The following is a 57,671-nucleotide window of genomic DNA, read 5'->3' as shown; positions in this document are numbered from 1 at the left end:
CTTCCGGACGGGGTGTATCCATAACAGCAATCATCCCTATGTAATCGTCGTTCTTTCGTATTATCATGGTAGTATTACCTTGACCTTCCAGTTCCTGTACTTTTTTTACAAAGGGGTCCGCCGGTTTTTTTGCATCTAATGTTTCAAATAGGCTTAGGTTGCCAATGTATATTGTATCTCCTTCTAATTTCGCTTTTACTCCTTTACCGAGCACCGCTTCAAGACTCTCCGCGGAAGGGATGTTTGTATCATTGAGCCTTTTCATCCCGTCCTGTACAATTGCTTTTGCCAACGGATGGTCGCTTAATGCTTCTACTGCTATTGTAATCTTGAGCAGGGTTTCTTCATTGATACCTTCAGCGGGAAAAACCGCCGTAAGTTTTGGCTTACCTTCCGTTAATGTCCCTGTCTTGTCGAAAGCTAAAGCTGTTAATGTTCCCAAGTCTTCCAGTGGTTTTCCTCCTTTTATAAGCACACCACCTTTTGCCGCTCGCGCAACGCCGCTGAGTACCGCACTGGGCGTAGATATTGCAAGGGCGCACGGACTGGCAGCTACCAACACGGACATCGCTCTATAAAAACTGGCGCTAAACGTTTCGTCGGTTACAAGAAATGCAAAACACAGTGAAAACACTAAAATCAGGACAGCAGGTACAAAAAGTTTTTCGAAACGATCTGTAAATTGCTGCGTGGGCGACTTTTGTGTTTGCGCTTCATTAACCATTTTAATCATCCGGGAAATTGTTGAATCACTGGCTTCCCGACTTACCTTCACTTCCAGTGTACCGTTTCCGTTAATTGAACCTGAGAATACTTTGTACTTTGCGTCAAGTGTAGCGGCTTTATTTATATCTATCTCTTCCTTCTCAAATGCCAGCTTATCGACGGGAATACTTTCTCCGGTAATTGGTGCCTGGTTGACCCCGCTGGTTCCTTTAACTACAATACCATCTGCAGCAATTTTGGTATTGGGACGAATAACGATAATGTCGCCAATATTAAGTTGTTCGATGGGAACTTCTTCAATTTTATCAGCATGTTTTCTAAAGGCGGTTTTTGGTGCCAGATCGGTGAGTGCAGCTATTGATTTACGTGCCTTTTCTAACGCAAAGTGTTCGAGTGCGTGCCCTAAACTGAATAGAAATAATAAAAGAGCACCTTCTGTCCACTGTCCAAGTGCCCCAGCTCCGGCGGCGGCCACTAACATTAAAAAATCTATTTCAAATTCTCCTTTAGAAATAGCCTCATAGGCTTCTTTAGTAACATAATAGGCTCCGAAAATATAAGCTCCGAAAAGGAAGCAAAGAGAAACCCATGGAGCGAGACCTTCTAAAAAGGATAAACCAAAGCCTATCCCTAATAATGTCCCTGAGATAACGCTAAAAACGAGTTCAGCGTTTTTGCCGAATATACTCTCGTGAAGGTGATCATGCTCCTTTGACTTACCCTCTTCATTCTTTTTATCGACGTGTTTATCTATCCCATCGCTTTTCTGTCCGATAAGTTGTGCATGCTCATTAGAAATTATTTTAACTCCCATAGCTGTTATTGAGCGTTCAACTTCCTTTTGATTGATTTTATGATGGTCGAATTCGATATACATTACCCCGGTTCCCGAAACGGATACCATCGTAAAACCTTCGATTCGCTTCAATTTGCTTTCAATGAGCCGTGCATGTCTTACATGTCGAACACCGTCTGTGCGTATCAATAAATGCCCAAATTTTTCGGTAAATGTGGCTCCCGCCTTTTTAGCTAAGCTTTGTATTCTATCGATGGAGATAACATCGGGGTCATAGTGGAAACATAATTGAGCTTTATTTTGCTCATTTTGAGGTTTGAGATGTATCTTTTCAATCCCATTTCTACCTTCCAGCAATTTTATTAAACGCTCAACGCAACGATCCCGTTCATCAGGGATTTCGGGAAGGAGTATGTCTAAGTTTATTTTTGTTTTTTTCATGGTCAGCTTTATTGGTTTTGGTACTTGATCCTTCTTTGCTACAATAAGGGATATAATTTAAATATATATAGTACAAAGTTTCAGTAACATTTGTTGCCTCTTTATCGCCGGAATCGTGAAGTGCAGGATAACGCATTATCCCGCCTTACTATACCTCTTCTATTCCTCCTCCTCACTGTTTTTCATTTTTGACAGCAGGTCATAAGCGCCGTTAACTACTATTTTGGTAGAGTCAATATTTTTCGGCAAAGTAACTTCTACATACCCCGCCTCTGATAGACCTGTCGTTACTTCGACCAGTTGGAAATCGTGCATCTTTTCAGCAGGAGCATTTTCAGATTTCACATTTCTTACATCCTTTTCAATAAATATATATTTTTTGCCTAAGTAATCTACCACTCCGTCTTCGGGAAGTGCATTTACCTCATTGTTACCCGTCTCAATAAAAGCCTTAATATAGGTGTTGGGTATCAGGCTCTCACTTTGGATGGTAGCTAAACAGTGTACCGTCACAGTTTTATCCGGATCAATTTCGCGCCCAACTAAAATGACCTTTGCTATTCTTTCCTCTGCCTCATTATTTAATGTAAATCGCACAGATTGGCCTTTTTTTACTTTCGACACATCTTTTTCAAAAACCTTAAGTTCTACATGAAGGTTGGCGTTATTGACAATTTCGAACATTACGTCATTGGGCGCGACAAATCTGCCTACATTAGTATTTACCTTAGTAACGTAGCCGTTAATCGGCGCGTAAATATTCATCGTGCTCCTGATATTTTCCGCATTCAGTGTGGTAGCATTGATATTTATCAATTTTAAACGCTCTTTAAGGGCGCTGGTCCTCGATAGCATTGTCAGATATTGCGATTTTGCCTGTTGCACGGTTTTTTGCGCATTGACGTTTTGCTTGAACAATTCCAACTGTCTTTTGTATTCGGCATCGGCGAGCTCCAATTGGCTGTTACTTTCCAGGTAGTCCTGCTGCAGCTGGACATAGTCCTGATTTTCAAGAACGGCAATAACCTGGCCTCTGCGAACTGAAGCACCCTGCAACAATGAAGTAGATTTAACGATACCTCCAAACTGGGTTGTAATGCTATAAAGGTTTTCGGGCGGGACGTCTACAAATCCGTTTACTTTCAAAACACCGCTAAGTGATTTCTTTTCGATGGTTCCGATCTTTATCTGTGAGCCTTTATATTGAGCAGGAGAAAGTTCGACAATATTGGAATTTTCTTCTTCGGCAACTGTTGTTTCCGGCTCCTGTGTTTCCGTGGTTTTGGTTCCACACGAAGAGAACAGCAGAAGAATAAGTACTGTTGCTGCAAGTATTTGTTTGATATTCATGTTCTTTTTCATTGCTGGATTATTGATTTAAGCCAATAAGGTATTGTACTGTATATACGGACTGATTGTATTGATTAAGTGCCTGTAAGTATGCAAAACGAATGTCGGAATAAGTCCGAAGAGCTACAGAAAACTCAAGATAACCGATTTCGCCATTTTGAAATGCAACTTGTGCCTGCCGCAAAATCAGATTTGCGTTCGGCAGTGCACTGTTCTGATAATAGTCAATGCTCTTCGAATTTTTCAATAAATCTTGGTTCGCCTGTTGAAATTGCGATTTCAGATTTGTCTGAGCTAAGTCGTATTGTGATTCCGCTATTTCTTTCTGAATCTTTGCCGTCTTAATGCGGTTAGCAAAAGGTTTATAGAAGATTGGCAATGCTACACCTACCTGTACTCCCTGAAATCGCTTTCCCGCATCGAACACAACTTCTTGTCCGTTCACATTCTGTGAACCGATTATGGATTGGTTAAAGTAACCTAGTGTAAAGTCTGGGCCAGCTTTCGCTTTCTCTATACCAATGCTTTTATCTGCTATCTCTATCTGCTGTTTTTGCATAGAAAGCCACGGATTTTCACTAACACTGCCTGTATTACTTTGCCAATGTTCTTTTTTTAATTCGCTTTCTGAGATTTGGATGCTGTCTTGTGTATTAAGGAGCCTTTTCAGCTCGGCCATGTAGATCATAATATCTGCTCTATTTTTTTCGAGCTGATTGAGAACTTCATTCCGCTGGGTTTCAGCTGTTGTTTTTTCCAACAAGTTAGTTTCCCCTGTCTGGTAACGGAGGGATGATGCCTTGAGAAAATTATTAAATATAGAATCTTGGGTATGATAAAGCTTTTGAAGTGAAAGAAAATACGCAAGTTGTCCGTATGTGCTTTTGACTTGGTAGATTAATTCATTTTCGGTAACGTCGAGATTAAGCTCACTACTTTTAAGCTGGGCATCGTAGAGTTTGCGCTGCTTACTAAATAAGAAAGGATTCACAATACTTTGACTGACGGAGATATTATTATCTCGTTTAATTGTATTCATTTGACCATATTGAAGGTCAAAATTTGTTTTCCCAATATCAATTGAGGTCACGCGCAATGCTCTTTGTTGATCGATTTGCAATTCTGCTGAATTCACCATTTGGTTATTTTTAAGTGCTATCTCAATTGCCTCTGCCAATGTTATCCGTTGGGAAATTGAAGATGGTTCCTGTGCTTTAGAATTATAAGGAAACATCCAGAACGCCAAAAAAGCAACCACCGCAGTTCCTTTTACTACATGCTTTTTTAGTTTGAAGGACTCAAAATAGGTATACAATACCGGCAAAACCAGCAGCGTTAGAATCGTTGATGTAATCAATCCGCCAATAACAACTGTTGCCAGCGGCTTTTGAACCTCCGCTCCGGCTGCTGTAGATAATGCCATGGGCATAAATCCTAAAGAAGCAACGGTCGCGGTCATCAGGACTGGACGGAGCCTAACCGCTGTCCCTTTTATTACAATTTCTCTTAAATCCTTTATTCCGGACTTTTTCAACCGATTGAATTCGGTTATTAATACAATTCCGTTTAACACGGCAACTCCAAAGAGCGCAATGAAGCCCACTCCGGCCGAAATACTGAACGGCATTCCTCGCAATAAAAGGGCAAATACTCCACCGATTGCAGCCATTGGAATGGCCGTAAAAATTAATATAGATTGTTTTATTGATCCAAAAGTGAAATACAATAATAAAAGTATCAGCAATAGTGCCACAGGCACAGCAATAGATAAACGCTGGCTGGCGGCTTGAAGATTTTCAAACTGCCCCCCGTAGGTAATGTAATAGCCGGTTGGCAATTTAATCTGACTGCCGATTTTCTGTTCAATTTCTTCTACGACACTTTCAATATCTCTTCCCCTAACGTTTAGGCCTACGATAATTCTGCGTTTCGTATCTTCCCGTTGTATTTGGTTCGGACCTACTTCAAAGTCTACCGACGCCACTTGCGACAACGGGACTTTTTCACCATCGGGAGTTGATATAAACAGGCTGCGAACGTTATCAATGTTCTGTCTGTATTCTTCATCTAAACGAACTACCATATCAAAACGCTTTTCCCCTTCATATACCAATCCTGCAGCCTGACCTGCAAAAGCGGCATTTATGGCCTGGTTCACGGCTTCAACATCTATCCCGAAACGGGCAAGCTGGTCGCGATCTACCTTGATAACAATCTGAGGGAGACCGCTTGCCTGTTCGATATATAGATCAGTAGCTCCTTGGACTGTTGCAACGATTTTGCCTATTTTTCGTGAGAGATCAGTTAGGTGATCCAGGTCATCACCGAAAATTTTAATTCCTATGTCCTGTCGCACACCTGATATAAGTTCATTGGAGCGTAACTGAATAGGCTGCGAAAAGCCAAAAGTTACGCCTGTGACCGGTTCTAGCGCCTCTGCCATTTTATCAGCTAACTCTTCCCGATCAACCGCACTTACCCAATCTTTTTTATCCTTTAAAATAATGGTTAGGTCAGTGGCTTCCATAGGCATTGGATCTGTCGGAATTTCTGCCGCGCCTATTTTTCCTACTACCTCTATCACTTCAGGAAATTTGTCGATGAGTATAGCAGAAGCTTGATTGACTTTATCTATCGTTTGGCTGAGAGAGCTTCCGGTAAGCAACCTTGTTTCTACCGCAAAATCGCCTTCTTCGAGCGTCGGGATAAATTCACCTCCCATACGGGTAAAGGCAAAAACACTGAGGCCTAACAAAACTGCTGCTGTAAGTACTACTATTACACGATTGCGAAGCGCTACACGGATCATCGGATCATAATACTTATGAAAAAAATCCATCATACGATCCGAAAAATTGCGCTTATGGCTAATCTTTTTGCTCAATATAAGTGCTGACATCATCGGTACATAGGTAAGAGAGAGAATGAAAGCACCTAAAATGGCAAAAGATACTGTTTGCGCCATGGGACCGAACATTTTTCCTTCTATACCTACAAGTGCAAGAATAGGGAGATACACGATTAGAATTATAATCTCACCGAATGCAGCCGCAGATCGTATTTTTGAAGCCGATTCATAGACCTCACCATCCATTTCTTTTTGCGAAAGTTTATTTGGATTCCTGCTTAAACCGAGATGATGCATGGTAGCTTCAACAATAATAACAGCCCCATCAACGATTAATCCGAAATCGATGGCTCCAAGGCTCATTAGGTTTCCACTGACGCCGAATACGTTCATCATCGAAATGGCAAAAAGCATTGAAAGAGGTATAACAGAAGCAACTACAATTCCGGCCCTGAGATTTCCCAGAAATAGCACAAGTACAAAAATGACTATTAATGCGCCTTCAATCAGGTTTTTTGCAACGGTCCCGATCGCCCGGTCAACAAGCGCACTGCGATCCAAAAAGGGCTCAATGGTAACGCCCTCGGGAAGTGTTTTGTTGATACGTGCTATCTTCTCTTTTACCTTACTTACGACTTCGTTTGCATTTGAGCCCTTAAGCATCATTACAATGCCTCCCACTGCTTCCCCTTGGCTCTTTTTCGTGGTTCTTGTCAATGCGCCATACCGAATAGCATTACCAAGTTTGACTTCGGCAATATCTCTTATCAGTACGGGTACTTGCTTTGGGCTTTTCCTTACGACAATTTTTTTAATATCATCAATACTTCCAACTAGCCCCTCACTTCTAATAAAGTAAGCATTGGGCTTTTTATCTATATATGCACCACCTGTATTTTGATTATTACGCTCCAAAGCACTAAAAACATCATTGATGCTTAGATTATAACTATTCAGCTTATCCGGATCAAGCGCAATTTCATATTGTTTTAACAAACCTCCAAAACTGTTTACTTCCGCGATACCCGGCGTTCCCAATAATTGTCTGCGTACAATCCAATCTTCGATCGTGCGTAATTCTCTTGCATCGTACCTCTCTTCATAACCGGGTTTTGCATGCACTACATATTGGTAGATTTCGCCGAGACCAGTTGAGATCGGAGCGATCTCGGGTTTACCTACATCCGAAGGAATATTGTTACCTGCTTCGGTTAATTTTTCGTTCACCTGTTGACGGGCCCAATAAATGTCAACATCGTCATGAAACACGATGGTCACTACTGAAAGGCCGAAACGGGAGATCGAACGTACCTGCTCTATTTCCGGAATAGTTGACATCGTTTGCTCTACTGGAAAAGTTATTAGCCGTTCCACTTCAGGTGTTGCAAGTGACGGACTTTGCGTTATCACCTGAACCTGGTTATTTGTGATATCAGGTGTCGCATCAATAGGTAGCTGCTTTAACGAATATAGCCCCCAGGCAATCAATCCCAAAGTCATCAAAGCAACAATCAGTTTATTCTCTATAGAGAACTTAATAATTTTATTAAGCATATCTTATTTGAAATGAATTAAAGCGTGTAGAATCATTCCAATAATCGCTAACAGCAAAATCACTGAAAGTAGAAATATACCAACTACCCTTAGGATCTTTATCCATTGAGGTTGCTTGTAGTTTTTTCCTGAACGACCTACGCTTTTTGCTGGTAATGACCTATTCTTTTTAGTCATAGCCTGAGCAATAATATTATTTGATTTTTGTAATTAAATGGACAGACCAGCGTCCATATACGCACAGAGACGTGCTTAAGAAATCACTTTAGGCGGTTGCCATACATTTATATGGACTTCCAGGCATTTTCCGGGAGTATGCCAATTATGAGATTCAAGAACAATAGGATCGGGACTGACAATAATGTAAGCCAATTGCTGTATTGAAGGTGTAGCACAACATGTACATTGACAGAAAGGTGTACAGCTATCTTTGTGATCCTGATTTTTCGATGAGGCAATAGAAAATTCTGTTCGTTTGTGAAGACTGGTAGTCGCAATTTTATCTGTACAGGGCATCATTACCTGAACCAGTACTATTAGTGCACATATATAAGATAACAGCTTCATTATTTGCAAATATATATATATTTATATTACGTAACTAACTTTCCAGTTTTTATATGATATTATAATGGCCTGAAAAGTTAGTTATTTTCAAAAAACAAGAGACGACTACGGCAAACTCCGCTTCATTTCTTAATACTTTACTTCGCTAAATTTAATATTCGAAACGCCCCTCTCAATACAATAGCAAAGACGATTGTACCAACGATCAGGTCCGGTAAACGGGACGCAGTAATGAAAACCAATATACCTGCCAGCATAACACCAATATTTATAATTACGTCATTGGAAGTAAATATTTGACTAGCTTTGATGTGTGCCTCGTTACTCTTAGTTCTGCGAAGGATTACAAGGGAAAACGCATTCCCAATCAAGGCCAATAGCGAAATAACTACCATCATTCCAAATTCAGGTGTTTCTCCAAACCCCATGAAACGTCTGACTACCTCCGAAAAACCTAAAACAGCAAGTATTATCTGAAAGTATCCACTGGCTTTTGCAATTTTCTTTTTTCGGAGGATTGTCCCACCAACGGCATATAAGCTGAGTCCATACACGAGTGCATCAGCTAACATATCCAAGCTATCGGCAACAAGCCCCATTGAATGGGAAATAAATCCTGTTATGATTTCGAGTACAAAGAAAAATGCATTGATAATCAGTACATATAAAAGTAGCTTACGTTCTTCGCGCTCAGAACTAGCTACCGAGGTGTTATCTGTTTCTTCAGTCGAAATGAAACGATCCCCTAAGCTCAGCTCTTTAATGGCCATGGCTATGCGATCGATATTTCCGGTATGTGTCACAATCAGTTTTCTCTCCGGAAGATTAAAATCGAGGTGAATAAGCTCTTCAACCCCGTCTAATTTCATGCGGACCATTTGCTCCTCTGTTGCACAGTCCATGTTTTTTATTTCAAAAGTTGATTTTTTCATGGCTATAATTTTATTTTTAAACCACCGTTAACAACGAACCCATCGAGTGGCGCATATATATCACGGAATATTGGCCTTGTAACTGTTCCAGTATAAATACTGTCAAATCTAGTTTGCCGGGTATCTGTAAAGTTCTCAAAATTGACAAAAAGAGAGAAGCGTTCCCATATCTTTTCAGCCATAAAGCCACAGGTCCAATAGGGTTTTCCTGTGGTGCAGTCACTGAGGGCCTGACGGCTATAATAATAGGCTTCCAGTCCAAGCTTCCATTTATCCTCGATCTCATACATGAGGACATTATTCAACCGGTGGCGAGCAGTCAATGGATTCTCTCGCTTTTGTGTTCCTTCACGGAGCCAGGCGTCGGTAAAGGTGTAACCTATGAACAGTTTGAAATCACCGTAGCCCAGCTTTACATTCGTCTCCCAGCCCTTTGTATCCACATAACCGTCTACATTTACCAGTTGCACCGTTCCTGAACCGGTAAATTCTGTAAGTAATGGATCATTGATACGGGTATAAAAAAAGAGCTGGTTTACGCTCAGGCTTATATTCTCGAAAAGTGTAGTCCTATAGTTGATATCATAGCTTGCACCATAGGACCGCTCCAGTTTATTCGCCTGCGGACTAATCGGCAATACCGAACGGAACTGGATTCGCTCTGTCTCTTCTGTGAATATGGTAGGCGTTTTATAACCCAGCCCTCCACCCAAACGGGAAGTCACCTGGGGAGAGACCGTAAAGAGCGCAGAGATCCGTGGCAAGAACACGAAACCGTAATCGATCACATAATCCCCGCGGATGCCCGTTTCCAATTGCAACCAATCCGTAGTCTTAAAGGTATTCTGAACAAAACCTCCGAATGTGTTTTGGTCATAGTCTCTTTTCTGAAAGCCATCTTTTGGGTATTCGCTGAAATTGTCCGTGTAGAGATTGATACCTGCTACCCAATCTGCTCTTTCGCCGTTGTTGTTGTAAGCGACCTCCGAATAGATTGACCATTGTTTCCCGTCAAACACATAATCGGGAATAGTTATGGTCCTGTTGAAGTTGTTGACCGAGTTCTTGATGGTCAGGCCACTGTTTTCTGTGAACCGGTGATCCAGGGCGAATTGAGTTGAGAAACGGCTGCTTTTGTTCTTTTCAAAATAGCTATGGACATTATCCCCTTTCCCTTTTATGTAAAGGATATCCCCGCCTGTACGGTCTTCGAATATGGTGTTTATCCCGAAGTTCATGGTTGTTTTCGGGTTGAAGTATACGAACAGCTTCGGGTTGAGTACGTACCTTTCCGTTTTGGGAATCGCGGTAAAACCGGTGCTGGAAGGATTGTAGGGCCTGCTGGAATTACGGGATGCAAATACCGTGAGACCTACCTTTTCAAACTTCTGTCCATAAAAACCGTTGATGTCCAGGCCCCCGGCAGAAGTACCGTTCAGCAGGAAGCGGAGTTCCCTTTCCTCCGTGGGTATGTTCGATACCAGGTTGACGAGGCCGGCAATGGCTCCGCCACCGTATAAAGTGGAAGAAGAACCTTTAATGATCTCCACCTGCTTCAGGTCCAACGGCGGCGTCTGCAACAGGCCGAGCCCTCCTGAGAAGCCGGCATATAAAGGGAAGCCGTCTTTGAGTATCTGTGTATAACGCCCATCAAGTCCCTGGATACGGATGCTGGAATTGGCAGAGGTGGCCGAAACCTGTTGCGTTTGGATACCTGTGCTTTCATTGAGCATCATACGAATATCTCCCGGCTTCATATTGCCCTTCTCTTCCAGTTCTTCCCCTCCGATAAATTCAACACGCGTGGGAATGTTCTGTATGGTACGGGTACTCCGGGTCGAAGAAATAACTACTTCCTCCAGGTCTTCGTCCGTTGCCTCAAGATAAACGATAACGGTATCCTCAGAGCCGGGAAAATACAGTGTATCCCGCTGTTCCTCATAACCTAATTTCCTGAATAGGAAAACATGCCTTCCCTCGGATAAACCAGTAAGGGAAACAGTGCCCTTCTCATCGGTCGTTCCACCTTTGGTTGTTCCAATCTGTAACACAGTAGCTCCTGTAAGCGGTTCTTTTGTCTCCGCATCTTTCAGTATAGTTGTTAATGTATGCTGGGCCACGCACAGGTTACCTGTACAAAGCCATAGTATCAAGCCTATAGCTTTATTCATTCTTAAATCTTTGTGTAAATATAAAATACGCAGCCTTCAGGGAAGCTACAACTGCAAAACGGCGAAAATATTATGCGGCTTTAGGAGGTTGCCAGATTGTTCGGGGAAGTTCCAGCAAAGGGTATTCCTGATAGGAGAAAGGTTGTTGGAGAATTGGTGACAGTTCTTTGATGACCGCCATTATGGCATTTGGCAGAACTGCCCCGCTACAGACTCCACATGCGAAAAAAGGTGAACAGGGACAGATCGATCTGTGGTCGCGCTCTTCAGCAGGCTTTTCCCTTTCGGCTAAGCTGTAAGTTTCATCAATACAGCAATTATCTTCCGCCCCACAGGGTACAGCGGATAAAACAAGTACATAGATGGAAAACAAATAAACCAGCCATTTCATATCCCAAAGATAAGGAAGTAAGTGAAATAATGCATAGTAGCTATTAACATAAAAGCGGACATAGAAAAAAATAATCTAAAATTCCGCATCTTTTTCTTCCATTCTCCGTCATCTTTCAAAAAATTAATAGTTATGAGTGAGAAAATGAAAATAACCATCTACGAAATGGGTGAATGCTGTTCTACCAGTTTGGTGAATTTGCCGGAATCGGAGTTTTTCTTGCTTTGAAAGTGAATCTCGGAAAAGACGGTTTAATAATTGTGAATTCGTTCGCTCATACAGAAACATAAAAAATTCCATATATAGATAAAATTTGGTATAATAGTGTATTATTAAAGTACGATTGATTTAATGCCATTTTTAAACAAAAAAATCGAACTTTAGGATAGGTTGTTTTATTTTGATGTAATTTGACCGTATCTGTTAAACGAATTAAATACAGGTGTTTATAGCGAATATTGGTCGTTCTGTCATCTCCCCCTTCAGGGTCACCGGGCAGAGTGAGGTAATCTCAGCGTGATGGGGTTTACTCGAGCTGGCCATACACAATAAAACGCAACGGTGCGAAGTAACCTTGGTATAAAGGAGGATTTGGACACCGAAATTCCACAAAAACTTAACCAGCAATTTTTGTCAATTATGTAAGCTGGTGGTACTGTTTTTATAGAAGGTGGCGGTACTCTTATCAACAGTTGTTTAAAAAAAATTTACAAATATTAGCATTTGTTTCAATATAAATTTGTGGCATACCAAGTAAGACTATTTTTGAAACCCGTAAGAAAGATCAAGCCGAATAACCGGTCGATTACCGGAAAATATTCCAGTGCAAAGAATAAGAAGAGTCAATTTATAGGTTTTAATTGCGACACTTTTTATAGCGGTTTTAATGAATTTACTATATGTTCTGGACAGAAAGTCCGGCACTTTTTTTGTTTTTATCTTAAAAGCGGCTTATGAGTTGGAACAACAGGATATATTCCCCTGTATCGGGGGGCATTTAACATCCCCGTAACTACAGAATACACAGCAGTCCCCTTGTAGGGGTTTTAAACGTTCGTGACAGTTTTCGCATTCGTAAAAGTACTGACAAGCCTCTGTGGGCATGGACTCTTCCTTTGTATATTGACATAAAGGACATGTGATGGTGGATTGAAGAATTATGCTTTTAGTTATCATCTGTCTTTATGTTTTTTACTTTATAACCGGTTTCATTCTCTATTGCGACTGACAACTGTGCTGGAGATATCAGTAATCTATCAAATTTCACAATGGATTCACCTTTGTCATAAGAAGTGCGAACTTCCTGCACACCTTTCTTTCCCTGCAAAGCCTTGTTGATATGGCCCTCACATGCGGCACAGCTCATTCCCTGTACCTGAAGCACCGCCATGCTAATGTTTTGACTATTGATTACAACCTCTTTTGTGGAGCCTTTCTGAAGAAATGAGGCATAATAGGGAAAGGTTGACAATAAAATGGAAATAGCGGTTATAATCCAAAGGAAAGTTTTTGATTGCCACATACCTCTCTTTTCTTTACAGCCACATTCGTCTTTCTGTTCGGGTTTATACGCACGGTAGAATGCAAAAACCAAAATCAGTGCTGTTGCACATAACAGATACGGCCTGATCGCAGTAATCCAACTGAACGCCGAAACTGCCCCCATTGTTCCTCCCACAATCGCCAGAAACGGAACTATGCAGCAAAGGGAAGATGTCAGGGCAAGAAAAACCCCGGACCCCATAAGCGCTTTATTGCTTCTTATCTTACTCATGCTGTTTCGGTTTTTAAATTGATCTGATTAATGGTCTTAAAGAACGGGCGTAATAGTTTGAGATGCTCCCCTCTTAGAGAATAGAAGATGGTCTGACCTGTTTTACGCGATTGGATGACGTTTCCATCTTTCATCTTCCGTAGATGTTGTGAGATAGCAGGTATACTCATGCCCAGAATATCGCTCAGGTCGCAGGGACATAGCTCTCTTTCATTTTCAAGCAGGTAAAGAATCTTCAATCTTACTTCATTGCCGGCCAGGGACAGGATACCTGACAGCTGTACAAATGACTTTTCATTTTCTGTAATTTTTTCACGGCAACTGTTTATCTGTTCCGGATTAGCATGCTCGCGTATACAAATGTTCTTTCTTTCCATGTCCTATATCTGAATTTCAAAGGTAATGGAATATTAGTATTTAAGCAAATTCTTAAATACATAAATTTAAACCACACCCATGCAATTATTCCTTTTGTAATCTTCGATGCGACGGTTGTCAACATCTATCATTAATTTTCATGGTGATACCTGCATTGTCAGGAAGAAAGGAAATCTCGTCAATTGAATAGATTATATGACTACGACTTAAGTGAAAGTTATTTTGACGATACTGCTTATTAGGATATCGATCTGTCCCATTTGTCATATAGAGTACCGCCACCTTCTATAAAAATAGTACCATCAGCTTTAATAATTCACAATTTTTCTTAAATCGTCCAAAAAACGGTTCGATATTCTTCCCCTAGGGTCTACCTCAGGGGAAAGATTCAAATTAAACGAATCTTTCCCTTTTTTTATTGCGTCTAATTCGTTGTTGATCAGTAAATAAGCAATAAGTCGAACAGGATGGTTAAAAGGGGGGCTGGAAAAAAATATCTTCCGGAAATAGGCTCGGACGGTTTGAGGGAAGAGCCTTGAGGTCCTTTCTTCGTTACAAGCACTCTTAAATTATAATATTTAAGGCGACAATGAAAATCCCCGACACTTCTGGGTATCGGGAATCTTCTTTAGTGAAGCTTTTCAGAAAGCCTCTTATTTGAACAAAAGTTGTTTTCCTCCTATTGTACCAATTGAACCGAAAGCTCATTAAGCAATCCTTTTGCATCGTTGAGATCTTGATTCCAAGTCTGGTTAGGTTTCGTAATCTTCAATTTCTGGATGGCCGTTTCCAACCGATCTAAGTTAGCTTGGTCTCCCTTATTTTCCAGTGCTCGTTTCACAACTTGAATCTTCGCATAGTCTTGAAGCCCCTCCAACAGTCGCTCGTAACGAATCGAGCTTCTAGCATTTGGGTAGACGATATAGGTATCGCCCGCCGGCCAGGTACGGAAACGGGAATCTAACAATGGATTTTCTACCCAAGAATTGAATGCCCATCGTAACATACCGTCAAAATTCGCTGCTTCTGCAAACCACGCCACGAGGACAGATTCCGCTGGGTCAGAAAATGTAAACTGATTGGGAAACGCATTACCGCAATAGATATAAAACGTCGTGTTCAATCCCCGTGATTGACGGTCTTTTAGATCTTCTTCCGAAAATGGGTGTCCCATTGCAATACTAACATCGTCGCTATTCGGATAACGTCGATAAGTTCTTTGGTTATCAGCATAAGAAACACCTAATTCCGGTGACACTTTTTGTAATAAAGTCAAAGCACCGTCCACTTCTTCCCTCGTACGTTCATCAATGGCTATATTTGTTTTTTCCAACCACCCCTTCCCCCGAAGGTGTTCTACGAAATCTTCTAAGAACGGCGTCCATAATTGCTCAAATATAGGTGTACCCGGTTTAGCCTCGACATTTACCAATTCACCACTTGTTTCATCATTATAATGGATTTCATTATTCCAAGGGATGATGGAATAACAATTTATCATCTTGTTAACACCAAGATCCAGCATAAACTGCACCCATTTATCAAATACGCTGTAATCATACTTCCAGGAACCATCCTTTTGCTTTGTCCATATAATCATATCTGCATAAGGGTCAAATGTCTGCACATTCCAAGGATCTTTGTTAAGGGTCGCAGTGATCACTTTCTGCCCGACGTCTGCTAACATCTGCATCTGTGGTTTCAGCGCTTTGAAATGTTCCTCCGACCACATTTCGAGCCCTTCTACACGTGCTACTGCCGATGGATGTTGCCATTGATCTAAATGGTAAGTCCATTCCGATGGCTTAGGCAGGAGCTTATCTATAACATGTAAAGAGAGATTCAGTTCTTGCGTGGGTACTTCAGCAGCTTTCACTTGTACCTTTGCCGTATAGTAACCTGGTTTTGCGTCTTCCGGAATACGTAATGTTACCCAAACTGGCCGTACCTTCTTTGCTTCGAGATCGAAAGAGTTCAGATTATCTAACATATCGGGCGACAGAGACGAGGCGAAATCTTCCGGCTTACGATGACCACATCCCCCGGCGTACTCATCTGTCATCACATAACGAACAAAATGGGTAGACGCTATATCCGATGGCAAATCGCTGCCGCTTTCTGCACGAAAACCTGATACGTCCACTTGCGCACCGGCAATTTCAGCATTTGTCCATAGTAATATTTGAGCAGAGACACGCTCTCCTCTCCACCCTGTCACAGACGCTTGCTTTTCGACGGCGAAGTCAGGAGCTATGGACTTCGGAAAACGTTTATCAATCGTCACAAAAGAAGCGTGTAATCCATTTTCTACTTTAGACCAATCAGACAATGTATCTGCCGTCGGGTCGGGTAATTCCTTAAAGTTGACCAAATCCAAAGGAGTTCTCCGCTCCTGTTCTTGTTGGTTTTGGCCGCATGCAGAAGTCACTCCAATGAGGATAGCACCACATAGCATACCTTTTAATTTTTGTGTTTTTAAGTTCATAATATGTCATTATTCATTGATGCCAACATGACTCCACCCAATACCGTTGACGGAGTTCTAAGAGATAACCTGACATAAACTTCGTCAAAAAGTCCAGCAGATGCAAATGTTGCTGAAAAACAATCGATTGCATAAAGTTACTCGCTTGTTTTTAAGGAGCTTTACAAGGTAATGAAAGAGAAGGGCGCATACCATATCATTCCACAGCGCTTACCTGCCGATAGGCTGGCGTCTCAGAATTATTCGGGCAAGATTGGATCGATTTCCGAAATTTTTACCGACATGCGTATTACCCCCTTCGGGAACCTGCATTCTCGAAAAACACTCAATAACTTACTGGGCACCGGTCGAACACAGGTCGAAGAGACCGGCTCGTTTACGAAAGAACACCTTCCAAATGAACACGTTTTTATTAGAACAGGACATTCCTAAATGTGATGTCTGGATAAAACCTTTTCGTCTCAGAAAAAGCTAGCCTCTCTCCTCTCCCTGTCCTCTCCCCTGCGAGCCAACTTGAGCGGCACTGAAGGTGCACTCGATTGGGAATTTCCCCATGGAGCTCGCAACGAGTACCCATTAAGTTCCGACCAATATTAATCGAACCACCGAAGCCATCTTCAAGAGAGGTATAAGCGCGGGGCTCGACGGCATGTGTCGATTTATTATCTATATTGGAGGCCTGCGTATTTAGGGCCTCTTTTTGATTTTTAAATATTTTCTTCTTTTGGGAAGAGTCTTTGGCCGACTGCCTACCTACTGGGCAAAGCCCTCCTTAAACGCCTATATCTAGTTTTGTATAAGAAAATGAGTGTAGAAAAGTATATTTGACTTTGACAGAAATCTCTGAAAAATGGACGATGCTTATTCATAATTGAGACATCATCCTAAATCAGTCCTTAACTTTATTTGTTGGGATAAAGGAACCGTAAAAACTCCGGGAACCATTCTTCAAATGCGCCTTTCAGAAGCTCATCGTTTTTCTTTCTAGGTTTTTTGCTATTTGGATAAATATTTTTTGACACAAGGCAAATACAAGAGTTTCAGAATTTTATAATCTTTACAACCCAGCGATTGGATCATTATAAGCTGCAACGCATGAAGAAAATCTATTCTGTGCGTTCTAATAAAAATAAAGAAATGTGATAGGCGCCCTTGATAAACCCTTTACCGATGTTGCTATTCTTATAAATGAAGCTCGCCATAATTGCATATACTAAATATCCCCTGTTGCCTCGTGCAGTAGATTTAAAACCCAAACAAAAACACCTATCAAAACCATCGCGGATAAAAGGACAAAGGAAAGGATAGCGAATCCGGTCCAAAAGCAAATTGATAAGAAAATCGTCATCTTTTTAAAAAATTTCATTGCTGCGCATCAGCTAATGATAAGACAACATTAGAGCAGAAGACCCCTACCGGAAATCGATTTAACCTATGCACCGCTATTTTGAACATAGTTGTCGCGTTTTTTGAAGGGAAATCGTTGTATAGGCCTAACCTCATTAAAGCCTGTTATGAAACGAGGAATCATATTAATCTCTTTTTTCCTTTCAATTTTCGCTTGCGATAAAGAAGATAGGGAGGACAAAGAATGCATGCTACTTATGTATGTGCCATTACCTTCCCTTGAAGAAGTTTACGGGTGTACCGATACTCGCTATGCATTTCATATCGATCTAAAGGAAACACATGAATTAATCCGAACGAAGCATACTTATGATGAAAAGGTAACAGGGAGCTGTCATCCAGCCATCGATTTCGAGAAATATGACCTGTTAATAGGAAGAAAAGGACTAAAATCAGGCAATCATTCAATAACGTATGAGTTAAAAAAAAGCTGTACGGGAGAGGAACGATTAGTTGTCACCTTTCATCAGGATATAAGTGCCGTAGCGGCTACTGTCACTTATCATGTCTTATTGCCAAAGGCAGACAGCAATCGAACAATTGCAGTCGAAACAAAAATAGTATATTGATAGGCTGTCCATCAAGTAAACGACCCCATGATTAGTCCCTAATTTCATTTTCGTTAATTTCTCGCTTGATACGTTCGTTTATATCAATATGGGTATTCCTGAAAATGAAGACAGTCGTCCCATATTCACGCGCGTAGGGGTTGGTTACGGAATCAGCCACAAAGGTATCGGCAAAAAAGGGACTGGTTTCCTTTAACTCCTCCTTTACCTCTCTGTAATTTTTTACACGTATCAAATGAACATACTTTTTATCCAAATTTATCCAATGAAGATAATCGGCATTGAAGGAAACGGCAGTCACCTCCTTTGTCTTCTTGTAATAATTGATGGCACCTGCTTGTCCGTAATTATCGCAAAGCACCAGTGTATGCTCTCCTTTCGGAAGCCTTGAAAAAGCAAGATCAACCTTGTTTGCCAATTCCTTCCATCCCAGCATATCAGCAAAATCCTGCGGTAGAAGGTGATCTTTACCATCCTCCCACCTAAGCAAGCCTAAAGCACGATAGGTCGCCTGATGCGCCAAGATATAGGCCGGAGTCTTATTCGGGAATGCAGTATGGTACATCGGTATAAAAAACAAAAAAGGGAGCAAAACGCAGGCAAAGCGTAAATTATTAACCTTAGTGCTTCCTCTTTTTAATAACTCTCCCAGATAAGCGGATCCAAAAGCCAAATAGATAGGATATAAGCCAATAGCATAATATCCTTTAGCTTTTAAAGCAATAAACACCATTAAGGTGATACAAAAAGACCAAAAGAAGACCCGATACTTTTTAAAAGGAGCATAGAAGACCAATGCATAAAAGGCAGCAAAGAGAACAAACAAAGAACCTAAAAAATAAATGACCTGTTCCTTCAAAAAGCCTACTCTACTGACATTAATCAATTGTGTATCCGTTAATTCTTTTAAATGATGATATACGGGAAAGTGGTGCTTATATTGCCACCAAAGATTTGGCGCGATAAGCAGTAAGGTTAATAAAGTGGATATATAAAAGGATGGTTTAAGGAAAATACTTCGTTGCGGGGTCAAAAGCAACGCAGGAAAAAGTCCAACCAGCAGGAAAATTATATTGTATTTATTCAGAAAGCCTAAAGCGAAGATAAGTGCGCCCGCATAAAGCCATTTGCTATCCGCCGAATTGATATATTTCAAAAAGATGAAGTAAAAAGCCGTCCAGCAAAGCACATCCAATGAATTGGGTTGATAAAGAATATTCAAGCGTAAAAGAACAGAAAAAAGTATGGCCGTAGCAGCCAATATCAAAGAAAAAAGATTTCCCTTAAGCTCTTCGACTGCTTTCCAAACAAATATCAAGGTGAGGGCTCCAAACAGAGCCGGAAAAAATCGAATCCAAAATAGGGTGTTACCCAGAAAATAAATTATTTTTGATATGATAGAGGTGACCGGTGGAACAGATAAAAATCCCCATGCTAAGTGGTTTCCCTGATCGAGGTGCAAAAATTCGTCACGATGCAATTCGTACGTTGAATTTACCAAAGCATATTGCAATATAAACTTCAGTAAAACAAAGACAAGCAATATGCCATTTTTTTTATTCATCGATTGAGTTTAAGCGGATTAGAATTTATTACTCAAACTTAATCAATTTCCGGCATTAGTAATATTTCTCCAGTTGACTTTAATGAAATCCTTAACAAAAAATTAAAACTAAATTAATTAGTAATACTGCGTATTTTATTAGTATTTTTGCTCTGAAGCGATACGCAAATTACCCTTTATTTGTCGTGTTTTAGCGCATAGCTCCTTAAATACGATTATTTATTTTGTAAAGCGTTATTGGAAGGAAACGGGACCCTTTAATTGATACAGCCATGGATAAAATTGAAGCATTGAATATCGTGAAAAACATTTATACCGAAGCTGACCGGACCGGCAATATGCTGCCGATATTTAATAGTTTGGCAGAAGATGTAATCTTCCACTCCACCATTCCGGAAGGCACACCCATAAGCGGAATTTTCAAAGGCAAACAGAATGTCATTAATTTCTATAAGAATCTGCTGCCTTCAGTAGCTATTTTCCAAAAATTGACCCCTTCCGTTTTCGTTATGCGAGATGACAGGGTAATTGTCGTGGGAGAAAACATCTTCACGCTTGTCAAATCCGGTGAGACCTATCACAGGCCTTATGTCAATATTATTAGTTTGGTTGATCGCCTCATCACGTCGATTATCTTAATTCAAGATTTCTCGGGATTTAACAAGCTTTATCAGAAAGAGATAAAACGCTGTTAATTTTTATCGACCGGACGGACCCAAATAGCTTATTATAGATTTCTGGCGAGAAAGCGGTTTCTTCGTTTTGCTTTTTGTAGAAAATATTATTTCTTTACACTACGAAAAACACATGTCAGATTACCCTATACATAATCAAATGCTTCCCAGTCAAGATAACGTTCAGCTAGCGCATGCTGTAGCTGCAGCCATTGGCATTGATCCACAGGTTTATGCTTACTACGATGACAATAGAGAAAATAGTCTCCATATCCTAAACTGCATCGACCCAATGGATCCAAAAAGTAAGATTTACTGTACGATAGGCTTATCAGATTACCCCAATGAAATAGAAATGATCAAGGGCGTGTTAAAAAACATCCCAATTGAATTGATGATAGCAGGTAACGAAAGTAGCGATAAATGGGCAAATATATTATCGACGGCAGGCTTCTTCGTTACCAAGAACAAGTGGACTTGTCAACCCGGCACCGTGTTTAAGAACATGATTGATATGTACCATAAGGGCACCCATTTAAAACATTTGCTTTTTGTGGAGCCGGTGATGTGGCAAGAAAAGCTTGAGCAAATGAAACTCTCCAACAAAAAGGTTCATTTCTTATTGCTAATCCCCATTTCAGATGCCGAATGTAAATATCGGGAGAAACATGGTTTCGATGCGCTTGAAAGCATCTTTATGGAAAAAGAAATCGATATTACCAATCTCAATAGGCTATCCGTTTTATAATTATTTTACCGGGGATATGTTGGCAACAACGGCCTTCTATTTTCGAAAAGCCAGCCCTTTCTCTTCGAGCTTTTGTTTAAGTTTCGGGATCGATCCAGGTCCCATACCATGCAGGCTAAGAATTTCCTTTTCACTAAAGCTTGCCAATTTACGCAAGGTTGTAATGCCTTGGTTTTCCAAGGCCCTTCGGGCAGGTGCAGCAATTGCAGCAAGAAAATCTTCGGTTACCGCGCGTTGCTGTTCGCATAGGGGACATACGGGGCAATCGCTACTTTTATAATACTGATGTCCTTGGTCGCAGGTACGAAGTGTTTTGCTTTGTTTAACCATAATCTACTATTGATGAACAAACTACACTCTTTTCGAACGCATTGCTTTTACTATTTTTAATTGCTTATCCTTGCAGAAATAAGCATAGTCGTCCGAGTCGACACCATACAAAGTCACCTTTCCTTCTTCGTTACTATGAATGCCCCATCCATAGCGCTTTGCTAAAGGAGAAGATCGCAAGCAGGCCTGTCCCTTGGAAAAAAAATCCGCTCTCGCAGCAGTCAGATCGCCTTTTAAATCATTCTTCCAGACAAAACATTGAAACAAGATATCATCAGAGGTGTATTGATAAGGATGTTTCATAATCAGATCAAACTGCATGTTGGCAATCGTTTTGCCGGATTTTTTCTCCGGAGGAATTTCGCCCTTTTTTGCAGTACAATCATCCGCTACTTCAATGAATGTATTTTTGTAATTTGTGGTATGTGTTTTCATTTATTAATTACGATACCATTGCTTAGGAACGCCCAATATTAGCGGAAATAGACAATACCCCCACCTACCATCAGATGATTCTCTTTCTCCTTCCTGTTTGCATCACTAAGGTAGCAAAAAGGAAGGGAATTACAATGGATGGATGAACGCCTAAAGGTTCCCTTTCTTCAACTCTTCTACAGCAAAAGCAGCCGCTCTCGCCGTCATGGCCATATAAGTAAGCGAGGGATTAACGCAACCCGAGGAAGTCATGGCAGCGCCATCTGTTACAAAAACATTAGGTGCATCCCAAACTTGGTTATGAGCGTTTAACACGGAGGTCTTGGGATCTCGTCCCATACGGGCCGTACCCATTTCATGAATGCCTTGTCCCATGGCAAATACACTACGGTATCCCGTTACTTCTTTAACCCCCGCAGCTTCGAGCATCTCTTTTCCTTCTTTTATAATATCATCAATCATCAATTTTTCATTCTCTTTAATTTCTGCATCGATTGCCAAAACCGGTAAACCCCATTTATCTTTCCGATTTTTATCGATATATACCCTGTTCTCGTGATAAGGTAAAATCTCACCAAAACCGGTAAGGCCAATCGACCAAACTCCCGGTTCGCATAATTCTTCCTTCAGCCCCGCCCCAATACTCAATTCAGCTATAGATCGTTGCCATGCATCCCGACCTGCTCCACCTTGGTAACCATATCCTCTAATAAATGAACGTTTATCATCACCGATATTCTGAAAACGCGGTATGTACACGCCATTTGCTCGTCTGCCATAGACATATTTATCCTCATAGCCTTCTACAATCCCTCTAGCTCCGTTACCTAGTGTATGATCCATTACGTTATGCCCTAATTCCCCCGAACTGCTACCCAATCCGCCTTCCCAGATATCCGTCGCAGAGTTCATTAATACCCAAGCGGAGTTAAGTGCCGATGCATTTACGAAAATGACTTTAGCGAAATACTCATAAGTCTGTCCATTTTCGGCATCTAGAATCCGAACACCTTTGGCTTTTTTCAATTCCTTATCATATAGGATCTCCATGACAATCGACCACGGCCGAACGGTTAAATTACCCGTCTTGACCGCCGCAGGTAAAGTAGACGACTGTGTACTAAAATAGCCTCCAAAATTACATCCGTTGCTACATTGGTTTTGGTATTGACAGTTAATCCTTCCGGGCAGCGGTTTCGTGATGTTGGCAACTCGACCGATAATCATCGCGCGCTTATCGCTATAGTGCTTTTTAATACGAGCTGCTACATCCTTCTCTACAACATTCAGTTCCATCGGTGGCAAAAATTCGCCATCGGGTAAAATAGAAATCCCATCACGATTACCGCTTATACCGGCAAAGCGTTCCACATAACTGTACCAAGGAGCGAGGTCTTTATAACGGATGGGCCAGTCGACCGCAATCCCATCGCGAAGATTAGCTGTAAAGTCTACATCGCTCAGACGATAGCTCTGCCGTCCCCATATCAATGATTTTCCTCCTACCTGATATCCCCTAACCCAATCAAAACGTTTGACTTCTACATAAGGATTATCAATTTCATTGACTAAAAAATTGACATTACCTTCCGTCATAGGCCAATAACGAGCCTGTATAGGATGCTCATGAAGCATTTTTTGACTTCTATTATTACGGTATGGGTAATCCCATATATCCTTTGCCGCAAAGCCATAATCCTTTACATGCTCTACATTCCGGCCACGTTCCAACATCAGCGTTTTTAATCCGCTCTCTGTAAGTTCTTTAGCGGCCCAACCACCGCTAATGCCTGACCCAATAACAATGGCATCATAATTTTTCTCTGTCATATATGTGTTTTTAGTATCCGACGATCATAACGAAATCTTTTACAAACAGCAGTGCCAACGTTGGCTTTACCGAACATCTCAATTAACTGATTGTTGTGTGAAAGACTCGCATAAATATTTTATATTGGTTTATTAAACAGACCTTGTCATTATCCAAACATAAATAATTCCTCGCTAAAGCGCAAATAGGAAGTAATTTATTTCATTCAGTATAAGCTTCATGATACTATTTACATGGAGAGAAAACAATTTAACGAAAACACCATATAACGACAAAATCCATCGTTTTTTCGTAAATTTGTGATACCCTTCTCCTCCTAAACATTCTCAGTAAATTTTTGGCCTTGCATTCCACGTCAAATCCACGTGAAATCCACCTTTAGTCCACGTTAGATCCACCTGTCATTCGGTATCCCTTTGGTGTATACCCGTGTTTCCTTGCTTTTCTATAGAGCGTACATAGCACGGATAGCGCACGAATATCACAGGAATGGAAAACGAATAGAACACGACTGGAAATAAATGAATGTAAGGCTAATTTCATTTATAGCTGTACTCATAAAAATTTCTTAACACATGCTACAACATTTTCCTACCTTGTACGTCTAATGCATTAAAAACTATAGGAATGTTCAGTAGAATATTATTTATTATACCAATTTGGTTGATTTTAGATTTTTACTTTTTTCAATCGCTAAAGTCAGTTACGCAAAATCTATCAAGTGCCACTCGAAATGGAGTTCATTGGGCTTATTGGCTGTTTGATCTTGTGTTGATTTTAATCGTACTCTTTTTAATATTTATAAACCCAAAACTGCTACCGGCCAAATACATCTTTGTACTCGTCGGTTTTGTTTTACTTAGCTTGGTTCCCAAGTTATTAGTACTTCCTTTCCTCCTCTTGGAGGATATCACTCGTTTAGGAAGCTATGCATGGAATTTCAAGAACAACATCCCTTATCCCGAAAGAAGAAAATTCATTGGTCAAATTATACTTGGCGTTAGCGCCGTCCCTTTCCTTGCCATCATTTACGGGATGTCTCGAGGTAAATATCAATATAAAGTGCATCATCATACCTTATATTTCGAAGATTTACCCGAGGCCTTTGATAACTTTACCATTACACAACTATCCGATATACATTGTGGCAGCTTCACGGATCACGCCTCGGTTAAAAGAGGAATAGAACTAGCAAATGAGCAGAAAAGCGACTTATTGGTTTTCACCGGTGATTTGGTAAACAATGAGTCCATCGAATTGGATGAATGGCAAAGTTTATTTGCCCGATTAAATGCTCCCTTTGGTGTCTATTCCATATTAGGTAATCACGACTACGGCGACTATACCGAATGGCCTTCTCCGGATGCAAAGGCAGCCAATTTGAACCGATTAAAGACCATGCAAAAAGAAATGGGTTTCCGTTTATTGCTTGATGAACATGTCAAATTGGAGAAAAATGGTCAATTCATCAACTTGGTTGGTGTACAAAACTGGGGTAAGAATTTCGCGCGCTATGGCAATCTCGAAAAAGCGATGTCTACCGTAGATCGTGATAGCTTCACGGTCGTATTATCACATGATCCTACTCATTGGGAAGCTGAAATTTTACGGCACCCCATGCCGGTTCATCTAACCTTAGCGGGCCATACACACGGCATGCAATTCGGCATCGAAATTCCCGGTTTCAGGTGGAGCGCTGTTAAATATATTTACAATCAATGGGCAGGCCTATATAATAAAGGAAAGCAATATATTAACGTAAATCGCGGATTTGGTTTTATAGGCTTTTCAGGAAGAGTAGGTATTTGGCCTGAAATCAGCGTCATTACCTTAAAGAAAAGAACAGTTTAAGCCGCTACACTTTCAAAGTGACCTCGATTACACAAATCCGCGCGCTAAGTTTCAAGTTAGGTGGTGGTGGATAACTACCGGTATAAAATGTAAGGTAAAAAATTCTTAAGAAAGCTAAAACGATTTAATTATATTTGAAACCGATAGAAATAGCTATAACCAAAAAAACCGTCATGAAACTAAAAACAGTTACCTTACTTCTTTTATGCTCTTCATCGGGCCTAGCAGCAGAAAAACAACTGGCTGACTATGTCAATACTTTACAAGGGACTAATTCCAAGCATGAGCTTACTCGAGGGAATACCTATCCAACAACAGCATTGCCATTTGGTATGCATACTTGGACGCCACAAACCGGAAAAAATGGAGACGGTTGGAAATACCAGTATTTTAAGAAAACCTTAAGAGGCTTTCAACAAGCGCACCAATGCAGTTCATGGACAAATGATTATGCTGTATTTTCTTTTTTTCCAACGATTGACAGTCTACAGGTAGACGAAGAAAAGCGAGCGACGGGATTTTCACATGAAAATGAAATTGCCAAGCCCTATTACTATCAGGTAAAAATGGATAATCATATCCAAACAGAAATGGCTCCAACCGAGAGAGGCGCGCATTTGCGCTTTTCGTTCCCAAAGGGACATAAGGCGTTTCTAGTGCTTGATGGTTATACGGGTTATAGCTTGGTTAAAATTCTACCCAAAGAAAGGAAAATCATTGGCTATGTACATAATGGTCGCGGATTTAAAGAGGGTTTTAAAAGCTTCTTTGTGGCCGAGTTTGATCAGCCGTTTCTTGATTATGGTACGTGGGAGAACAGGAAAAACACGACCGATGCACGGACTTTGGAAGCAGAAGGCGATGGAAAAGGTGCTTATTTGGTGTTCAAATCAGGTGCAACTGTACAAGTTAAAGTGGCCTCTTCTTATATCAGTCAAGAGCAGGCTGAACTTAATTTAGACAGAGAACTGGGAGATGATAAAAAGCTGGAAGTAACCAAAAATCGTGCGGCTACTGTCTGGAATAAACATTTGGGAAGAATTAAGGTGGAAGGAGGCAGTGAAGAAGACAAAGCTACCTTTTATAGCTGCTTCTTCAGAGCAAGTCTTTTTTCCCGTCAGTATTTTGAGTATGATAAGGATGGTAAACCTTATTATTTCAGTCCGTATGATGGAAAAGTGTATCCGGGCCATATGTTTACGGATACCGGTTTTTGGGACACGTTTAGGGCACAATTCCCTTTAAATGCGCTTCTCTATCCAACAATGCATGGCCAGTATATGCAGGCGCTACTTGCCGCTTACGAACAGTGTGGTTGGCTACCCTCCTGGTCTTTTCCCAGTGAAGCAGGAAGTATGATCGGCAATCATGCCATTTCGCTACTAGCCGATGCTTGGGCTAAGGGTATTCGTACATTTGACCCTAAAAAAGCACTGGAGGCTTATTTACATGAGGCTACTAACAAGGGACCATGGGGGCCAGCCAATGGCAGGGATGGCTGGAAGGAATATTACCAGTTGGGTTATGTCCCCTATCCGGAGGTAAGAGAAGCTACTGCCAAAACGTTGGAATACGCTTATGATGACTTCTGTGGTTACCAACTTGCAAAAATGACCAATCAACCCTTTTACGCGGACATTTTTAAACGGCAAATGTTTAACTATCGGAACGTCTACGACTCCAAAACCCGATTTATGCGCGGAAGAGATAAAAATGGTAACTGGAACAACAATTTTGATCCCGCCGAATGGGGTGGTCCTTTTACTGAAGGAAACGCCTGGCACTGGGTTTGGTCGGTTTTCCATGACACAGAAGGACTGATTAAACTCTTAGGTGGAGATGCCAACTTTATTGCTAAATTAGACTCCGTATTTACGGAACCGAACCGCGTGAATGTAGGCACTTATGGCGGCTTGATTCACGAGATGACCGAAATGGTAATGGCGAATATGGGACAATATGCTCACGGCAATCAACCGATTCAGCATATGGTATATCTATACAATTACGCGGGTCAGCCCTGGAAAGCGCAGTATCATGCACGGGAAGTTATGCGCAGGCTATATAACAGCACAGAAAACGGCTATCCTGGTGATGAGGATCAAGGACAGACCTCATCGTGGTATGTATTAAGCGCCCTCGGTTTCTACAGCGTTTGTCCCGGAACTGATCAATATGTCCTGGGAAGCCCGGCATTTAATAAAATCACCATTAGTTTAGAAAATGGGAAAGAATTCATTATTCAGGCGGATAAAAATAACGCAGACAACGTATACATACAAAAGGCCTCTTTAAACGGGCAGGACTATTCGAAAAATTACCTCACCTATTCAGCTATAAACAATGGAGGCATCTTAGTATTGGAAATGGGTGCAAATCCAGATAAGGAAAGAGGTGTTCGTGAAGAAGATAGACCGTTTTCTGTTAGCAACTCATTTATCGAAATGGAATAAAAAAGAGAGGTTTCACTGATTGTTAAATACCGTATATTTTGCTATTTTTGCGAAACGGAAATGATGCCTTCCGACTGAACCGCCTTAAAAAAGCTGATGGCGTCTACTAAAATAAAAGGAATGCGATAGACACTTATATGCGGTCTATTAGAGCCTATTTTGTAGACACATAGCTTTGTATACCATGATAGATAAAATTTTCTTGCTTGAACAGGTTCGCGTTTTGAAAAATCTACTGCGGTGGACCCTTATTATCCTCCCTGTGTCTATCGCGATAGGGAGCATGGTTGCCCTGTTTCTTTGGTTGCTTCATCTTTGCATCCATTTTCGTTTCGAGCATCCTTGGTTACTTTATTTCCTCCCCCTAGCAGGTTTGCTTATCCATTTTGCTTATAAACTGTACGGAAAAAATGCCGAACGGGGTAATAATTTAATTATCGACGAAATTCACGAACCGGGAGGAGGTATTCCGAAACGTATGGCACCTTTGGTTTTATTGAGCACAGTTGTTACCCACCTCTTCGGAGGGTCTGCCGGCAGAGAGGGTACGGCTGTACAAATTGGAGGAAGTATTGCGCAAGCCTTTAGCAAATGGTTTGGTTTAAACGACAAAGAAACTGGTATTCTATTGACCGCTGGTGTAGCTGCAGGTTTTGGTGCCGTATTTGGTACACCACTAACCGGTGCCATCTTTGCGCTCGAAGTGTTAACCATCGGACGCATTCAATACCAAGCCGTTTTTCCCTGCTTAGTGGCAAGCCTTATCGGCGACCTTACCGTTTCGGCATGGCAGGTCCATCATACGAGTTACCGGATCGATGCAATTGATATTCCAAATTATTTTGACGCCTATTTCTCGTTGAACCCTTTGCTGTTAATAAAAGTTGTAATCGCCTCAATTGCCTTTGGCTTAGCCAGTTTATTATTTGCGCAAATGGTCCATAGGATGAAGCATCTTTTCCTTAGCGTTTTTTCTAAAACATGGATTGCGCCTATGGTGGGTGGGCTAACGATCATTCTCTTAACATTTATTTTAGGTAAACCCGATTATTTGAGCTTAGGTGTTGATGCGGAATATAATGGCGCGATTACCATCCCATCCGCTTTCCAAGCTGGCGGGGCTGATACCTGGAGTTGGCTGTGGAAAACCATTTATACCAGCGTCACCCTAAGCAGCGGCTTTAAAGGTGGCGAAGTGACACCGCTATTCTATATTGGAGCAACCTTGGGAAATACCTTATCAACGTTATTAGATGCACCCGTCAGTCTTTTTGCTGCCTTAGGTTTTCTGGCCGTTTTTGCCGGTGCCACCAATACTCCCCTAGCTTGTACTATTATGGGCGTTGAGCTGTTCGGAGGAGAATATGTACTCTACTTCGCCATCGCTTGTTATACGGCTTATTTTTTCAGTGGACATAATGGAATCTATAGTGCACAAAAAATTGGCATAAAGAAATTAGACGCTTAAGAGACTAGGGCTGATAGTTATCCTGATAAAGGAAGCGTAAACCATAAAATAGTGCGGGTAACACTACACTCCCATGGTTCTCTTCATCAAAACGCCTATAATGCCATCGTAAGGTTGGTTGTGTCGTTTCTTTGAGCATATCAGGCAATGACAAGCGTTTTTCATGGTTTGGATTTATGTTTTTTTCCATTCCGGCGCTGGCGACGAATAAACCAACGTGATCAAATTGCGATCTTTGCAGAATCTCCTTTGCTTCTGTCAACAATTTGGAATCATCCCACCATAAACTTGGATCGATAGCTAAATAATCGGAAAATAATTGGGTGTGTTTTAGAAAGATATTGATGGTTGTTAACCCGCCAAAAGAATGGCCGATGAGCACGCGTCTTTTGCTCGTACGAAATTGGCTATCCACCAAGGGAAGCAGTTCTTTTTCAAGAAAGGAGACAAAGCGTTCTCCACCACCGCTATTTGTTAAAGTGGCATGTCCACGCTCGCTAACTGCCGGTGTGGGCGTCAAGTCCCGGGTACGATCGGTATTTTCAATCCCAACAATAATGGCATCGGGTTTACGGCTACGGCCTCCGCGATGTAAGGCGGCCTGTACTCCGGTTACGGTTAAAAAATTCAGTTCGGCATCCAACACGTAAATTACGGGATAATGATGATTGATTGCGCGTTTATCGTGGTAGTTTTCCGGCAAATGAATCCAAATAGATCGTTCTTCTTTCAATTGCCGGGAAACAATTTTATTCTTTTTCCCAACAATTAAAAGACTATCGTTCTCCTTTGCCTGCAAATCCATCATAAAGAAAAAAAACACAAATAATGTATGTATGGTATATTTCATTCTACAACAACTTTAAATATGTTCTGTTTGTTCCAGACAGCATATAATAGTCGTTTAGGCTCCCCTCCTTTCCATCACTCCGATCTATTCTTCTATTTCTATGCGCATATCACGAACACGCGTCTTAAATTCAACTGGTTGGTCAAGGTTCTTTTTCGCGCTTGTCTTTTTTGATTTCTTTTTAAGCTTATTGATCCAAATAATCGTACCGGTTACAGGCAAACTGGTAGCTATTAAGCAACCGATAAAATAAAGAATTTTGGAAAAAGTGCCGTAGATATCTCCAAGATGCAAAGGTTTAATGGAAGCAACGATGCGTTCGTTCAGTGGTTTATCACCAAATCGATCGACTTTAATTAATTCACCGCTATATTGATCAATCACTACTTTATCCGTCGCAGCAGGCGCAAAAAAACCGGTTTTGTTCTTATAAACTACAGCCGAAGCAGCCTCATCTGCCGGTAAGCTAATCCGAACGTCTCCTTTATAGGAGAGTTGCGCATTAGCCAAAGCTATATAATCCGCTATTTCCAAAGACCGCTGGTTTTGCCCCTTAAGCTCGGATCCCGGGAATTTTTCATTCCTTCCACCGAAAACCTTTGCACCCATTACATTGCTTACCCCATCACGATACCATTCAAAAGACCAGCAAAGGCCCGTCAATGCCATAATGGTTAACAGGATAAATGAATAGAAACCTAAGGTATTGTGCAAATCGTGATTAAATCGTTTCCAATTGGAAGTTTTAATGGTAAATCCCGGTTTCCACATTTTCCATTTTTTCATCTGCTTCCATTTAGCAGGAGCCCATAAGACCAATCCGGAAATTTCGAGTATCAGAAAAACCAACGTAGCAACTCCAACAATCATTTTACCAACTCCTCCCTCAATGAGTAACCAGCGATGCGCTTGCATCATTATCAAAAAGAATTGGGATGATGCATGTTGTGTTGTCCCCTGTATTTCGCCGGTGTAAGGGTTCACGAGATAGTTGGTACCTCTATTGCGGCCATGTCCACCGGCCTTGCCCTCGCCACTTTTACCTTCTTTTCTGTCCTGCCTAGGCTTTTTCGCTAATTCTTTTTTTATTTTGACCGGTTGAGTTGCAAAGGTCCAGGCTTCTTGCGGATTGTTCGGTATGGTCACGGCTGTAACACGCGACTTGGTTTCCCTCGAAATCTGTGCAATCAACTGATCTACCGGGATCAGTTGTTGCCCGGCCTTCGGTACGACGTGGTAAACCTCCCTATTCAAAAAGCGGGTTATTTCATCCTTGAAGGTATAAATCGTACCCGTAAGACATACTATAAACAGTATCAATCCACTAGCGATACCCAACCATAAATGAATATCACCAATAAATTTTCGCAGGGTGTATTTTTTCTGTACAGTCCTTTGTTTAGCAATCATAGCTCAATGGTTAAGGTAAAAGTGATCTCCGGTATTCGTTTTCAACGAATACCGGAGATGTCGACAAAGCTATTAAAGTGTTAATTTTGTTACCGAATTGACAGATTCTGCCTGTATTACTAGACCAGCCGTTGCGCTGGCTGTCGTTGGATCAATCACATAAATTGTAGGAGCCGTTGTATCGGTTGTCACCGGAAAATACAACTTGCCTCCATCGGCAAAAGGAAGACCTGTGGCTGTTATTTGATCTTTCGATGGGAAACCATTGGTTAACCAGGTGAAGGATCGATCTCCCATTTTTACGATCGCATATTGCGTTGCAGGCGTATTGGTATCGTATTGAACACTATTGTAGAATTCGAGTAAATAGTAATCCTCTGTAATATACCATACTTTTCTAAAGCGATAACCACCTGACTTTTCTTGGATATTGAAATAATAATCCTGATCAAATGTTTCGGCACCCCGATTAATGCGTAAAGCGCCAGCCGGTTTGGTTGTTGTACCATCATAAGAACCGGAGAACACATATACATTCCCCTCTCCATCTTTGGCTATTTGTGAATAGTATTGGGATTTAAATCTTCCGGAACTGTAACTTAAACGATCATCCCGATAAATTCGCTTTACATTCAAATCGGCATCCAACGCCGCCACCCAAACGCTGTCCGGGAAGTTTACCTTGCCAGTGCTACTTCCTCCACCTGAACCTTCTTCTTTCAGCCCCGAAGCTACTACCCCTGTTAAGAACTCACCGTTTCCTAAATCAACAATGCCCGAAAAAGTGGCTATATCTCCATTTCCTGTAAAATTGGTTGTATTGATGGATTTTTGGGTGAGTTGACTGCGATTGTTCATATCGATAAAGTTGAAAGTAGAACCAATACTACCATCATCTAAAGTCTGTCCACTTACGCCTGTTAACACATAATGGTCATATGTCCCATAAGTAGTAAACCGCGAATTAATCAAAAATTCATTCCCAACAGGTGCCAAGGAACCATCCGATGCTAAACCATAGGTAACGCCAACGCCCGGATTCCCCTGCGCATAATAAAGACCAACGGTGGCCTTTGTACCATAATTTACCCAAGTGGTATAAGTCGTGAGCAGCTCCACACCATTACCTGTAGTAGTAATGGTATCACTATGGTTGGTTAAATCATCCGCTGTTAACAAATAGGTCGCTGTACCGGTTGTAGCAGCAATAAAATACTTTTGGCCATTAAAATCACCGCCCCCGGTATCGGGACCATCACTTTTACTGCAAGCTGTAAGGCCAAACACCGCCAGACCAAGCAACCAACTATTTTTTTTAAAGGTGTTGAATTGAATCATGTTCATGAAAATTGAGTGTATATATTTCTGTTAATGTCTTTTCACTAAGAAATAGCGCAACTTGAGCGCAAAACTTCTGCCCGGTTTCTGTAAGCTATAGTTATCATAAAGCATTTCATTGGTGAAATTGCGTGCTTCAAATGCGATATTGTAGCGTCCGTTCTTCATCATATAGCTCATATTAAAGTCGTGCGAAAGTTGTTGAGGTAGTTCGAGCTTCGTATTACGATCGCCCTGGCTTTCCCAATGCAGGTAAAACTGGCCAATGAAGTTTAGGCTGTAGCCTAAGGAAAGCACATTACCCTTGCCGCAAAAATCACGAATAAAATAAGCAGCGTCAGCATTTCCAAAGAAATAAGGCACATTCGGTACCCGATCGTCATAAACATTACTTAGCTGTGTGCTATTTTCGGAAACCAATTGTTCTTTATTGCGCATATTCTGATAGGTTACATTTCCGCCAAGCGAAAAAATGTCTCGATAATAATAACGAAGCTCGGTGTCTACACCAACGTTACGCACTTTGCCGTGGTTGCTGTAAGCCGCCCCTCCCAAGCGCTGATCAATTAACCGACGGATATAATCATTAATATCCCGATAATAACCTGCTACATCTACATACAGATTATGATCACTCGTGAGTTGCTTATTGAACGTCAAACCCAGATTATAGTTATACGAATTCTCTGCCCGTAACGAAGCATTTCCCGTCTCCAGCACCCCATCGCCAAACAACTCGTTCTCGGTAGGCAAGCGGTAGGCTTTTTCCCAGGACACTTTCAACTGCAAGTGTTTATGTAAAAAATAAGTACTGGCAATACCGTATCCGGTAGTATGATAAGCTTTATCAAAACGAGCGTAAGAAAAAGTACCTGAAGTCCTGGAGGTATCAACCGGCCCGGTAATGTTTTGGGTGTAATGCTTCATAAAAACTGAGGTTACCCATCTGCGTTTATAACTAAAGCGGTAAGAAGCACCAAAGATATTTTTTCGGTTCTCCCTTTTAATCGTATCGGCTGCCGATATCGGATCAAGAATAGCCACCTCATCTGTGTTTTGCCTTTTATAACCAGCTATTACATCGCTAACCGAGAAGGAGTGCATCTCATTGATGCGATAACTTAAATTGGCCGTAGCCGAGGCATTTTTGTTACGGAACTCGCCTAGTGTATGCACACCCGACTCTCCTTTTGAAGATTTTGCCCACGAGTTGCCCAACCAATTATATTGACGAGCAGCGGTATCTATATTTCGATTGTAATTACTGTTGTAATTTGCTGTCAGGCGTAGGTTCAACCCGTCAACAAACAGATCTTTTTTCTCATAGGTCAAAGATGGCAGTATGGTCGATGCCCTTCGCTCCTTTTGTCCATAGACAATTTTCATAATATTGGCATGCTGGATATCCGCGTGCTCCTGCCCTAATGTTAAACCCAACAATAAGCGATCGGCCCAGGGTTTCTTCACAAAGCCGATCTTCGCCATAATGGTTTCATTATGATAGGTATCATGAAAGCGGCGTACCCATTGGTCCTCTTGGTTACCGTTGGGATATTGCACCGTCGTAAAAACCCGATAATCGTTATCCGAGTAATTCTGAAAAGCATTCAGTTGGAATGTGAGGCCTTTAGGTGTGGTATGCCCTAAACTAATATTCGATTTATGTGTATTAAAAGAGCCGTAGGAATAGGACGCATCTAAATAGCTGTTTGCACTTTGATTGGTGACAATGTTAATGACACCGCCCATAGCATCTGCTCCAAATTCAATCGGTACTACCCCTTTATACACCTCAATACGATCGGCAATATTAACGGGAATATTATTCAATTGAAAAGCAGAGCCAAAACCCTCCATCGGCACACCGTCCATAAACAGCTTCACGTGTCGCCCGGTGAATCCATTGAGGAAAACCGACATATTGGAGCCGGTACCGCCGGTTTCTCGTATTTTAACCCCCGAAGCCCTATCTAACATATGACCTAAATCGAGGGTTGAATTATATAAAGACTTCGCATCTAGTGCCACCACGTTGTAAGGAGTTTCTCGCACTTCTTTGATGGCTGATTTTCCAATAACCTCCACTTCGTTGAGTGCCATCCGCGCATCAGGTTTTAAGGTAAAAGATAGATTTTGTTGTTTTCCTTTTCCAACGTGAATTTTGATCGATTGCGTTTCATAGCCTAAAGCCGAACAGGTGATCTCATAATCGCCCGGATATAGATGCAAAAAATATGAGCCATCTTCGCTTGTTATGGTATCGAATTTGGTATACTTTACATAAATACCGGCCTGCGCTATGGGTCGACCGTTTTTATCTTTTACATGGCCCGACAAGAGAGCACTTGGCTCTTGCGCTCGTGCCGCTTGGAAAAAGAAGAAAAAAAACGAAAGGTAAAATAAAAATCTTTTCACGTATATCCTTAATCTTTGATTTGGTTGAGCATCTTTACCATTTCATATTCCTGTATCGGAATTGGTATTTAGACTTATTTTAAATAATTTCGCTCAAAAATAGAGAGGTCGTAAGAGATTGGATGACGGAAAACGGAATAAAAATAGCGCAAAAAGAATTATGTATATTTATTCTAAATTAATAGAGTCAGAAACCGTAGTTTGTGATATAAGGCTGGATAATGCTTACAATCAGGAAGAGTTAGTAACAGAAAGCCAAGTCAATGAAACAAGTGAACGCGCCGATATCCAAAGTAAATCTCGCTACAGCTCAGGCTTTCTGATGCTGGAAACCTATTTTTCGATTCGGAAAAAAGTTACTGATCAATTTATTGTTGAGGGCGAGCATATTCAACTTAGCTTCTTCTTGAACGGGAAATCGCGCATGATGGAGCCTTTACAAGACTCCTCGTGCGACCTTGATATAGGGATAATGCGAAGGAACTATTTTAAAGACTATCATCGCAACTTTGACATGCGGGGAGGGAATGAGGTAAATTATGTCGCCATTTACCTATCGAGCGACTTTTTTCGCAAACTCGTAGAAAAAGAACACTGGGCGGCTAAAGATTCCCTCGTGCAACGTGTGTTGAAGAGGGATGAAAGCGGTTCGAATGACGAAATTTGTGCCATTAGCCTCCCGGTTCTGAAAATATTGCAAGAGTTGTTTCGATCAACTTATGACGGTTTACATCAACGTTATTTTATAGAGCTAAAACTGAAAGAGCTTTTATTTCTATCCTACGTAGAACATACTCAACTGGATACTACTTATAAAGGATTAGAAAACACGTTATATACAACGCTTGAAAAAGTCAAGGCATACCTAACCACACATTTCGACAATCCGCCTACTATCAAACAACTTTCCCGGATGTTCTCGTTGAACGAGCTTAAATTGAAGCAGGGTTTCAAAAATCTATATGGGACAACCATTTACGCTTATGTCATCCATTTACGTATGCAACAAGCTGAAAAAATGCTACTCGAAGATTATTCCGTAAATGAGATGTCCTCCATATTGGGCTACCGCAGCGTATCCCATTTTATCAGTACCTATAAAAAGCATTTTGGATATACGCCAAAACAAGCACTGAAAAGAATTTCACAGTCGCTCCCCCTGTTTGTTGCCTTCTTAAACGGTTGTTTAGACCATAGTTTATAAGCTTGCAAAGAAGCAGAAAATGGGTTAATCCAGTGCACCAAACACCTTCTTCAACAAGGACGTACTTCTGAACGCCGCATTATCGCGCACACCTTTTTCCTTTTCGGCAACCATTTTAAATACACCATTAAGCGTTTCTTCCGTTACATACTGATTCAAATCAGGGGTAACATTTTGTTTAGTGATGCTGTTATATTTGGTAATGATTTGATTCCATACTTTATCGGCACCCACCTTTCCTAACGAATTTTCAACCTTTGGTTCAAAAGCCTGGTACAATTGTGCAGATGTTTTTCCCTTTAAATAGCTGGTGGCCGCCGTATCCGTACCTAAAAGAATCTTCTTTGCATCATCAAAAGTCATGGATGTAATCGCATTAGCAAAAATAGGCACGCCTTCAGTCACGGCATCTTCGGCCGCTCTATTCAATAGTTTAATTCCCTGATCAGCCAAGCTTCCCATACCCATCATTCGTAAAGTGGATTCTACTTTTTGTAGTTTTTCAGGTAGTAAAATCTTTACCAGATTATTCTTATAAAAACCATCTTCCGCTCCTAATTTTTTTATACCTTCTTCGACACCTATATTAAGCGCTTGCTTTAATGCACCCGAAACATCAGTGCTACTTAGTTTCTCCACCGCGCTATTATTGCTGCTCGTTGATTTATTCGTGGTGCTACTATCCGCATTTTTCTGCTGCTCTACTGCCTTTTTAACTTTGTCAAAAATGCTTTGGGCCTGTAGATTAGATGAAATCGCTAAACTGATTATTAAGAGTAGTAAAACACTGCTGACTTTCTTCATTCCTTTTGTAATTACGTATTTCCTTAAATATGGCTTAAATATAAGAAAGTTCTTCACCGAATTTTAATATATTGCTTCGGTTTTCCGATAACGCTATGTTCGAGATTTTATTTGAACACATTAACAGAAAAATTTCGCTTCAGGAAGCGGAAATGGAACAATTAAAAACTTTTTTCATTCCAAAAAAATACCGCAGAAAACAGTATGTACTCCAACAAGGAGATCCATGCAAATACATCGTATTTGTAGAAAAGGGCATGTTGCGATCTTATCAGGTGGACGACAAAGGGAACGAGCATATCGTTCAATTTGCGCCGGAAGGCTGGTGGATTAGTGACAGCTACAGTTTTTTAACGGGTACTCCCGCTAGCTACGATATTGATGTATTAGAGGAAGCAGAAGTTTTGCTTATTACGCAACCGGCGATGGAAGAGATGTTACAAGCGATTCCGGCAATGGAACGCTATATGCGTATCCTGATGCAGAATAGTCTAATCAGCATGCAACGTCGAATTGCCTGTACACTTACTACACAGGCAGAAGAGCGATACCTGGGCTTTATTGCCGAAAATCCCCATATCGGCCAACGAGTACCTCAACATATGCTGGCTTCCTTTCTTGGCATGACTCCTGAAACCTTAAGTCGGGTTAGAAAACAATTATTGAAGAAAAGTTGATTGTCAAAGTAGGTAATACGTAGAAACGGGATATAAGTATCAGGACGTAAGACTCATGAGGGGAGGCTTCTACTTAAAACGTATAACTTATCACATAGAACGTACAACTACCTCCCCCCTCTTGATCTATATCAATCCTATTTCTTATTTCATATCAACAGAATAGGGCTCCATTTGTCTCTACCTTTGTAGTACAAAACGAAGGAAATATGAATACAAAACAAACGATTGCTATTGTTGGAGCCACCGGACAAATGGGCTCTGCCTTAGCGAAGAGCTTGGCAGGGAGTTCTTATCGTTTATTACTAATGGGAACAAACCAGGCCAAGCTTCAAGATTTATATCATCAATTGAAAAAGATAAATCAAGAAGTGGATAGCGACTGGATTTTATGCCCCGTCGATGCCAGTTGGGAAGCTGATATCATTGTTTTGGCGGTTCCTTATAGCGCAGAGAAGGATTTGGCGGCCAAAATCGCACCGGTGACTACGGGAAAGATCGTTATCAGCATCTCAAATCCGATAACACCTGATTTTCAGGGATCACTTTTGCCCGAGCATACCAGTGCAGCGGAAGAACTGCAAGCTCTTTTACCCTATTCGAAAGTCGTGAAGGCATTTAATACCACCTTTGCAGCCAATTTTGGTCAGCCTGTATTTTCAAATCACGTGGCTGATTGCTTTTTAGCGGGTGACGATGAGGCCGCTTTAAGCCAGACGGAAGCACTGGTGAAAGAAGTTGGTTTTAGGCCGGTGATTGCCGGAAATTTGAGCAAAAGTAGAACATTGGAAAATATGCAGATTCTGTTAATGCAACTGGGAATAAAAAACCATTATAATTGGCACGCCGGTTGGAAAATTTTGCATAATTAATTAAGCATCAAAATCTATATAAAACAAGCTGTTAAAGCTTATAACGTAAACTTAAAACGAATAAAATGAAAATTGCATTAATTGGCGCCACGGGATTTGTTGGCGAAACTATTTTAAACGAGTTATTAAATAGAGGGCAAGAGGTAACCGTCTTGCTGAGAGATCCTTCTAAATTAAATACACAGGATGAAAAGCTGCACATCACCCAGGTTGATGTACTTGATACAGAAAATTTTGTAAAAGCCATCCAAGGTTTCGACCTTGTGATCAGTTCTTATAATGCCGGCTGGACAAATCCAAACTTGTACAATGATTTCTTAACCGGCTCAAAAGCTATTCAAGAAGGCGTAAAAAAAGCTGGCGTAAAGAGATTACTGGTAATTGGAGGTGCAGGCAGCCTATATGCTGCTGAGGGTTTACAGATCGTTGATACACCCGAATTTCCGGCTGAGTGGAAACCCGGCGCTCAGGCCGCCCGTGATTACTTAAACATCCTAAAACAAGAACAAGATATCGACTGGACATTTATAAGCCCTGCACCTGAAATGCACCATGGCCTACCGAGAGAACGAAAAGGTACTTATCGAACCGGTACTGATTATCCTGTTGCTGATGAAGCTGGAAGAAGTTGGATAACGGTAGACGATCTGGCCGTAGCCATTGTTGACGAAGCTTTAAATCCGCAACATATTAAACAACGCTTCACGGTTGCTTACTAAACATGAGGGTTTGTTCAAAAGGATAGTATAACTTAACAATTAGCTAAAACGAAAGGTCTCCAACCGGGGAGATTGAAGACCTTTACTAACCAATTATAAACCTAAATTATGATGACACAAAGATAATAAGGAGCAGGTACATCGCAAAACTTTTTTTGGGGTTTTAACATATTTTAACATTCTGCTAAAACATTTTAACAACCTATTTTAGTCTTAAAAATCTACGTGGTAATCCTTTCTAAAAGGCTCTCCTTTCCATGCTTTTAACATGGTCCATTCTTGAAAAGGAGCCGACCAAAAAGGATGCGTCTCGGGTAAGCCTAAGGGCAAGAAAGATAATGATGTTAAATACATACTTCCTGTATTACTATAACTGTCTGCCAAACCACTTTGCCTATCCCCGATAATTCCTAAAGTTAGCCAACCATCCTTTGTAAAGCTCTCCGGAATAAACACCCGCTTCTTCACAGCTGTTATTGCACTCCTCACTTGTGCAGGTGTAATCCAATCAGGCAGGGCATCTTCTAAGGCCAGTTGCACCAAAGGCTGAAAAATGGCCGTACGATAGGTTGCCGATCTTCCGAAGATTGGATACGTTCCTTCCGGTGAAATCATGCGCTCCAAAAATTCGGCATATCGTTGCATGCGTTTATACGCCCGATCAAATTCGTCCCGCGTACGGCGCCCCTGTTTCACATTTACTCGTAAAATATCCACCAGCATGGGTTGAATAACATAACTATTATAATAATCGAAACTAAAAACCGCTCCATCACTATACCATCCATCTCCCTTGTACCAAGTCACGATCTTCTCAATAGCATAATCAATTCTTTTTTCCTCCACATTTTCACCTATTTCCAAAAGAAAGCTTTCTATCATAGCGGCAAAGAGCAACCAATTACTTTCGTAAGGCTTTATGCGTCGAAGCTGCTTAAATTCGTGGATTAATTGTTGCTTAGTACCGTCGCTTAGCGGTTCCCACAATACCTTCGGGGCCTTCACGAAAGCCTGTGCTAAAAAAGCAGCATCCACTAGGGGTTGAGATCCTTTGTCCCAACTTAGGTAATCTGCGCTTTTCGGATCAACTCCCTTTGCAATACTATCCTGCAATTGCTTCTTTAATCGTGATTGGATTACTTTTTCATTGGCATTCACCTCCTCTAAAGCAAGCCAGGGCCCCATACCAACAGCTAAACGACCTAAAGCTTCTAAATATCCGACTCCTATATCGCGGTTATCCCATATCGGACTGACCCGCATATCCATATTTTTTCGTAACAGGCCTTTACTCATATTGTCAAGTACCGGACTCGCTATCTTATCCATTAACGAGACCCAATAAGCCCGATCGCGTGAGCCATTGATCGACGCTGTATCGTTATTTATTTCAGTACGAGCAAGTAAGGTTGAAGGTTTATATATACCAACCAGTCCGGCCAGGGACAATCCTTTTAAAAGGCTTCTTCTTTTCATGTTAAGTCCGTATACGGTTATCCTCCAAAAATAGGTATTTAATGAACATATTCTAACTCAACAGCAACCTTATGGCTGTTTTTAAGCAATATACAGTGTCAATCAGTATGGTTGTGTTTTTTTAAAGCAATGACCTGAAAACCTATGCCGCAAATTTTGCAAACTTAATATCTGTTATGTAAGTTTGGTTACAGAAGATACCATGCAGATGCCTTGGCTTTTTAAAAAGATCGACCATATCCAACTCATTCTTTTTAGGATATTTTTTGGGCTCTTGGCTTTGCTGGAATGTTGGGGGGCTATTGTAACGGGCTGGGTAAAGGAAACCTTCGTCGACCCTAATTTTACATTCCCCTTTTTTGGTTTCGAATGGACCCAATTTTTATTAGGAGATATCATGTACCTTTTATTTGTGGTACTCGGATTATCTGGGCTCTGTATCGCAATCGGTTACCGTTATCGGGTCAGCATTCTCCTGTTTAGTTTGGGTTGGTCGTTGGTTTATTTCATGCAAAAATCAAACTACAACAATCATTACTATTTAGTGATGCTCATTGCATGGTTTATGGTTTTTATGCCGGCGAATCGCGCACTTTCACTGGATGTTAGACGAGGACGTACAAAAGGTCAGCAAAGCATGTTTAATTGGCAACGCTATTTATTTGTTACTCAATTATTGATTGTATACACTTTTGCCGGTATTGCAAAGTTATATCCCGGTTGGTACAATGGACAATATTTGCATTTACGACTTTCCGATTCGTCAACTTGGTACCGTACACATTTTTCCTGGAGTCATTTCGCCGACCTACTTTCTTCTGAAAATTTTGCACGACTATTATCCTGGCTTGGCATTGGCTTTGATCTACTGGTAATACCCCTTCTATTATGGAAACCTACACGTACTATTGCATTTATCGCCGCACTGCTATTTCATATTTTCAATTCAATCACTTTACACATCGGTATCTTCCCTTATTTTGCTTTAGCATTAGCTATATTTTGTTTTCCACCTGAATTAATTCGAAAGCGATTTGGACAATATTTGACGAATAATCCATATCGTGTCGTTTCATCTCCTCCCCGCCCTTTGAGCAAATATTTATTGCTTCTATTGGCTTCTTATGTACTCTGGCAACTCTATTTACCGTTGCGCCATCACCTAATAGCAGGTGACGTACTCTGGACGGAAGAAGGCCATCGCCTGGCATGGCGTATGATGCTCAGACGAAAATCCGGGCAGATCACATTTTACGTTGTTAATAAAGAAACCGGTAAGAAAGAACAGATTCGGTTAAACGAATACGTAATGCCCCATCAACTACACCTTGTCAGTACAGCCCCGGATGCTATTTGGCAATTCGCCCAGCGCTTAGCAAAGGAATATAAGCAAAGAGGACAAGTAGTTTCGGTATTTGCGCAAAGTATGGTTTCCGTAAATGGTAGCCCCTATTACCCATTTATTGATCCCACCGTTGATTTAGCGGCAACTTCCTGGAGATATTTTTCCCACCAACACTGGATTCTGGACGCCCCCGAAGAAATTTACAAGAAAAACACACCCATACCGGAATATTTCCTGCCGCAAATTCGAGCGTATTAACAATCCATCCGAACCTTAAATCAACAAGATCGCAATCCGCGAATCACCGTATTAGCTTTTATATTTGCACGGTGTTGTATAGACATTCTACTCATTTATGCTAAGGTTTTTATTTGCTTCGTTTTAGCCAGCAAATTTGGCGAGATTTGTTGAATCGTTTTTTCTGAAAAGTCTAATACATGAATCGTTGCTGTCGATTCGGACTCACTTAGTTTACACAACATGTTTGCTGATTTTCTTTGTGTGATTCCTGCTTTGAAGACATAAACGTTTATTTCTTTTTGAGGAACAGCCAATAAAGAGGAGTCAAGCGCTAAAAAATCAGGCGTACCAATGATAACATAATTAAAGTGTTGCTTAAGCGTTAAGAGTATTTCTTTTAACCCTGCCTTCGCAAAAAAATGCTGCAAGCTCCCGTAGTCATTCAAGCCGGATTCGCCTTTCACGTCGCCCGTTCGAAACGTTTTAACAATATTAACCAGTACCGGGCCTTCCGTTTTCTTCTCCATCGTTTGACAAAGCTGATTCTTTATACGCTCAGCGTTGCCAATAAACTCAATAAAATCGTATGTATATACGTTATCCATATATTGTCGATCAAATTGATTTGAGAGATTTATATGAAGCACTTCATTTCCAAGCTTCGCCAATAAAGCTCCAAGTTGTACACTTATTATATATTGTTCTTTTTCTGCCTCAACAGAGTTAAAGACAATAAGACTTGGCTTTTTTGCTAAACGTTCAACTTCTTGAATGAGTTCTCCGTAGTTAAAGGCAACAAGCTCTTGATTTACATTTTTATTTAGCTCCAGCTTACTGCTTTCTGTTCGAAGCGAGATGTCAAGGTCTTCGAGCCGCTTTACAATGGGGGATTTATACCTTCTAAAAAAGCCAATAAAAAAGGGTATGATCCCTACAAAAACAGCAAGCAACAAAACAACCCATAACCATTTCAATGCACTGTTGGGAAGTAATATGTACCGAGAGATCTCGGCGGGTTGCACCGTTTGAATCTGAGGTGCTACCAATGAATCCATTAAATCACTTACTTGTGTTTGACTTAATTTTTTTTGATATCGCTCAAGCTGATCTGAATAAATCTCCGTGATTGAATCCCGGCTATTGAAAAGGGCGATGAGTTTTTCAGAAGGTTGCCGCGTATAGAACCTTTTACGCTGTGGGACTCTATTTGGCTTAAGGAGCTCCCTTTTTTCAGTGTCCAGTTTGTTAATAAGATCATCTCGCGAACGTTCAATTGGGATAAAATAAGAGGTATCGTATTTCGATTTTTCTTTATACACCTGCTGTAGCTTAGCCAACTCTTCATTATACGATCTAATCTGTTGTTCTAAAGAAGCGTTATTGATGAAATACGCCGGTAATTGGTTAAATTGGTTAAGTGGAGTTTTCAAATATTTTAAGATCGCTTCTATTTTTCTAATGATAAGCTGCTTGTTGGTCTTTGAAACTTTATTGGCCCCATTTTCATTAATAGGCCGTAATTCACTTCGTTCAGCACGTAGTTGCTCTTCAACCTGCGTATTTAATTGTAAAAGTTGTTTATTGGTCAGCGATAAACTATCTTCTAATTGCAACAAGGCACTTTTACTTGTTATCACTTGTTTCACTTCAGTTTTATTGCCAAGCGTTACACGCGCCATCAGGTACGTATAAATCACTCCTCCAATAAGAAGTAGACTGGCTAATGATAAAATTAACTGCTTTCTGTTACGATAAGCATCAACACTTTCCTTGGCTATAGTTATTATTCTCTTTCTTCTATTCTTCTTCTGCATTACGCCCCCTTTGGAGCTTAATACGAAATAAAAGGAATCCTAGTGTAGGTGTGTCGATATTGTATAGTAAACAGTATACCAAACAGTGAAAAAATGAGGTATCCACATGAGGAAATCGCTTTAAAAAAAGAACGATTTTTTTAATCAACTTTTTCTTGGCAAAAAGTTGAACAAAACCCAAGGCTGTGTAGGCTACCTTGCAACTGATGGCAAAGCATCAACGGCACGTATTGGAGCCGTTTCACTTCCTCAATCCGCTTGGATACTGCACAATGAGCAGGAGTGCAAATGCTTTGCTGCTCGTTGCTGCGGTATCCTCCAAGGCCGCTTTTCCCACGCACAAGGCTATATTTAGGGCTGAAGATGTAATACATTGGTTAAAAGTAAAAGCCCTCGTTCTGCCAAAATATCGCCTAGGAAATTTGCGGTTTGCACGTTGATGCACTGCCGTTGTAGCAAAGTTCCAAGCGATGAGTTTTTGCGTCACTTTTTGCGGAAAAAAGTGACTAAAGAAAACGTTCCTTTAATATAAACACTTTCATTTGTGTGTTAAATCGAAACTAAAGCGTTCAGCAGAAAAAGTAGTTGTCATCCTTTAGCGTTATAAGTAATTTTATAGATGGTTCCCTGCAGGTCATCGCTTACGTACAAAGCTCCATCCGGACCCTGGGCCAATCCGCACGGTTTATGTTGACTGGGGCCCGTCGGATTTTTCAAGTCGATTCCTGCAAAATCGTCCGCAAAAATCTCCCAATTCCCTGTCGGCTTACCATTCTTGAAAGGCACGAAGGCGACACAGAAACCCTTATGCAGTTCCGGCGATTGATTATGAAAAGCAATAAAAGCGCCGTTCCTATATTTCTCAGGAAACATAGTCCCTGTATAGAAGAGCATCGCATTTGGCCCCAGGTGTGCTGGAAATGCCAGGGCGGGCTCCAAGTACTTACTATCACCTTCTTTTTTACCATCCCCTCCAAATTCGGGAGCCAGTAATTTTTTATGCCGAATATGATCGTAGTAAATATAGGGCCAGCCCGCATCAGCCCCTTTTTTTAGCTCATATAACGTTTCAGCGGGATAGGTAGCCGAATAGGTTGCATCAAAATATTGCGGAAACTTTTCATGAAAATTGCCCCGGCCATGCTGTAAGGCATAAAGTGAATTGGATACATCGTTCCATGCAAATCCCATCACCCCCTTTAATCCCGTTGCATACTGTTCACCATCGCTGTACTCCTGATTTAACTTATCGGCGTCAAATCGCCAAATACCTGCTACGGAATCTAGTAAAGGACAAGATTTCCCGTCTTTTGTTTCGTCTGCACAGGCATCTGAATAGGAGGCAACTGCTACATATAAATTCCGTTCCTTATCAATCACCAGCGGTTTTGCACCATCAATGGCATGCGCAACCAACCCTTTAACTATAACCTCAGGGTGGTCCACATCAGTCACCTGCTGATTTTGATCGAGCTTATATCGATATACAGTTGTGTTAGATGATGCATACAGATATTTTTGATCGACTAAAATACCTGTGCCGGTATAATCACCAAAAGCGACTGTTTTGTCGATCGTCCCGTCACGATCCGTGTCTGACAAACAATAGATTCCCTTTCCATCTTTTAAATTATTCAATTTAACGTATACATCGCCTTGCTGACTGACCGCAATGTGACGCGCCGCGCCTAAAGAGTCTGCAATAACAGTAGCCGAAAAACCCGGTTCTAGTGTAAGTTTGGCTGTTTTCGGCTCTTTCTTTGCAGGTGATGAGCAGGCAAGACAAGCACTTACGAATGCAAGCACACTCGTTTTTTTTACAATTTTTTTAAACATTGTTTTAGCTGTTGTTTTAGTATTAATCCGACACCTAATCATTGTAGGTTATTGAATGTAAAACTAAAAATATCGAGCAATTTCCGCCTAAGTGCTTTGTATCTTTTGTGTTGCACTCATTTGGATGGATTTATTTTAGTATGATATCCGCTTCAGCATGAACCGATTGTTTTTTTTTCGACCTTAACTTATCCGTAAAAAAAATAAATATGGCAAGGAGGAGAATTAGACAAATGGGGGTAATGGCGTAAGAAAAATAAATTAGTATAGATGACCACCTCACACCCGGTAAGCCGAATTCTTTAAATAAAAGAAGCGCTACACTTCCGAGATATCCAACAGAATCGCAGATGTATACAAAAAAACCAGCATTTGCTTTCAGCTTAAACAGTGCAATAATTCGTTCAAATAGGACTGTTTGTACCGGTGTATAAGCCAGGAACAGCCCAATTCCTAATAACATCATCCAAGAGTAAGCATTTAAGTAATGCATTTGAAAGAGCAGTGTACCGGTACCACTCAAAAGCACACCAAAAACCATTAATATGAGTGTGCACAGAAAACCCTTGTGATTATTTCGTATAAAGGCAATCAAACCCACTGACAGAATCACAACTATACTACTGATAATCTCGGTGGTGGCAAAAACAGTCCCCACGTAGCCTGGTTGGATTTCATCCCAGATCTCTACCGAAAAATTATCACGGAAATCACGCATAACGGTTAAAAATGCATATACGACAACGATTGTCACTACTCCGACACCATAAAGTGCCATCGTATGCTTCCTTGTTTCTTTATCCATGGGTATTCTTTCCGTTCGCAATAGTCGGTCCTTTTCGTTAGGTACGGGAATAACGGCAAGCATCCATACAAATAGTAGAAAAAAGGGAAAGAACAGCGCACCAACAATAAAAGGCATCCAAAATTCACTAATGTGAATTTGTTGTTGTATAAAAACGTATATCGTTTTGAGTACGCCGGATGCCACGATGATACTTATGTTTAAACCGAAACCTAATAATTCCGTAAATCGTCGCCCCTCTAGAAAGCTAAAAACAATCCCCCAAATCATCCCTAAAGGGAGCCCGTTTAGAAATAAGCAGATAAAATTGTATGGAAAGGGAACAAGGGCAAACAGCAATAGGCTGAGACCAGCCGCTAGAATAAGTGAAATAATCAGCCAAACACGTTGGGCGCTTTTTAGCTCGGCAATTACCTTGATACCGATAAACTTGGACAACATATAGCCAAACACTTGCGCAATGATAAGAACAGATTTATAGTCCATACCAAAAAGACGCAAGCCGTCGTAATGACCGGTATTGAAAGGTTTACGGAAAGCATACATGCAAAAGTACGCTCCGAAAGCGGCGATGGAACACCATAAAATAAAGGCAATATCCGATGTGCGCGACAACCAGGTTGTCACGTTACTTTTCTTTGTATTTTCCATTGTGTATTGACGATTCGTACCTAATGATCGAAGAGTTGCTGAATACTGGCTTCCGTGTAACCTATTCCTGCCGTCATGCCCTTTCCTCCAATACAAGTACGGATGTGGATGTCATCTGTTACATTTATTTCCACAATATTCTTCTCAGGGTGTTGCGGGTAATACCCTGCCCAGCTACCGGCGATTTGTTGTACATCGAAATTGACAATACGTTGCGCCTCATTAAGCATCAACCGATTGATGTAAGAACTAATTTGAAAGCCTAAATCATCCACTTGATTCGAATCGGCATATTCATGTGAATCACCTATAATAAAACTTCCGTCAGTTGCCTTTTTGAATAGTATATGAATACCCCATTTTTTAAGTTCAAGATAATGCTCGGGCGTGCCAATTTGGTTAAATGAGGGACAATACATTTCAAAACTTTCATAGCGTCTAATGGTCAATCCTGTCAAAATATTACCTTCCAATTCAACTTTCGGCATTGGAACCGTACGCAGCATCTGTAATTTACTAACCATTTGTCCGCTGGCACTGAAGATATCCGGAAAGAGTAGTTTAAACTCATTGCCATTACAGATCACCAACTTAGCCCCCAAGTAAGATGTGCCATTCGATCTTCTTACGCAAACACCTTCGTTTAATTGCTCGGCACCAATTACCGGTGCATTATAATTAAGTGTTAAATTTTCAAACCGCGATTGCATATAGGCATGTACTCGATGAATCATCTTGTTGGGTTCTAAACTTACTTCTTGAGGAAAAAACAGCGCTTCTTGCACGTAAGACGATCGAATAGCCGGGTATTTTTTCAGCACTTTATCACTGCTCAGCAAATCACAGGCATATCCTACAGTGTCATAATGCGTCTTTAGTTCGTGAATAAGTTGTTGTTCGTCTTTATCAGAAGCAATGTAAACACTTCCATTATTGCGCACCGAAATATCAAATTCTTTCTGGAGTGCTTGATAAACTTCAAGTCCTTTTACACCATACCAAAACCATTGATCCACCATGCCAGAAGGTACGGCCTGACCGAAGTTTCGCACGGTTGCGCCTACAGGGTAGCTATCCTTCTCGAGTAAAAGCACTTTTAATCCTCTCAGAAGCGCATGGTAAGCATGAAAGGTTCCCAAAATACCACTTCCTACAACAATAAGATCAAATTTTGCTTGCATTGTTTTAATCGATAAAAAACCAATTCCATTTATAAGACAATTATAAACATTGTTTATTATAAATAAACAATGTTTATGTTAATTTTTTGTTAAGAATAAAGAACTAAGTCATGTTAATCCGTAGGAACATTGATGTTAATCTGTTTCGGTTAATAATAAATGGTTTCGTATCGGCTCGAGCCATCTTCGTATAAGTCCAATATAGAATATGCGGGCGGGAAATCATCCAAAACGCCATTCCACCAATTCCCCGAAACGGCTCCGCCACAATAATAACAGACACCCAAATAATCCACTTGGTCTACATAATGTACATGGCCGCTGAGCGCAACTTTAACTTTGCCACTTTCCTTGAATATTTTTTTTACGTCCATTACGTCCACGTGTTGATCCCCCCCTGGGAAGCCGAGTTCTTTGGCAGGTTTACGTTGTGCGGCATAAAGTAGGGGAGTAACGGATATAATAGGTACGTGCGAAAAAATCAGTACGTGCATATCTTTCGGTGTATTTGACAACTGATCTTTTAACCATTCGAGTTGCTCTTCTCCAAAAGTATAGCCACCCTTATCAGTTACATAATGAATACTATCCAAGGCAATAAATCGCCATCCCCCCTTATCAAAAGTATAATATTCACCAGGTAATCCCAACTTCTGCTTAACCCATTGTTTTCCATAATACGCATCGTCCTTTGACGTCCCGTATGCTGCATGCTCCGAAGAAAGGTACCAGACATCGTGATTACCGATACAACTTTTGACCGGCAGATGATTGTATTGAATAACTTCATCCCAGGCTGTCCAAAGGTTGGTTACCTCTTCCTTTGTTTTATTATTCATGTCCATAAGTGAATCACCTGTGTTAATAATCAAGTCCGGCTTATCACTTAATGTATTTACATCCTTTAACACTTTGGCAAAGGCAGCTTTTGGATTAGCTTCGTTAAGCAAATGGATATCTGTAAGATGCGCAATCCGCAGTGCCCGTTTTATGTTTTTCTTATTTTTCTCAGCGGCAAAAGCGCTTAGATTGGCAAAAGCAAGTAAAGAAGAAGCCGACAACAAGCCTGCTCCTTTTAAAAAATTTCTTCTTTGATAATTCATAAGAGATAATGAATTTGCTTACTATTTAATCAACCACATGATATCATTCTGGGTATCAGAACCCTTGAATTGTCGTTGAAGCGCTTCTTTTAAATTCGCTTCGTTAGTACTATATTCCGCAGTGGGATAAGCCCATCTTTTTGGTATTTCATTGTTATTTGCGTTTGCAGGCCCAACACTGAATGTTGGAACTCCTGTGCGTCTCTGTTCAAAGAAGGCCTGTTTTCCGGAGTTTTCGAAGAAGGCTACATATTTTTGTGTTAAAATTTGCCGAAGACCATCTTCATTATTTCCCTTATAGGGATTGCCCGCTAAGAATGTACTGATTTGATCAGCAGGCACACCATAGAATTTCATGGACTCTTCGATACCTAATTCAAAATGTTCCGCAGCGTTGCCTGCCGCCCATCCACGATTAACACCTTCGGCCAAAGCAAATTGAACTTCTGAGGCTCCGAGCTGTATGGCCGGAATACCGGAAGGGGAAGCTATCCAATAATCAAAATTGATCATCGAAAGTTGGCCCTCGGTAGCCTGCTTCAAGAGTGTGCTTTGTAGATCACCGGTTTTTCCTCCCTGAAAAGCGGTAAAAGGATTATCGGGATCAGCACGGAGCCCTTCTGCCGGAAGCGCCTGAATTAGTAAGCGCGGATCTCTGCTTTCCTTTAGAATATCTACATATGTAGCGCCTAACGTATTACGTGCATCTCGCTTAATGACGATACCATCTGAAGGCCATAAAGGATACATGTTGATGGTGTTGTATAGTAACTGAAAATTATCCTGATTGGATAATATAAGCGGAAATTGTGATGGATTGGCCAATAGCTCGGCAAAACGTTCTTTTACACGTAAGTCAGGCGTATCATCCGCACGCTTACTCAAATCCATCAATACCCTCAATTTAAACGAATTCACCAACTTGCGCCACTTATCAATTTGCCCGTCATAAAAAAAGTCGCCTTCTAACGAAGCGCCCTGCGCCGCGTGCGCCTCAAGCTCGGTATTAGCCTCCTCTAGCCAGTTCAACACTTGTGCATATACCGCTTGCTGTGTATCATATTTGGGCTGAAAGTTGTTGTCAGCCTCTCCTTTAATAGCTTCTGACATCGGTATATCACCAAACATGGCCGTTGCCCGGCAAAAAAAATAGGCTTTGAAAAATTTAGCCATACTGAGATAAACAGCACCGAGTTCACCGGCCTTTTGCGCCTCCACTTCCATGCGATTTACGTCGCGGAGTGCGCCATATGCCTCCTCATAGGATCCGGTAGTCCAATTATAAGGCTGTCCGGCATAATAGGCCTCATTCTGCGTCATGTATTGATTGTGACGCTGATCTTGGCTCCAAGGCGCATCGGAAGCACGCATCAATAATCCGGTGAAAATAAGTTTAGGCGCGGGGTCATAAACGGCGGCCGGATCTTTTTGTAGATCTTCAATTTTTTTACAGGCACTCACCATGCAAGCTAGCAGCAAAATGAGCGTTATTGATTGGAAGGTTTTCATTAGTATATTTTTCGGGTCCATGGAAGTATTAGAAAGTTGCATTGAGGTTGATGCCAAAACTCTTGACAGATGGCGTCTGGTAATCAGAACTAGAACCTGTAAACTGATCCAGATCCATATTTTGCGTCCCTTTGCCTGTAAAATAGAACAGATTGCGCCCGACTAAAGAGACACTTGCCGTATCAAAGAACTTGGTCCGTTTGAGAAAGGATGACGGGAAGTCATAGCTCAACACAATCTCTCGCAACTTTACAAAGGTTCTTTTCTTCGTTGCAATGGGATCGGATTGATAATAATTGGTCGCCCACGCTTGCCATAATACCGGAATATCATTTGGAGCGAAAACACGTGTGTCAGAAATTACATTCCCATCTTGATCGGCATTCAATTGACCGCTGACGATTTTTACGCCGTCCGTCATAACACTACCTTTATACCCGTCCACATCTCGATTTTGCCAGTCCTTTAAACGGTACTCATTGGCAGATTCCGGATGAGTGCCCGATCCCCACTGTTTGGCGTCTTGTACATTCTTTATCAAACCACCAAATCGGCCATCGAACATAAAACTTAAGCTAAAGGCCTTATACTTGAAGGTGTTGTTAACACTGACAGCCCAGTTATTATCGCTGTGTCCTATTTTCGTCATATAAGGATTATAGGCAGGTAGACCGTTTGTCCCTACAATAAGCTTCCCTTCATCATCCCGTTGGAAATCTTTTATATAATAACTGTCCCATCGTTCGCCGACATGGATATTTCCATAACGATTTTGCACGCCGTCAATTTCATGTAACCAGGCATGATTCGTCGAGGCATTGACAAGCACATTCCACGAGAAATTATCACGGGCAATGGGCGTACCATCTACACTTAACTCCAGCCCCTTGCGTAAGAGCGTTAAACCATTTGTCTGTCGAGCACTGACACCCGATGTTAGGGATGTAGCAAGCTCAGTAATCCGCGGCCCTTCTAAATTTCTAAAAACAGCTGCATCTACGCCTAGTCGTCCATTAAAAAATCTAGCCTCAAGCCCTAGCTCAAATGTCTTCACACGTTCCGCCAACAAATCAGGATTAGGCAATACACCGGTATAATTAACGCCGGTATAGGTATTTTCCCATCTCCCATAATTACTATAAAAGGGTAACAACTTGTAGATATCGTACTGGGCATCTTCGTCTACAAAATCACTGGCAACGTCTGCGTAAGCACCGCGCACTTTCAAGGATGTTATCGCTTTGGGCATGCTAATCATTTCGGAGATAATAGCACTAAGAGACGCCGATGGATAAAAGTAGGTGTTGTTTTTTAGGGGCATAGTGGATGATTTGTCAACACGCCCGGTCAAACTTAAATACAATAAACTCTTGTAGTCGAGATCAATAAAACCATATACACTTCCAACCTGTCTGGAAGCCCTATCGTTAGTGGCAATGGTAGGCATAACCGAATTACTCAAGTCGTACACTCCCGGTACTGTTAACCCACGGTCAGTCCGTGCAAACAGCGATTTAGCGCTCACGGTTCGCAAGTTCCCGAAAATGGATCCCGTGAAACCAACATCTTCAAAAAACCGGTCTTGATACTTTAAGGACGCTTCCGTATTGTTTTCCCAAAAGGTATCATACGTTTCCTGATAGCCCCCCACTCTACTTCCACCAATAGTGTAGCCATATAAGTTGGCTGATATCGGGATTTTAATTGTGCGATTCCGGTTCCAAGTACTAACACTCGTACGAGCATTGAAAGACAGCTTCTCCGTTAACTTATAGTTCATCATGATATGTCCATAAATATCATCTTTATCATAAGTTCGCAGGTTTTCATAAGCTGTCATCCAAGGGTTATCGTAAATCGTATACTCTCGATTATATTGTTGTACATTCTCTTTGCCCGGTTGCCAATAATTTCGGAGATCATTAATATCGTAATCCGCGCCTCCCCAAAGCGTTAATATATAAATGGGACTTTGCGGACCATAAGCTAAATTCGGATAGTTGGGTGAATATTGTTTATTATAATTGATACTCGCATCAAAGCGAAGCTTACTGCCGGCATTAATACCGCCAGAGAGATTTACGTTGGTTCCTCCTAATTTTGTGTTAGGTGTCGTGCCTTTCTGAAACATCTGGGATGCCGACAATCGGAAATCTCCCCGATCTCCTTTAGTGGAAATAGCCAGGTTATTTGTACTTAATAAACCATTTTCCAGAAACTCCTTTAAATTGTCTTTTCCTTTTGCCGTCCAAGGCAATGGCACCAGTTCGCCGGTTTGCGGGTCAAGCGGACTGTTATACTGTGTAATCAGTTGCCCCTCGAAACGCGGCCCCCAAATATTGTAATCATTATCATTAATCCCGCCCCCTCTACCGTCTTTAAAAGCATATTCATAATTGGAACCGGGACCGTACGCTGTTTGAATTTTTGGTATCGCATTATAACCGGTCTGTAATTGGGTACTCGAATTAAATTCGACTTGAAAGCCTTTGTCTCGAGCCTTGGCACGTTTTGTAGTAATGACAATCGCACCATTTTGCCCTCTGTTACCATATAGAGCGGCAGCATTAGCGCCTTTCAATACAGAATACGACTCAATATCATCAGGACTTAAATTCCAGGAATCTGTATTAATGGGCATACCATCAACTACAATTAACACATTATTACGCCCTCGTAAAGTAATACCGGGGTCACCGAAGAGATTGGTGCTTGGTGTGATCGTGAGACTGGCAACCCGACCTGCCAAATTGGAAATAGCACTCGGCTCACGCGCTTTTACTAAATCCTGCCCTTTTACTTCCTGAATAGAATAACCAACCGCCTGCTTTTCCTTTTTAATACCTAGTGCGGTAACGACTACTTCATTTAGACCCTGTTGATTAGGTGCGAGGGCAATAATAAGTTCTTTTTTTGTATCGACAATCATACGCTTGGTCAAATAGCCAATAAAGGCAATCTGTAGCGAGTCAGCTGAATTTGCCGAAACATTAAAATTTCCATTTTGATCGGTTGACACCATTTTTCCGGTGCTCATGTTACGAACGGTCGCGCCGGGAATGGTTTCGCCGGTCAGCGAATCGGTTACTTTTCCGCTGACTACGGGAGATTGCCCGAAGGAATAGCCATAAAGAACCGTCAACAGGAGTAATAGTATTGATTTCTGCCGTAAATGAGATGAAGGTTGAACTAACATAAACAAACTTTTAACATTAGGTGTTTTTAAACACAACAATATTAAACTTTGTATATTATTAGTAAACTATTTAAATATTAAATTTTGGTTAACTCCAAACATAGACCAGCTAAAAACAAATCAAACTACTAAAAAACAACCATTTAAAGTTATTAAACCGAAAAACAAAGAGTAAAAACCGGCACTTGCCGTTACTTAACAATTGTTTATAAAAAAAGCCGTTCTTTGCAGAACGGCTCGGTTTTAAGACAGATTTAGCGGGCTAGTAGCCAGGATTCTGTATTAATTTCGTATTCAATCTCATTTCGCTGGTAGGCACCGGATAAATGCGATAGGTTGGTGCTTGCCCTCCGGGATTAAATCCCCAAGCATCTTCAAATTTACCAAAGCGTATCAAATCATTCCTTCTCCAAGCTTCCCAAGCAAACTCCCTTGCTCGTTCGTCTAGAAGAGTTTCTAAAGTAATACCCATTACTTCATCCGCGCCCACACGCCTACGGATCTTATTTACAAGTACATCTGCCGTTTGTGATTCACCTTTCACGGTGGTTGCCGCGGCACCTCGGAGAATCGCCTCGGCTTTCATTAGATAAACATCCGCCAAACGAAATACCGGCACATCATTGTTAGAATCACGATTGCTGGGATGCGTATTCTTATCGGGGTAGTACTTTATTGAACGTACACCGCGGGCTTTGCCAAGTTCATCATTGCCGACGTCCATCGTAGCTTCCAAACGTAAAGGCATTTCGGGCGTAAATTCCAATTGCCATTGAATTTCTTTCCCTGGGTCCGGCCCGCTATAGCTTGCATCTAAGCCTTTATTGGTTGTTTTGACCAAAATCGGATTACCATCAAAATCTACTTGTTTTCCAGCCAGCCAAGTCTCATTGCGTTTGTCGCCCGCTAGATTAAACAAACGATAGAAATCGGCGATAGTGCTTAAGGCAATACTCGGTCTAAAGGGCAAATCGTATTTGTCTTGTAGAGCTGTATGCAATCCGAATCGTGAGAATTGATTTCCCGGAGCCACATTGGCATCATAAGGCACTGCAAAGATGGTCTCGCTGTTTGGACCATTATCCGGCATGAACAAGCTTGTAAAATCGCTCATAAGTGAAAAATTTGATTCAGTCAGGAGCTTATCAGCGTACGCCACCGATTCTGTATATTTCGGCGTACCCGTATAATATTCGGCGTTTAAGTAAAGTTTCTGCAGCATTACATAGGCTAGCCAACGAGTTGGACGACCATAAGTCAACATACCTGTCTCGACCGATAAATCAGGAACCGCAGCCAACAACTCCGTTTCGATAAAATTAAAGACCTCTGAACGACTTGAAGTAGCTGGTTGTTCGGATGAACCGAAAGCAATCGAAATGGGTACATTTCCATATAAATCCATCATAAAAAAATAGAAAAGCGCTCGCATAGTCCGAATCTCCGCTAGGGTTTGTCTCTTCGAATCACTCTCTACTGCATCTTCGAACAGTGCCAACAGCCGATTACACGTTTGGATACCACCAAAGCCCCATTCCCAAACCGCTTTAATCGTTGGATGGTCCGGATTCCAATTATGTTTATGCAGCATCCTATATTGCCCACCATCATCATAATTCCCATCTCTTGCAGGGATAATAGCTTCATCGGTAGAAAGTTCCTGCATACGCCAATAGTTAACAGCATAACCAGACCTCAGCTGTGTATAAATGGGTCCTGTTGCAGCCACAAAAGCTTCCGGTGTATTTGGAAAATTATCAGGAGTCAGCTCCGACTCAACAGGTACGTCCAGCTTCGTACAGCTTGCAGCTATCATCCCAATAAACATGGCGATTAAAAATATTCTTTTTTTCATCTTGTATATCTTTAGTGCAATACAACCATCATTATTTATCATATTGCTGTCTACTTTATTGAACATTAAATTCCATTAAAAATTCACGTTTAAACCCAACATGAAGGAGCGAGTTTTGGGGTAATAATTGCGATTATCAATTCCCGGCTCTATCCCACCCATGCTAATCTCAGGGTCAATTCCTCGATAATTTGTAATAACAAACAAGTTATTAGCACCCACATATATTCGAATCATACTTTTGTCCTTCTTAAAGTTATAACCTAAGGTCGCGTTATCTAAACGCAGATAACTCCCGCTCTCAACAAAACGATCCGACAGCAAATAGGCATTGTTATCATTAATAGGCTCCTGCTCATCTAAGGTAAACTGTGGTATATTCGTTTGCGTAGCATTATTAGGCGCATTCATATCGGCTAGGGTTGCATTGATAATTTTATTACCGGTAACTCCGCGGAGAAAGAAATTTAAGTCAAAACTCTTATACTTAAAGGTATTGTTCCAACCATAAATCAGTTTAGGTTGCGCTTTACCGATATAATAAAAGTCGTTTGACGTTGGTGCAGTTGTTAAGTTCCCATCTTTATCATAGAACTGCGATACACCCTCGGCGTTCTTTCCGGCATAA

43 protein-coding genes, 1 pseudogene and 1 riboswitch (2 of these 45 running past the window's edge) are annotated in these 57,671 nt (G+C 41.1%); of the genes and pseudogenes, 14 read left to right on the top strand and 30 right to left on the bottom strand.

The window, feature by feature from the left end; translation table 11 throughout:
- The 7 genes from E0E36_RS23750 to E0E36_RS23725 all read right to left on the bottom strand — a co-directional run.
- On the bottom strand, positions 1-1,963 hold the 5' portion of the coding sequence (locus tag E0E36_RS23750) for a heavy metal translocating P-type ATPase (protein WP_130858029.1). It extends 524 nt beyond the left edge of the window; 1,963 of the gene's 2,487 nt are visible here — the first part of the coding sequence; the start codon lies at positions 1,961-1,963; its stop codon lies off the left edge, out of view.
- Positions 1,964-2,122: 159 nt separating this feature from the next.
- Entirely contained in the window at positions 2,123-3,325 is a 1,203-nt protein-coding gene (locus tag E0E36_RS23745; RefSeq protein ID WP_130858028.1) for an efflux RND transporter periplasmic adaptor subunit, read from the bottom strand.
- A 7-nt stretch (positions 3,326-3,332) separates the two neighbouring features.
- Positions 3,333-7,715: a CusA/CzcA family heavy metal efflux RND transporter gene (locus E0E36_RS23740; RefSeq protein ID WP_130858027.1), complete on the bottom strand. Its 4,383-nt coding sequence runs from the start codon at positions 7,713-7,715 to the stop codon at positions 3,333-3,335.
- Positions 7,716-7,967: 252 nt separating this feature from the next.
- Positions 7,968-8,282: a DUF6660 family protein gene (locus E0E36_RS28440; RefSeq protein ID WP_013663539.1), complete on the bottom strand. Its 315-nt coding sequence runs from the start codon at positions 8,280-8,282 to the stop codon at positions 7,968-7,970.
- A 137-nt stretch (positions 8,283-8,419) separates the two neighbouring features.
- Positions 8,420-9,214 (bottom strand): cation efflux transmembrane domain-containing protein, encoded by a 795-nt coding sequence (locus E0E36_RS23735; RefSeq protein WP_130858026.1) that lies wholly within the window; start codon positions 9,212-9,214, stop codon positions 8,420-8,422.
- A 2-nt stretch (positions 9,215-9,216) separates the two neighbouring features.
- Positions 9,217-11,385: a TonB-dependent receptor gene (locus E0E36_RS23730; RefSeq protein WP_130858025.1), complete on the bottom strand. Its 2,169-nt coding sequence runs from the start codon at positions 11,383-11,385 to the stop codon at positions 9,217-9,219.
- A gap of 70 nt (positions 11,386-11,455) precedes the next feature.
- Entirely contained in the window at positions 11,456-11,776 is a 321-nt protein-coding gene (locus tag E0E36_RS23725; RefSeq protein ID WP_130858024.1) for a DUF6660 family protein, read from the bottom strand.
- Between the two features lie 886 nt (positions 11,777-12,662).
- Here E0E36_RS23725 and E0E36_RS28245 point away from each other — a divergent pair.
- Positions 12,663-12,788: a hypothetical protein gene (locus tag E0E36_RS28245; RefSeq protein ID WP_278045578.1), complete on the top strand. Its 126-nt coding sequence runs from the start codon at positions 12,663-12,665 to the stop codon at positions 12,786-12,788.
- A gap of 26 nt (positions 12,789-12,814) precedes the next feature.
- On the opposite strand, the pseudogene E0E36_RS28465 reads toward E0E36_RS28245, so the two are convergent.
- From E0E36_RS28465 to E0E36_RS23705, 4 genes and pseudogenes are all read right to left on the bottom strand, one after another.
- A pseudogene (locus tag E0E36_RS28465) lies at positions 12,815-12,880 on the bottom strand (GDCCVxC domain-containing (seleno)protein); the annotation flags it as partial.
- Positions 12,881-12,941: 61 nt separating this feature from the next.
- Positions 12,942-13,550, bottom strand: a complete 609-nt coding sequence (gene merTP / locus E0E36_RS23715) for a mercuric transport protein MerTP (RefSeq protein WP_013663534.1) — start codon at positions 13,548-13,550, stop codon at positions 12,942-12,944.
- On the bottom strand, positions 13,547-13,927 hold the full coding sequence (locus E0E36_RS23710; protein WP_013663533.1) for an ArsR/SmtB family transcription factor: 381 nt from the start codon (positions 13,925-13,927) through the stop codon (positions 13,547-13,549). The genes merTP and E0E36_RS23710 overlap by 4 nt, the downstream gene beginning before the upstream one ends.
- Before the next feature lie 680 nt (positions 13,928-14,607).
- The gene (locus tag E0E36_RS23705; RefSeq protein ID WP_207303803.1) at positions 14,608-16,413 is read right to left on the bottom strand and encodes a DUF4091 domain-containing protein; all 1,806 of its coding nucleotides are present in this window, start codon (positions 16,411-16,413) and stop codon (positions 14,608-14,610) included.
- Between the two features lie 171 nt (positions 16,414-16,584).
- Here E0E36_RS23705 and E0E36_RS23700 point away from each other — a divergent pair, with 171 nt between their 5' ends.
- On the top strand, positions 16,585-16,845 hold the full coding sequence (locus tag E0E36_RS23700; RefSeq protein WP_130858022.1) for a hypothetical protein: 261 nt from the start codon (positions 16,585-16,587) through the stop codon (positions 16,843-16,845).
- Between the two features lie 1,082 nt (positions 16,846-17,927).
- Positions 17,928-18,389 (top strand): hypothetical protein, encoded by a 462-nt coding sequence (locus E0E36_RS23695; RefSeq protein WP_130858021.1) that lies wholly within the window; start codon positions 17,928-17,930, stop codon positions 18,387-18,389.
- Between the two features lie 31 nt (positions 18,390-18,420).
- Here the strand turns inward: E0E36_RS23695 and E0E36_RS23690 are convergent, their stop codons facing one another.
- Entirely contained in the window at positions 18,421-19,953 is a 1,533-nt protein-coding gene (locus E0E36_RS23690; protein ID WP_130858020.1) for a glycosyltransferase family 39 protein, read from the bottom strand.
- Positions 19,954-20,225: 272 nt separating this feature from the next.
- Here E0E36_RS23690 and E0E36_RS23685 point away from each other — a divergent pair, with 272 nt between their 5' ends.
- Entirely contained in the window at positions 20,226-20,648 is a 423-nt protein-coding gene (locus E0E36_RS23685) for a nuclear transport factor 2 family protein (RefSeq protein ID WP_130858019.1), read from the top strand.
- Between the two features lie 112 nt (positions 20,649-20,760).
- A complete protein-coding gene (locus tag E0E36_RS23680) occupies positions 20,761-21,375 on the top strand; it encodes a suppressor of fused domain protein (protein WP_130858018.1) in 615 nt (204 codons plus the stop codon).
- Positions 21,376-21,411: 36 nt separating this feature from the next.
- Here E0E36_RS23680 and E0E36_RS23675 read toward each other — a convergent pair whose 3' ends face one another.
- The 3 genes from E0E36_RS23675 to E0E36_RS23665 form a co-directional block, all read right to left on the bottom strand.
- Positions 21,412-21,705 carry a DNA-directed RNA polymerase subunit alpha C-terminal domain-containing protein gene (locus E0E36_RS23675; RefSeq protein WP_130858017.1) on the bottom strand — a complete coding sequence of 98 codons (294 nt, stop codon included), beginning with the start codon at positions 21,703-21,705 and terminating at the stop codon, positions 21,412-21,414.
- Positions 21,706-21,726: 21 nt separating this feature from the next.
- Positions 21,727-22,140, bottom strand: coding sequence for a DUF6157 family protein (locus E0E36_RS23670; protein ID WP_130858016.1), 414 nt, complete (start codon positions 22,138-22,140; stop codon positions 21,727-21,729).
- A 150-nt stretch (positions 22,141-22,290) separates the two neighbouring features.
- Complete coding sequence (locus E0E36_RS23665) at positions 22,291-23,970, bottom strand: GMC oxidoreductase (protein ID WP_130858015.1); 1,680 nt, start codon at positions 23,968-23,970, stop codon at positions 22,291-22,293.
- A 628-nt stretch (positions 23,971-24,598) separates the two neighbouring features.
- Here E0E36_RS23665 and E0E36_RS23660 point away from each other — a divergent pair.
- From E0E36_RS23660 to E0E36_RS23650, 3 genes are all read left to right on the top strand, one after another.
- Positions 24,599-25,822: a metallophosphoesterase gene (locus E0E36_RS23660; RefSeq protein ID WP_130858014.1), complete on the top strand. Its 1,224-nt coding sequence runs from the start codon at positions 24,599-24,601 to the stop codon at positions 25,820-25,822.
- 173 nt (positions 25,823-25,995) lie between these two features.
- On the top strand, positions 25,996-28,275 hold the full coding sequence (locus E0E36_RS23655) for a GH92 family glycosyl hydrolase (protein WP_130858013.1): 2,280 nt from the start codon (positions 25,996-25,998) through the stop codon (positions 28,273-28,275).
- A 47-nt stretch (positions 28,276-28,322) separates the two neighbouring features.
- A riboswitch (Fluoride riboswitch) is annotated at positions 28,323-28,388 on the top strand.
- Between the two features lie 71 nt (positions 28,389-28,459).
- Entirely contained in the window at positions 28,460-29,743 is a 1,284-nt protein-coding gene (locus E0E36_RS23650) for a voltage-gated chloride channel family protein (protein ID WP_130858012.1), read from the top strand.
- A gap of 4 nt (positions 29,744-29,747) precedes the next feature.
- Here the strand turns inward: E0E36_RS23650 and E0E36_RS23645 are convergent, their stop codons facing one another.
- From E0E36_RS23645 to E0E36_RS23630, 4 genes are all read right to left on the bottom strand, one after another.
- On the bottom strand, positions 29,748-30,593 hold the full coding sequence (locus E0E36_RS23645; protein WP_013663496.1) for an alpha/beta hydrolase: 846 nt from the start codon (positions 30,591-30,593) through the stop codon (positions 29,748-29,750).
- Positions 30,594-30,677: 84 nt separating this feature from the next.
- The gene (locus E0E36_RS23640) at positions 30,678-32,003 is read right to left on the bottom strand and encodes a PepSY-associated TM helix domain-containing protein (RefSeq protein WP_130858011.1); all 1,326 of its coding nucleotides are present in this window, start codon (positions 32,001-32,003) and stop codon (positions 30,678-30,680) included.
- 72 nt (positions 32,004-32,075) lie between these two features.
- A complete protein-coding gene (locus E0E36_RS23635) occupies positions 32,076-33,347 on the bottom strand; it encodes a DUF4374 domain-containing protein (protein ID WP_130858010.1) in 1,272 nt (423 codons plus the stop codon).
- Between the two features lie 24 nt (positions 33,348-33,371).
- Positions 33,372-35,756: a TonB-dependent receptor gene (locus tag E0E36_RS23630; protein WP_130858009.1), complete on the bottom strand. Its 2,385-nt coding sequence runs from the start codon at positions 35,754-35,756 to the stop codon at positions 33,372-33,374.
- A gap of 160 nt (positions 35,757-35,916) precedes the next feature.
- Here E0E36_RS23630 and E0E36_RS23625 point away from each other — a divergent pair, with 160 nt between their 5' ends.
- Positions 35,917-36,960 carry a helix-turn-helix transcriptional regulator gene (locus E0E36_RS23625; RefSeq protein ID WP_130858008.1) on the top strand — a complete coding sequence of 348 codons (1,044 nt, stop codon included), beginning with the start codon at positions 35,917-35,919 and terminating at the stop codon, positions 36,958-36,960.
- 24 nt (positions 36,961-36,984) lie between these two features.
- Here the strand turns inward: E0E36_RS23625 and E0E36_RS23620 are convergent, their stop codons facing one another.
- Positions 36,985-37,764: a DUF4197 domain-containing protein gene (locus E0E36_RS23620; RefSeq protein WP_130858007.1), complete on the bottom strand. Its 780-nt coding sequence runs from the start codon at positions 37,762-37,764 to the stop codon at positions 36,985-36,987.
- A gap of 95 nt (positions 37,765-37,859) precedes the next feature.
- On the opposite strand from E0E36_RS23620, the gene E0E36_RS23615 reads away from it, so the two are divergent.
- From E0E36_RS23615 to E0E36_RS23605, 3 genes are all read left to right on the top strand, one after another.
- Entirely contained in the window at positions 37,860-38,441 is a 582-nt protein-coding gene (locus tag E0E36_RS23615; RefSeq protein WP_130858006.1) for a Crp/Fnr family transcriptional regulator, read from the top strand.
- A gap of 209 nt (positions 38,442-38,650) precedes the next feature.
- Positions 38,651-39,313, top strand: coding sequence for an NADPH-dependent F420 reductase (locus E0E36_RS23610; RefSeq protein ID WP_130858005.1), 663 nt, complete (start codon positions 38,651-38,653; stop codon positions 39,311-39,313).
- 65 nt (positions 39,314-39,378) lie between these two features.
- Positions 39,379-40,032: an NAD(P)-dependent oxidoreductase gene (locus E0E36_RS23605; RefSeq protein ID WP_013663504.1), complete on the top strand. Its 654-nt coding sequence runs from the start codon at positions 39,379-39,381 to the stop codon at positions 40,030-40,032.
- A 213-nt stretch (positions 40,033-40,245) separates the two neighbouring features.
- Here the strand turns inward: E0E36_RS23605 and E0E36_RS23600 are convergent, their stop codons facing one another.
- Positions 40,246-41,508 carry a DUF2264 domain-containing protein gene (locus tag E0E36_RS23600; RefSeq protein ID WP_130858004.1) on the bottom strand — a complete coding sequence of 421 codons (1,263 nt, stop codon included), beginning with the start codon at positions 41,506-41,508 and terminating at the stop codon, positions 40,246-40,248.
- A 184-nt stretch (positions 41,509-41,692) separates the two neighbouring features.
- Here E0E36_RS23600 and E0E36_RS23595 point away from each other — a divergent pair, with 184 nt between their 5' ends.
- Entirely contained in the window at positions 41,693-43,111 is a 1,419-nt protein-coding gene (locus E0E36_RS23595) for an HTTM domain-containing protein (protein WP_207303802.1), read from the top strand.
- A 95-nt stretch (positions 43,112-43,206) separates the two neighbouring features.
- On the opposite strand, the gene E0E36_RS23590 is transcribed toward E0E36_RS23595, so the two are convergent.
- Positions 43,207-44,907: a hypothetical protein gene (locus E0E36_RS23590; protein WP_130858003.1), complete on the bottom strand. Its 1,701-nt coding sequence runs from the start codon at positions 44,905-44,907 to the stop codon at positions 43,207-43,209.
- Between the two features lie 166 nt (positions 44,908-45,073).
- On the opposite strand from E0E36_RS23590, the gene E0E36_RS23585 reads away from it, so the two are divergent.
- Positions 45,074-45,262 carry a hypothetical protein gene (locus tag E0E36_RS23585; RefSeq protein WP_130858002.1) on the top strand — a complete coding sequence of 63 codons (189 nt, stop codon included), beginning with the start codon at positions 45,074-45,076 and terminating at the stop codon, positions 45,260-45,262.
- A gap of 233 nt (positions 45,263-45,495) precedes the next feature.
- Here the strand turns inward: E0E36_RS23585 and E0E36_RS23580 are convergent, their stop codons facing one another.
- The 8 genes from E0E36_RS23580 to E0E36_RS23545 form a co-directional block, all read right to left on the bottom strand.
- A complete protein-coding gene (locus E0E36_RS23580) occupies positions 45,496-46,743 on the bottom strand; it encodes a PQQ-dependent sugar dehydrogenase (RefSeq protein ID WP_242627382.1) in 1,248 nt (415 codons plus the stop codon).
- Between the two features lie 130 nt (positions 46,744-46,873).
- A complete protein-coding gene (locus E0E36_RS23575; RefSeq protein ID WP_130858000.1) occupies positions 46,874-48,199 on the bottom strand; it encodes a DUF5690 family protein in 1,326 nt (441 codons plus the stop codon).
- 20 nt (positions 48,200-48,219) lie between these two features.
- Positions 48,220-49,380 (bottom strand): TIGR03364 family FAD-dependent oxidoreductase, encoded by a 1,161-nt coding sequence (locus E0E36_RS23570; protein WP_130857999.1) that lies wholly within the window; start codon positions 49,378-49,380, stop codon positions 48,220-48,222.
- Between the two features lie 149 nt (positions 49,381-49,529).
- Complete coding sequence (locus E0E36_RS23565; RefSeq protein ID WP_130857998.1) at positions 49,530-50,483, bottom strand: metallophosphoesterase family protein; 954 nt, start codon at positions 50,481-50,483, stop codon at positions 49,530-49,532.
- A gap of 21 nt (positions 50,484-50,504) precedes the next feature.
- Positions 50,505-51,992, bottom strand: coding sequence for a SusD/RagB family nutrient-binding outer membrane lipoprotein (locus E0E36_RS23560; protein ID WP_130857997.1), 1,488 nt, complete (start codon positions 51,990-51,992; stop codon positions 50,505-50,507).
- A 28-nt stretch (positions 51,993-52,020) separates the two neighbouring features.
- Entirely contained in the window at positions 52,021-55,188 is a 3,168-nt protein-coding gene (locus tag E0E36_RS23555) for a SusC/RagA family TonB-linked outer membrane protein (protein WP_130857996.1), read from the bottom strand.
- A gap of 262 nt (positions 55,189-55,450) precedes the next feature.
- The gene (locus E0E36_RS23550) at positions 55,451-57,043 is read right to left on the bottom strand and encodes a RagB/SusD family nutrient uptake outer membrane protein (RefSeq protein WP_242627381.1); all 1,593 of its coding nucleotides are present in this window, start codon (positions 57,041-57,043) and stop codon (positions 55,451-55,453) included.
- 75 nt (positions 57,044-57,118) lie between these two features.
- Positions 57,119-57,671, bottom strand: partial view of a SusC/RagA family TonB-linked outer membrane protein gene (locus E0E36_RS23545; protein ID WP_130857995.1) — the 3' portion only. 2,414 nt of this gene lie beyond the right edge of the window; the window shows 553 of its 2,967 coding nt (coding positions 2,415-2,967); its start codon lies beyond the right edge, outside the window — the gene reads right to left on this strand; the stop codon is at positions 57,119-57,121.

The sequence above is a fragment of the Olivibacter jilunii genome, assembly GCF_900607235.1.
Lineage (GTDB): Bacteria > Bacteroidota > Bacteroidia > Sphingobacteriales > Sphingobacteriaceae > Olivibacter > Olivibacter oleidegradans.
Note: the sequence above shows the minus strand (reverse complement) of the source record. Positions and strands in the feature narration are given on the sequence as shown.

Bases quoted from the DNA above. Each gene is read 5' to 3' on its own strand.
- E0E36_RS23745 (WP_130858028.1), bottom strand. From the start codon at position 3,325: ATGAAAAAGAACATGAATATCAAACAAATACTTGCAGCAACAGTACTT.
- E0E36_RS23740 (WP_130858027.1), bottom strand. From the start codon at position 7,715: ATGCTTAATAAAATTATTAAGTTCTCTATAGAGAATAAACTGATTGTT.
- E0E36_RS28440 (WP_013663539.1), bottom strand. From the start codon at position 8,282: ATGAAGCTGTTATCTTATATATGTGCACTAATAGTACTGGTTCAGGTA.
- E0E36_RS23735 (WP_130858026.1), bottom strand. From the start codon at position 9,214: ATGAAAAAATCAACTTTTGAAATAAAAAACATGGACTGTGCAACAGAG.
- E0E36_RS23730 (WP_130858025.1), bottom strand. From the start codon at position 11,385: ATGAATAAAGCTATAGGCTTGATACTATGGCTTTGTACAGGTAACCTG.
- E0E36_RS23725 (WP_130858024.1), bottom strand. From the start codon at position 11,776: ATGAAATGGCTGGTTTATTTGTTTTCCATCTATGTACTTGTTTTATCC.
- E0E36_RS28245 (WP_278045578.1), top strand. From the start codon at position 12,663: ATGAATTTACTATATGTTCTGGACAGAAAGTCCGGCACTTTTTTTGTT.
- merTP (WP_013663534.1), bottom strand. From the start codon at position 13,550: ATGAGTAAGATAAGAAGCAATAAAGCGCTTATGGGGTCCGGGGTTTTT.
- E0E36_RS23710 (WP_013663533.1), bottom strand. From the start codon at position 13,927: ATGGAAAGAAAGAACATTTGTATACGCGAGCATGCTAATCCGGAACAG.
- E0E36_RS23705 (WP_207303803.1), bottom strand. From the start codon at position 16,413: ATGAACTTAAAAACACAAAAATTAAAAGGTATGCTATGTGGTGCTATC.
- E0E36_RS23700 (WP_130858022.1), top strand. From the start codon at position 16,585: ATGAAAGAGAAGGGCGCATACCATATCATTCCACAGCGCTTACCTGCC.
- E0E36_RS23695 (WP_130858021.1), top strand. From the start codon at position 17,928: ATGAAACGAGGAATCATATTAATCTCTTTTTTCCTTTCAATTTTCGCT.
- E0E36_RS23690 (WP_130858020.1), bottom strand. From the start codon at position 19,953: ATGAATAAAAAAAATGGCATATTGCTTGTCTTTGTTTTACTGAAGTTT.
- E0E36_RS23685 (WP_130858019.1), top strand. From the start codon at position 20,226: ATGGATAAAATTGAAGCATTGAATATCGTGAAAAACATTTATACCGAA.
- E0E36_RS23680 (WP_130858018.1), top strand. From the start codon at position 20,761: ATGTCAGATTACCCTATACATAATCAAATGCTTCCCAGTCAAGATAAC.
- E0E36_RS23675 (WP_130858017.1), bottom strand. From the start codon at position 21,705: ATGGTTAAACAAAGCAAAACACTTCGTACCTGCGACCAAGGACATCAG.
- E0E36_RS23670 (WP_130858016.1), bottom strand. From the start codon at position 22,140: ATGAAAACACATACCACAAATTACAAAAATACATTCATTGAAGTAGCG.
- E0E36_RS23665 (WP_130858015.1), bottom strand. From the start codon at position 23,970: ATGACAGAGAAAAATTATGATGCCATTGTTATTGGGTCAGGCATTAGC.
- E0E36_RS23660 (WP_130858014.1), top strand. From the start codon at position 24,599: ATGTTCAGTAGAATATTATTTATTATACCAATTTGGTTGATTTTAGAT.
- E0E36_RS23655 (WP_130858013.1), top strand. From the start codon at position 25,996: ATGAAACTAAAAACAGTTACCTTACTTCTTTTATGCTCTTCATCGGGC.
- E0E36_RS23650 (WP_130858012.1), top strand. From the start codon at position 28,460: ATGATAGATAAAATTTTCTTGCTTGAACAGGTTCGCGTTTTGAAAAAT.
- E0E36_RS23645 (WP_013663496.1), bottom strand. From the start codon at position 30,593: ATGAAATATACCATACATACATTATTTGTGTTTTTTTTCTTTATGATG.
- E0E36_RS23640 (WP_130858011.1), bottom strand. From the start codon at position 32,003: ATGATTGCTAAACAAAGGACTGTACAGAAAAAATACACCCTGCGAAAA.
- E0E36_RS23635 (WP_130858010.1), bottom strand. From the start codon at position 33,347: ATGAACATGATTCAATTCAACACCTTTAAAAAAAATAGTTGGTTGCTT.
- E0E36_RS23625 (WP_130858008.1), top strand. From the start codon at position 35,917: ATGTATATTTATTCTAAATTAATAGAGTCAGAAACCGTAGTTTGTGAT.
- E0E36_RS23620 (WP_130858007.1), bottom strand. From the start codon at position 37,764: ATGAAGAAAGTCAGCAGTGTTTTACTACTCTTAATAATCAGTTTAGCG.
- E0E36_RS23615 (WP_130858006.1), top strand. From the start codon at position 37,860: ATGTTCGAGATTTTATTTGAACACATTAACAGAAAAATTTCGCTTCAG.
- E0E36_RS23610 (WP_130858005.1), top strand. From the start codon at position 38,651: ATGAATACAAAACAAACGATTGCTATTGTTGGAGCCACCGGACAAATG.
- E0E36_RS23605 (WP_013663504.1), top strand. From the start codon at position 39,379: ATGAAAATTGCATTAATTGGCGCCACGGGATTTGTTGGCGAAACTATT.
- E0E36_RS23600 (WP_130858004.1), bottom strand. From the start codon at position 41,508: ATGAAAAGAAGAAGCCTTTTAAAAGGATTGTCCCTGGCCGGACTGGTT.
- E0E36_RS23590 (WP_130858003.1), bottom strand. From the start codon at position 44,907: ATGCAGAAGAAGAATAGAAGAAAGAGAATAATAACTATAGCCAAGGAA.
- E0E36_RS23580 (WP_242627382.1), bottom strand. From the start codon at position 46,743: ATGTTTAAAAAAATTGTAAAAAAAACGAGTGTGCTTGCATTCGTAAGT.
- E0E36_RS23575 (WP_130858000.1), bottom strand. From the start codon at position 48,199: ATGGAAAATACAAAGAAAAGTAACGTGACAACCTGGTTGTCGCGCACA.
- E0E36_RS23570 (WP_130857999.1), bottom strand. From the start codon at position 49,380: ATGCAAGCAAAATTTGATCTTATTGTTGTAGGAAGTGGTATTTTGGGA.
- E0E36_RS23565 (WP_130857998.1), bottom strand. From the start codon at position 50,483: ATGAATTATCAAAGAAGAAATTTTTTAAAAGGAGCAGGCTTGTTGTCG.
- E0E36_RS23560 (WP_130857997.1), bottom strand. From the start codon at position 51,992: ATGAAAACCTTCCAATCAATAACGCTCATTTTGCTGCTAGCTTGCATG.
- E0E36_RS23555 (WP_130857996.1), bottom strand. From the start codon at position 55,188: ATGTTAGTTCAACCTTCATCTCATTTACGGCAGAAATCAATACTATTA.
- E0E36_RS23550 (WP_242627381.1), bottom strand. From the start codon at position 57,043: ATGAAAAAAAGAATATTTTTAATCGCCATGTTTATTGGGATGATAGCT.